Origin of the sequence: Pseudomonas asplenii (assembly GCF_001293465.1) — a bacterium.
Taxonomy (GTDB): Bacteria; Pseudomonadota; Gammaproteobacteria; order Pseudomonadales; family Pseudomonadaceae; genus Aquipseudomonas; species Aquipseudomonas fuscovaginae_B.
The window spans coordinates 166,882-224,552 of sequence record NZ_JSYZ01000011.1 but is presented as its reverse complement, the minus strand read 5'-3'; the positions used below and the strand labels follow the sequence as shown (position 1 = coordinate 224,552).

The 57,671-nt window shown below is 64.0% G+C and carries 48 protein-coding genes (1 of these 48 running past the window's edge); 32 read left to right on the top strand and 16 right to left on the bottom strand.

Annotated features, from left to right (window positions below):
- Nucleotides 1-292: 292 nt before the first annotated feature.
- Nucleotides 293-1,168 (top strand): NAD(P)-dependent oxidoreductase, encoded by an 876-nt coding sequence (locus tag PF66_RS16660; protein ID WP_054063299.1) that lies wholly within the window; start codon nucleotides 293-295, stop codon nucleotides 1,166-1,168.
- A 554-nt stretch (nucleotides 1,169-1,722) separates the two neighbouring features.
- Here PF66_RS16660 and PF66_RS16650 read toward each other — a convergent pair.
- The 5 genes from PF66_RS16650 to PF66_RS16630 form a co-directional block, all read right to left on the bottom strand.
- On the bottom strand, nucleotides 1,723-2,241 hold the full coding sequence (locus PF66_RS16650) for a cytochrome P460 family protein (RefSeq protein WP_054063297.1): 519 nt from the start codon (nucleotides 2,239-2,241) through the stop codon (nucleotides 1,723-1,725).
- Between the two features lie 205 nt (nucleotides 2,242-2,446).
- A complete protein-coding gene (locus PF66_RS16645; RefSeq protein WP_081006022.1) occupies nucleotides 2,447-2,875 on the bottom strand; it encodes a copper chaperone PCu(A)C in 429 nt (142 codons plus the stop codon).
- A gap of 72 nt (nucleotides 2,876-2,947) precedes the next feature.
- Nucleotides 2,948-3,553 carry an SCO family protein gene (locus PF66_RS16640; RefSeq protein WP_054059497.1) on the bottom strand — a complete coding sequence of 202 codons (606 nt, stop codon included), beginning with the start codon at nucleotides 3,551-3,553 and terminating at the stop codon, nucleotides 2,948-2,950.
- Nucleotides 3,554-3,659: 106 nt separating this feature from the next.
- Nucleotides 3,660-4,067, bottom strand: a complete 408-nt coding sequence (locus PF66_RS16635) for a DUF2946 domain-containing protein (protein WP_081006023.1) — start codon at nucleotides 4,065-4,067, stop codon at nucleotides 3,660-3,662.
- Between the two features lie 94 nt (nucleotides 4,068-4,161).
- Entirely contained in the window at nucleotides 4,162-4,602 is a 441-nt protein-coding gene (locus PF66_RS16630) for a hotdog fold domain-containing protein (protein WP_054063296.1), read from the bottom strand.
- Nucleotides 4,603-4,748: 146 nt separating this feature from the next.
- On the opposite strand from PF66_RS16630, the gene PF66_RS16625 reads away from it, so the two are divergent.
- Nucleotides 4,749-5,363, top strand: a complete 615-nt coding sequence (locus PF66_RS16625; RefSeq protein WP_054063295.1) for a TetR/AcrR family transcriptional regulator — start codon at nucleotides 4,749-4,751, stop codon at nucleotides 5,361-5,363.
- Nucleotides 5,364-5,456: 93 nt separating this feature from the next.
- The gene (locus PF66_RS16620) at nucleotides 5,457-5,759 is read left to right on the top strand and encodes a DUF2388 domain-containing protein (protein ID WP_054063294.1); all 303 of its coding nucleotides are present in this window, start codon (nucleotides 5,457-5,459) and stop codon (nucleotides 5,757-5,759) included.
- Here the strand turns inward: PF66_RS16620 and PF66_RS16615 are convergent.
- Nucleotides 5,680-7,260: a PLP-dependent aminotransferase family protein gene (locus PF66_RS16615; RefSeq protein WP_081006025.1), complete on the bottom strand. Its 1,581-nt coding sequence runs from the start codon at nucleotides 7,258-7,260 to the stop codon at nucleotides 5,680-5,682. The genes PF66_RS16620 and PF66_RS16615 overlap by 80 nt on opposite strands.
- On the opposite strand from PF66_RS16615, the gene PF66_RS16610 reads away from it, so the two are divergent.
- Nucleotides 7,261-9,033, top strand: coding sequence for a M24 family metallopeptidase (locus PF66_RS16610; RefSeq protein WP_054063332.1), 1,773 nt, complete (start codon nucleotides 7,261-7,263; stop codon nucleotides 9,031-9,033).
- Nucleotides 9,034-9,039: 6 nt separating this feature from the next.
- Here PF66_RS16610 and PF66_RS16605 read toward each other — a convergent pair whose 3' ends face one another.
- On the bottom strand, nucleotides 9,040-9,789 hold the full coding sequence (locus PF66_RS16605; RefSeq protein ID WP_054059502.1) for a TetR/AcrR family transcriptional regulator: 750 nt from the start codon (nucleotides 9,787-9,789) through the stop codon (nucleotides 9,040-9,042).
- A 384-nt stretch (nucleotides 9,790-10,173) separates the two neighbouring features.
- On the opposite strand from PF66_RS16605, the gene PF66_RS16600 reads away from it, so the two are divergent.
- The 4 genes from PF66_RS16600 to PF66_RS16585 are packed head-to-tail and all read left to right on the top strand — an operon-like array spanning nucleotide 10,174 to nucleotide 14,827.
- Nucleotides 10,174-10,878 (top strand): ABC transporter ATP-binding protein, encoded by a 705-nt coding sequence (locus PF66_RS16600; protein WP_054059503.1) that lies wholly within the window; start codon nucleotides 10,174-10,176, stop codon nucleotides 10,876-10,878.
- Nucleotides 10,875-12,074, top strand: coding sequence for an ABC transporter permease (locus PF66_RS16595; protein WP_054063293.1), 1,200 nt, complete (start codon nucleotides 10,875-10,877; stop codon nucleotides 12,072-12,074). The genes PF66_RS16600 and PF66_RS16595 overlap by 4 nt, the downstream gene beginning before the upstream one ends.
- Nucleotides 12,067-13,557 carry a TolC family protein gene (locus tag PF66_RS16590; RefSeq protein WP_054063292.1) on the top strand — a complete coding sequence of 497 codons (1,491 nt, stop codon included), beginning with the start codon at nucleotides 12,067-12,069 and terminating at the stop codon, nucleotides 13,555-13,557. The genes PF66_RS16595 and PF66_RS16590 overlap by 8 nt, the downstream gene beginning before the upstream one ends.
- The gene (locus PF66_RS16585; protein ID WP_054059506.1) at nucleotides 13,547-14,827 is read left to right on the top strand and encodes an efflux RND transporter periplasmic adaptor subunit; all 1,281 of its coding nucleotides are present in this window, start codon (nucleotides 13,547-13,549) and stop codon (nucleotides 14,825-14,827) included. Before PF66_RS16590 ends, PF66_RS16585 begins: the two co-directional genes overlap by 11 nt.
- Nucleotides 14,828-15,103: 276 nt before the next feature.
- On the opposite strand, the gene PF66_RS16580 is transcribed toward PF66_RS16585, so the two are convergent.
- Entirely contained in the window at nucleotides 15,104-16,114 is a 1,011-nt protein-coding gene (locus PF66_RS16580; RefSeq protein WP_054059507.1) for a LysR family transcriptional regulator, read from the bottom strand.
- A gap of 295 nt (nucleotides 16,115-16,409) precedes the next feature.
- Between PF66_RS16580 and argH the strand changes: the two genes are divergently transcribed.
- From argH to PF66_RS16515, 13 genes are all read left to right on the top strand, one after another.
- Entirely contained in the window at nucleotides 16,410-17,837 is a 1,428-nt protein-coding gene (argH, locus tag PF66_RS16575; protein ID WP_054063291.1) for an argininosuccinate lyase, read from the top strand.
- A gap of 167 nt (nucleotides 17,838-18,004) precedes the next feature.
- Complete coding sequence (locus tag PF66_RS16570) at nucleotides 18,005-18,883, top strand: amino acid ABC transporter permease (protein ID WP_054059508.1); 879 nt, start codon at nucleotides 18,005-18,007, stop codon at nucleotides 18,881-18,883.
- A gap of 20 nt (nucleotides 18,884-18,903) precedes the next feature.
- Nucleotides 18,904-19,668, top strand: coding sequence for an amino acid ABC transporter ATP-binding protein (locus PF66_RS16565; protein ID WP_054059509.1), 765 nt, complete (start codon nucleotides 18,904-18,906; stop codon nucleotides 19,666-19,668).
- 40 nt (nucleotides 19,669-19,708) lie between these two features.
- Nucleotides 19,709-20,527 (top strand): ABC transporter substrate-binding protein, encoded by an 819-nt coding sequence (locus PF66_RS16560; RefSeq protein WP_054059510.1) that lies wholly within the window; start codon nucleotides 19,709-19,711, stop codon nucleotides 20,525-20,527.
- Between the two features lie 29 nt (nucleotides 20,528-20,556).
- Nucleotides 20,557-21,399, top strand: coding sequence for a polysaccharide deacetylase family protein (locus tag PF66_RS16555; protein ID WP_054063290.1), 843 nt, complete (start codon nucleotides 20,557-20,559; stop codon nucleotides 21,397-21,399).
- Nucleotides 21,392-22,312: a polysaccharide deacetylase family protein gene (locus tag PF66_RS16550; protein WP_054059512.1), complete on the top strand. Its 921-nt coding sequence runs from the start codon at nucleotides 21,392-21,394 to the stop codon at nucleotides 22,310-22,312. The genes PF66_RS16555 and PF66_RS16550 overlap by 8 nt, the downstream gene beginning before the upstream one ends.
- Nucleotides 22,313-22,378: 66 nt before the next feature.
- Nucleotides 22,379-23,551, top strand: coding sequence for an MFS transporter (locus PF66_RS16545; protein WP_054063289.1), 1,173 nt, complete (start codon nucleotides 22,379-22,381; stop codon nucleotides 23,549-23,551).
- Between the two features lie 158 nt (nucleotides 23,552-23,709).
- Nucleotides 23,710-24,429, top strand: coding sequence for an HPP family protein (locus PF66_RS16540; protein WP_054063288.1), 720 nt, complete (start codon nucleotides 23,710-23,712; stop codon nucleotides 24,427-24,429).
- A gap of 363 nt (nucleotides 24,430-24,792) precedes the next feature.
- Nucleotides 24,793-28,833, top strand: coding sequence for a bifunctional nitrate reductase/sulfite reductase flavoprotein subunit alpha (locus PF66_RS16535; protein ID WP_054063287.1), 4,041 nt, complete (start codon nucleotides 24,793-24,795; stop codon nucleotides 28,831-28,833).
- Nucleotides 28,834-29,164: 331 nt separating this feature from the next.
- Nucleotides 29,165-31,723 (top strand): nitrite reductase large subunit NirB, encoded by a 2,559-nt coding sequence (nirB, locus tag PF66_RS16530; protein ID WP_054063286.1) that lies wholly within the window; start codon nucleotides 29,165-29,167, stop codon nucleotides 31,721-31,723.
- Nucleotides 31,723-32,097 (top strand): nitrite reductase small subunit NirD, encoded by a 375-nt coding sequence (gene nirD, locus PF66_RS16525; protein ID WP_054059517.1) that lies wholly within the window; start codon nucleotides 31,723-31,725, stop codon nucleotides 32,095-32,097. The genes nirB and nirD overlap by 1 nt, the downstream gene beginning before the upstream one ends.
- A gap of 163 nt (nucleotides 32,098-32,260) precedes the next feature.
- On the top strand, nucleotides 32,261-32,995 hold the full coding sequence (locus PF66_RS16520; RefSeq protein ID WP_054063285.1) for a hypothetical protein: 735 nt from the start codon (nucleotides 32,261-32,263) through the stop codon (nucleotides 32,993-32,995).
- Nucleotides 32,996-33,111: 116 nt separating this feature from the next.
- A complete protein-coding gene (locus PF66_RS16515; RefSeq protein WP_054059519.1) occupies nucleotides 33,112-34,188 on the top strand; it encodes a GGDEF domain-containing protein in 1,077 nt (358 codons plus the stop codon).
- 56 nt (nucleotides 34,189-34,244) lie between these two features.
- Here PF66_RS16515 and PF66_RS16510 read toward each other — a convergent pair whose 3' ends face one another.
- The 6 genes from PF66_RS16510 to tpx (PF66_RS16485) form a co-directional block, all read right to left on the bottom strand.
- On the bottom strand, nucleotides 34,245-35,738 hold the full coding sequence (locus tag PF66_RS16510) for an efflux transporter outer membrane subunit (protein WP_054063284.1): 1,494 nt from the start codon (nucleotides 35,736-35,738) through the stop codon (nucleotides 34,245-34,247).
- On the bottom strand, nucleotides 35,735-38,836 hold the full coding sequence (locus tag PF66_RS16505; RefSeq protein ID WP_054059521.1) for an efflux RND transporter permease subunit: 3,102 nt from the start codon (nucleotides 38,834-38,836) through the stop codon (nucleotides 35,735-35,737). Before PF66_RS16505 ends, PF66_RS16510 begins: the two co-directional genes overlap by 4 nt.
- Nucleotides 38,833-41,934: an MdtB/MuxB family multidrug efflux RND transporter permease subunit gene (locus PF66_RS16500; protein ID WP_054063283.1), complete on the bottom strand. Its 3,102-nt coding sequence runs from the start codon at nucleotides 41,932-41,934 to the stop codon at nucleotides 38,833-38,835. Before PF66_RS16500 ends, PF66_RS16505 begins: the two co-directional genes overlap by 4 nt.
- On the bottom strand, nucleotides 41,931-43,232 hold the full coding sequence (locus PF66_RS16495; RefSeq protein WP_054059523.1) for an MdtA/MuxA family multidrug efflux RND transporter periplasmic adaptor subunit: 1,302 nt from the start codon (nucleotides 43,230-43,232) through the stop codon (nucleotides 41,931-41,933). The genes PF66_RS16500 and PF66_RS16495 overlap by 4 nt, the downstream gene beginning before the upstream one ends.
- 177 nt (nucleotides 43,233-43,409) lie before the next feature.
- Complete coding sequence (gene tpx / locus PF66_RS16490; RefSeq protein ID WP_054063282.1) at nucleotides 43,410-43,910, bottom strand: thiol peroxidase; 501 nt, start codon at nucleotides 43,908-43,910, stop codon at nucleotides 43,410-43,412.
- 169 nt (nucleotides 43,911-44,079) lie between these two features.
- Nucleotides 44,080-44,580: a thiol peroxidase gene (tpx, locus tag PF66_RS16485; protein ID WP_054059525.1), complete on the bottom strand. Its 501-nt coding sequence runs from the start codon at nucleotides 44,578-44,580 to the stop codon at nucleotides 44,080-44,082.
- A gap of 382 nt (nucleotides 44,581-44,962) precedes the next feature.
- Between tpx (PF66_RS16485) and ccoN the strand changes: the two genes are divergently transcribed.
- Together ccoN and PF66_RS16475 are read left to right on the top strand one after the other, a co-directional pair.
- A complete protein-coding gene (ccoN, locus tag PF66_RS16480; RefSeq protein ID WP_054063281.1) occupies nucleotides 44,963-46,390 on the top strand; it encodes a cytochrome-c oxidase, cbb3-type subunit I in 1,428 nt (475 codons plus the stop codon).
- Between the two features lie 26 nt (nucleotides 46,391-46,416).
- Nucleotides 46,417-46,641 (top strand): hypothetical protein, encoded by a 225-nt coding sequence (locus PF66_RS16475; protein WP_054063280.1) that lies wholly within the window; start codon nucleotides 46,417-46,419, stop codon nucleotides 46,639-46,641.
- Between the two features lie 9 nt (nucleotides 46,642-46,650).
- Here PF66_RS16475 and PF66_RS16470 read toward each other — a convergent pair whose 3' ends face one another.
- Nucleotides 46,651-47,442, bottom strand: coding sequence for a helix-turn-helix domain-containing protein (locus PF66_RS16470; RefSeq protein ID WP_054063279.1), 792 nt, complete (start codon nucleotides 47,440-47,442; stop codon nucleotides 46,651-46,653).
- A gap of 77 nt (nucleotides 47,443-47,519) precedes the next feature.
- Between PF66_RS16470 and PF66_RS16465 the strand changes: the two genes are divergently transcribed.
- The 5 genes from PF66_RS16465 (at nucleotide 47,520) to efeO (PF66_RS16445) (ending at nucleotide 52,658) form a co-directional block, all read left to right on the top strand.
- Nucleotides 47,520-48,212 carry an aspartate/glutamate racemase family protein gene (locus tag PF66_RS16465; RefSeq protein ID WP_054059529.1) on the top strand — a complete coding sequence of 231 codons (693 nt, stop codon included), beginning with the start codon at nucleotides 47,520-47,522 and terminating at the stop codon, nucleotides 48,210-48,212.
- Nucleotides 48,213-48,428: 216 nt separating this feature from the next.
- The gene (gene efeU, locus PF66_RS16460; RefSeq protein WP_054059530.1) at nucleotides 48,429-49,271 is read left to right on the top strand and encodes an iron uptake transporter permease EfeU; all 843 of its coding nucleotides are present in this window, start codon (nucleotides 48,429-48,431) and stop codon (nucleotides 49,269-49,271) included.
- Nucleotides 49,272-49,279: 8 nt separating this feature from the next.
- A complete protein-coding gene (efeO, locus tag PF66_RS16455; protein WP_054063278.1) occupies nucleotides 49,280-50,473 on the top strand; it encodes an iron uptake system protein EfeO in 1,194 nt (397 codons plus the stop codon).
- Between the two features lie 18 nt (nucleotides 50,474-50,491).
- Nucleotides 50,492-51,808, top strand: coding sequence for an iron uptake transporter deferrochelatase/peroxidase subunit (efeB, locus tag PF66_RS16450; RefSeq protein WP_054059532.1), 1,317 nt, complete (start codon nucleotides 50,492-50,494; stop codon nucleotides 51,806-51,808).
- A gap of 25 nt (nucleotides 51,809-51,833) precedes the next feature.
- The gene (gene efeO / locus PF66_RS16445) at nucleotides 51,834-52,658 is read left to right on the top strand and encodes an iron uptake system protein EfeO (RefSeq protein WP_054059533.1); all 825 of its coding nucleotides are present in this window, start codon (nucleotides 51,834-51,836) and stop codon (nucleotides 52,656-52,658) included.
- An 80-nt stretch (nucleotides 52,659-52,738) separates the two neighbouring features.
- On the opposite strand, the gene pssA is transcribed toward efeO (PF66_RS16445), so the two are convergent.
- Nucleotides 52,739-54,082: a CDP-diacylglycerol--serine O-phosphatidyltransferase gene (gene pssA, locus PF66_RS16440; RefSeq protein WP_054059534.1), complete on the bottom strand. Its 1,344-nt coding sequence runs from the start codon at nucleotides 54,080-54,082 to the stop codon at nucleotides 52,739-52,741.
- 216 nt (nucleotides 54,083-54,298) lie between these two features.
- Here pssA and PF66_RS16435 point away from each other — a divergent pair, with 216 nt between their 5' ends.
- The 4 genes from PF66_RS16435 to PF66_RS16420 form a co-directional block, all read left to right on the top strand.
- The gene (locus tag PF66_RS16435) at nucleotides 54,299-55,936 is read left to right on the top strand and encodes a methyl-accepting chemotaxis protein (protein WP_054059535.1); all 1,638 of its coding nucleotides are present in this window, start codon (nucleotides 54,299-54,301) and stop codon (nucleotides 55,934-55,936) included.
- Between the two features lie 171 nt (nucleotides 55,937-56,107).
- Complete coding sequence (locus PF66_RS16430; protein WP_054063331.1) at nucleotides 56,108-56,671, top strand: TetR/AcrR family transcriptional regulator; 564 nt, start codon at nucleotides 56,108-56,110, stop codon at nucleotides 56,669-56,671.
- A 231-nt stretch (nucleotides 56,672-56,902) separates the two neighbouring features.
- Nucleotides 56,903-57,427: a tetratricopeptide repeat protein gene (locus tag PF66_RS16425; protein WP_054059536.1), complete on the top strand. Its 525-nt coding sequence runs from the start codon at nucleotides 56,903-56,905 to the stop codon at nucleotides 57,425-57,427.
- Between the two features lie 54 nt (nucleotides 57,428-57,481).
- Nucleotides 57,482-57,671: the 5' portion of an RNA polymerase sigma factor gene (locus PF66_RS16420; RefSeq protein ID WP_054063277.1), read on the top strand. 308 nt of this gene lie beyond the right edge of the window; the window shows 190 of its 498 coding nt (coding positions 1-190); its start codon is at nucleotides 57,482-57,484; its stop codon lies off the right edge, out of view.

Here is a 57,671-nt window from a genome sequence, read left to right as displayed (position 1 = left end):
GGATAATAACCACGAATTTTGTTGGGTGGAAATACAAACTTGCGTCGTTCATGAAGGGATTTCGCGCTTTTTCTCTCCTGACCGCCTGGCTCATGCAGGGCGCGGAACCGCGTGCGACCCAGGCCATTACGGCGTTTGCACTGTATGGCAATGTATCGAAGTCGGCAGCCGATACCTTTCGAGGCATGCTGGAGGATTCTTGACATACTCAAGACGCTTGCCGCTGTGCTCAATAGCGTGTCGGGCGGCGGATGCCGTCCATGCCATCCCCTTTCGTCAGGAGTGTGTCTTCATGAAAATCGGTTTCGTCGGCCTGGGCAGCATGGGCCAGGCCATCGCCAGCAACCTGCTGAAATCCGGCCATGAACTGTGGGTGTGGAACCGTTCGCCCGCACCGGTGCGGGCACTGGTGGAACTCGGCGCCCAGGCGGCCATGCAGCCGCGCCAGGCCTTCGAAGTGGACGTGGTGTTCAGCATGCTGGCCCATGACCAGGCGATGCGTTCGGTGCTGCTCGACTCCGGTTTGCTCGATGAACTCAGGGCGCCACTGATTCACGTGAACCTGGCGACCATTGCGGTGGACTTTGCCGAGGAACTGGCCGGGTTGCACCAGGCCCGGGGGCTGACCTATATCGCCGCGCCGGTGATGGGCCGGCCGAATGTGGCGATTGCCGGGGACCTGAATATCCTGGCTGCGGGGCCGGCGGCGGCGCTGGATCAGGTGCAGCCGCTGTTCGACCTGATCGGGCGCAAGACCTGGCGCCTGGGTGAGCGTGTGGCCAGTGCCAATGCGATGAAGCTGGCGACCAACTTTCTGCTGGTGTCCGCAGTCGAGGCCATGGCCGAGGCGGCCAGCCTGGTCAAGGGGCATGGCCTGGAGTCGGCGGCGCTGATCGATCTGATTTCGACCACGATCTTTCCGGGGCCGGTCTACTCCGGGTATGGGGCGCTGATCGGCCGCAGTGAATATGGGAATGCGGCGTTCAAGGCGGTGTTGGGGCTCAAGGATGTCAATCTGATTCTGGAGGCGGCGCGCAGTGTTTCGGTGCCGATGCCAAGTGCGGAGTTGATTCGGGACAACCTGGGCGATGCGGTCGAACATGGCGAGGGGGATATGGATCTGGCGGTGCTGGCTCGGGTCATGGAGCGGCGGGTTGGTCAAGGTTAGCGGTTGCTCGCTGGGGCCTTGGCGTCAAGGCTTTCCTCGTGGGCATATCCATTTGCGCGTTTAGCTGATGTGTCGGTTTCGCCCTTCACGGGCGAGTCACTTTTGCCAAGCGGCAAAAGTAACCAAAAACGCTTGCCCCTCCATTGGCCCCTCGCTACGCGAGGGGTTCCTTCGCTCCGGCCCTGTTTCGAGAGCACGCCGTGACGGGCCATCCATGGCCCAACACGGCTCGCCCGGCATCCCTGCCGGGCGACTCTCGAAACAGGACCTCCACTCAGCCGGCTGGGAACGGGGCCGGTGGATCAAAAGCAAGATCAAAAGCCAAGGCAAAAGCCAAAGCGAGATCAACAGCAAAAGCTTCGCGGCGGTACGACGTTCCGACAAGCCCTGTTCCTACAGTCTCTCGGTGTACCAGGATATTGTGAATGCCGCAGCTCTGTAAGAGCCAGGCTTGCCCGCGAATGGGCCAGCGGGGAACAGCGCCAAAACCGGATCAGCCAGAAGCGCAAGCGGCTGGCTGATCCGGTTTTGGGATTCGCGCGAACGAGCTGCCTTCAACGCGCCAATCGTGTAAACACGTAGTCGCGATCCTTGACCAAGGCCTGGTGACAGGCGAAGCAGGTTTCATGCTGGCTCACATCGGCCGGCTTGCCGTTGATGAAGCGGCCAAAACCCCAACCGCCCGTGGCGGCATATTTCTTCGAATCCTTGACCATGAATTGCACGGTGGTCGAGTCCGCCGGGACCAGGGCACTGGCCGCCTCGGGCGACTGCATGTGTTTCCAGGCCAGTTTGGCGAGGATGGTGCCGTCGGGGAACGGGCGGGTGTCGTTGCTGCGATAGGCCTTGAGCGCAGTCGGGTTGCCGAGGATCGCCCGCAGTTCGTTCAGCGGCGGTCCTTGCAGTGAAGGTGCCACCAGTTCCCATTGGCGATAGCCATCGGGGATGGTCACGCCATAGATCGGCGAAGAATTTTCCGCATTGGCCGCACTGTTCGATGTCGGTGCCGCCAGGGCGATACCCACCGACAGGGCCACGCCTGTCGCAGCCAATCCGCTATAAAGCCATTTCATGTCAGCATTTCCTGTGTGCCTGGGAGGCTTCACAGTCAATCGCAGCCATGTATCGCGCAGGTGTCCGCAAACCCTCGAAAAGCCGGCCAATGTATCAATGGCGACCCCGGATACACTGTGATACACCAGACAGCGGCCGCCAATGCAAACGCCCCGACAGGTTCGACCTGCCGGGGCGTTTTCTGCCGAAACCGCAAAAGGTTTGTCAGTGAGTCATATTGCCATGATCGTGCATCGGCATTTCGGTCAGGGCCCGGGCCGTGGCCTTGACCTCGATCGACTCCTTCACGCCCTTGGCGTTCTCGACCACCAGGGTCAGCGGCACACTGTCACCCTCCTTCACCTGACCGACCAGGTTCATCAGCATGATGTGGTAACCCTCGGGTGCGATGTCGACGGCTTTGCCGGCTGGCAACTCGACGGAAGCGACCGGCTGCATGCTCATGATGTCGTTCTGCATCTTCGACTCGTGGATCTGCACCAGTCTGGCGACGGGCGATTTCGCCTCCAGCAGCTTGCCCCCTTCAGCCGAAGTGATGCGCATGAAGGCACCGGTGGAGGGTTGTCCCGGCACGGTGGCACGGACCCAGGCGTCTTGCACCAGGGTGTGTGCCGAAGCGTGCAGGCTGATCATTCCAAAAATTGAAAAAACTATATATTTCAATGACTTCATTTGATTATCTCGAATTTTTCTAGCTAGCGCCTGTCAGCAGACCGACATGACGGTGAGCAGATCTTCCGCGCATTGCTGGGCGGTCAGCGACGGCGACAGGCCCAGACGCAGACGACCGCGGCTGTCGTAGACAAAACTGGTCGCGGTGTGGGACAGCGTATAGCTGTCGCCAGCCGGGATCTTTTCGTAGAACACCTTGAATTCCTTGGCGGTCTGCGCGGTTTCTTCCAGGGTGCCGTACAGGGCGACGAAGCTCGGGTCGAACGCCTTGACGTAGGCGTCGAGCACCTGCGGCGTGTCGCGCTCCGGGTCGAGGGTGATGAATACCACCTGCAGCTTGTCGCCGTCCGGGCCCATCAGTTTCTTGGCGCGGGCCGCGCGAGCCAGCGCCGTCGGGCAAACCGCCGGGCACTGGGTGAAGCCGAAGAAGATCATCGGCATCAGGCCGCTGAAACTGCCGAGCAGGGTGACGTTGCCCTGGGTGTCCTTGAGCTTGAACTTGCGCCCGAGGATCTCGTCGCTCAGGTCCTTGCCGTACTTGTAGGTCAGCTTGCCGGAGCTGTCGCAGCCGGCCAGCAATCCAAGCCCGAGAACCCCGAGGCCGGCAACGACCTGGCGGCGAGTCAATAACTCATTCATGTAAACGGCCCTCTAGGTAGCCTTTGTGCAACGCAAGGGGTGGTGGCCTGCTGCTCTGGCGCCACTGCGCACAGTCACGCTGCCGACCACGATTGACAAGGATGGATCAGGCACGGGCCCGGGGTGGCGCACGCGAGCGGGAGCCGGGAAAGACCGGCGCGACGGCCCGCTGCGGGCTGAACGCAATACCGGGGTAGCCGGGCGGCGGGACTGGGCCCAGGAACAGCGCGCCATGGGAATCGGCCAATGCCGGATGCTGGAACAGCAGCGAGCAATAGCCGCATTTTTCCCAGAGCGCGAGGTGATGCGGGGAAGGTGCGGGACTGCGCTCCGGCAACAGGCCGGAACCTGCTGGAGGGCCACCACAGAGATCCTCCAGGGTCACCTGCGGCGCACGGGCCTGGCTGGACACCTGCCCGATCAACGGGCCGGCGAACACCAGCAGCATGGCGAACAGGCTCAGCCAGGCTCCAGTGCGGCGCCTGAATGTTCCCGGGGGAAGAAAGGAGGTCATGGGCAGGCAATTTACCACTGTCGCCCTGCCGACGTCGGCCGGTGCGACAAAATGGCACACGAGCAGCGGCGCCGTTCATGGGCCCTTTCAGCCCTCAGGACAGCTTGACGTTCATGGTGATCCGCGCCGTGAACACCCTGACGCCCGCCTCATCGAAAGTGTCGACCGCCACGATCTTGTCACCCGGCGTCAGCCAGTCCACCGCACTGCCATCGGCCACGGTGCGTACGGCGGTCTTCGCCTTGGCGAGGTACTCGACACTCATGCCCTTGGGAATCCAGCGCGCACCAGCGGGAATCGAGACATCGGTCATCAGCCCCGCCGCCAGTTCGGCGGCATTGCACAGGGCAATGGCGTGGACGGTGCCCAGGTGATTGGTGATTTCCCGGCGAAAGGGCACCTGTACCACCGAATGCCCGGTACGCAGCTCACTGACCAACGGCTCGATGGTGCTGAAATACGGTGCCATCTGGCAGGTCATCTGGCTGAATTTCTCCGGCCCTACCGCTGTGAACATGTTCAGGGATTGACTCATTTGGCAACTCTCCAGAAGGTGAACGAATTAAACAGAATATTATTCTGTAAAAGAACAATATTCCGCATCGGAAAAATCTGTCAAGCTAGACCGGTTTCCCGAACCGGGCCCCGCGCCCTCTCCCGCCCACTACAAGGCTGCCCCCGATGGAAAATCCCGATCTGCTGGAACGTTGCTACCCGGGCCGCAGGGCCGAACTGAAACGGGCGATCCTCAGGCAGGCGCTGTCGTGCTTCAACGAACAGGGCATCGAGGCCAGCACCATCGAGACCATCCGGGTGGCCTGCGATACCAGCGTGGGGGCGATCTATCACCACTTCGGCAACAAGGAGGGGTTGGTCGCGGCCCTGTTCTTCGCCGCGCTGGATGACCAGGCCCGGTTGCGCGAGACCCACCTGGCCAAGGCGCGAACCCTCAAGGAACTGTTGCAGGGCCTGGTCCACAGCTATGTGGACTGGGTCGACGACCAGCCGCAATGGGCGCGCTTCCAGTACCAGGCGCGGTTCGTGGTGAGCAAGGGGCCGTTCGCCGATGAGTTGGCGGCCCGCAACAAGGTCCGCAACCGACAGTTGCGCGAGCGCTTGGCGGCCACGGTCGATGGCGATGAACGGCTGGAGATTCCCAGGGAGCTGCTGCTTTCGCTGATTGTCGGCCCGGCGGAAAACTATTGCCGGGCCTGGTTGGCCGGGCGGGTCGAGCACTCCCCACGGACCTACCGCCACGAGCTGGCCGAAGCGGCCTGGCGGTCGGTGCGGCGCTGACGGTCCGCGTCCGATAAGCGGGCGATGCCGTGCTGCGCCAACAACTACGCTCTAAGGTGTAACACCTTCCCTGAATTCCAGGAGCGTACGATCATGCGTCGCGTAGTGCTGGTCATTTCAATTGCTGCCCTGCTTCCTGCCGGTCATGCCCTCGCCAGGGTCGATGCCGGTGATATTGCGACCTCGGCCGGGATATCGGCGTCGCTCTATTCCACCTTCAAGAAGGACAAGAAGACGGTGGCCCCTTCCCGCGATGAGGCCTCCAGCTTCATCGCCAGTGGCGGCGCGATACGCGGCGCCTACCTGGAAGCGGCTCTCAGGCAGATTCGCCAGGAACATCCGGGCCTGCAGGCCACCGACCAGGAACTGGCCGAAGCGATTCTGCTGCAGCCTTGACGCCTGGCTGCTGTTGGCGAACGGCGTGCCGTGAGGCCTGCGCCAGGCGTTGCACGGCCTCGCGGATTTCGTCCGTATCCAGCGAGGCGAACCCCAGGCGCAGGCCGTTCTCCGGCAGATCCAGGGGCGAGAATTGCCGTCCGCTGCGCACCACCAGTTTGTGCTCCAGAGCCTGTGCGACCAGCCGGTCGACGTCCGTCCCGGCCTCGAAATCCACCCAGAGAGCCAGGCCGCCCTGGGGCTGGCGGATGGCTATGCGCTCGCCGAAGGCCTTCATCAGGCTGTCCTGAAGCACTTCACGCCGCTGCCGATAGGTTTTCGACACCCGCCGCAGATGCTTTTTCAGTTCGCCGTCGTTGATCAGTGCCGCCAGCATCGTCTGCATCACCGCGTCGCCCTGGGACACCACCAGCGCGCTGCGCTGCTCCAGCACCTGGATCACATTGACCGGCGCCACGACGAAGCTGCAGCGAAAGGTCGAGCCGAGGGCCTTGGACAACGAACCGACATAGATCACATGTCGTTGCCCGGTATCGCTGGCCAGCGGCAGATAGGGCCGGCCCTCGAAATGGTATTCGTGATCGTAGTCCTCCTCGATCACGCAGAAGTCGTGACGCCGGGCCAGCATCAGCAGCTTCTGCCGCCGCTCGGCGCGCAGACTGACGGTGGTCGGGAACTGGTGATGGGGCGTGAGGTAGATCATGCGCACCCGGTGTTGCTGGCACAAGGCTTCGATCTGGTCCACCTGGCAGCCTTCACTGTCGATGTCGACCGTCACCAGCCGGGCCCCCAGGGCACGAAACACCGCCCAGGCCGGCGGATAACTCAGGCGCTCCACCAGCACCACGTCACCCGGCCGGATCAGCGCGCTGGCCGCCAGGTACAGCGACATCTGAGTGCCCTGGGTCAGGCAGATGTTCTCGGCACTCACCGATAACCCGCGATTGTTCCTGAGCATCTCGGCCAGGGCCGTGCGCAACAGGTCATCGCTGCCATCACTGCCATGACGCACGGTGTTGGCGGCAAAACTGCTGCGCAGGGCATTGCGGTAGTAACGGTGCAGTACGGCCTGGGGCAGCAGGCGATGGTCGGAGGCGCCGTTGTCGAAGAACAGCGCACCGGGCAGGCGCTGCAGTGCCAGGTCGCGACGGCTGGCTTGCAGGTAAGGCACCGGCGGTTCCGTCAGCAGGCGTGGAGCGAAGTCCCGGGCTATGCCCTGGCACGGCGCAATCGCTTCCAGTTGCGTGTTGACGAAGGTGCCGCGGCGCGCTTCGCTGACCAGCCAGCCCTGGGTGATGGCCTCCTCGTACGCGAGGATCACCGTCTTGCGGTTGACGTCGAGCAATTGCGCCATTTCCCGTGTGCCCGGCAACAGGCTGCCGGGTTGCAGGCGCCCCTCGCGGATGGCCGCTATCAGGCCTTCGACGATCCGCCGATAGGACGCCTGGCCCGGGTCCGCATCGAGATTGAGCAAGGGCCGCCATTTACGCAACTGGACCATCTGAAGTTTCCAGAACTGGAGGTTTTAATGGTCCTAGTCTACCGCAACAATGAGGGTCTTCCCTGTGCCGAGGTCGCCATGCATCCCCATCGCCATGTCATCGAACTGTCGCCCTCGGGCAAAACCTTCAGTGCCGGCGACGAGCTGTTGCTCGACGCCATGCTCGCCAGCGGTCTGCCGGTGCCGTTTTCCTGTCGCCGCGGCGCCTGCGGCTCGTGCAAGGTCAAGGTGCTCAGCGGCGAACGCCGGGACAAGCGGCTCGGCCCGGACGATCCGCAGCCCTCCTTCCCTCTCGCCGCCGATGAGGCGCTGCTGTGCCAGAGCCATGCCTGCAACGATATGCGCCTGGAGATTCCCGGCTGGTCGCTGGATACGCCAACCCTGGAAATCCCGGCCGTGGTGCTCGGCAAGCGCGCACTCAGCCACGATATCAGCGAGTTGGTGCTGCAGGCCGAAACGACCGATATCTTGCGAGTGCGGGCCGGCCAGTACCTGAGGTTTCGCCTCGATAACGGTGACAGCCGCTGCTTTTCCGTGGCCAACCTGCCGGAACAGGACCAGGGCAGACTGGTGTTCCATATTCGTCGGGTGCCGGGTGGGGTCTTTTCCGAAGGCGTTCTCGACTCATTGCACAACGGCCAGCGCCTGGCGCTGGAGGGGCCGTTCGGGGCCTGCACCTGGCAACCCGATGGCCAGCGCCCGGTCGTGCTGTTCGCCAGCGGCACCGGCTACGCCGGCATCAAGCCACTGCTGCTCAGGGCCCTGGCCGACGGGGCTGAAGTCACCCTGTACTGGGGTGGATCGAGCGCGGAGGACCTCTACGATCGCGAATTCCTCGATGCCGCCAGCCGGGCACATCCGCGACTGCGCTGGTTCGCGGTATTGTCCACACAGGTGCGGCTGCAACAGGTGGCGCTGCAGCATGGGCATCGTTGGGCCGATGCGCAGGTCTACGCCTGCGGCAACAGCCGGATGATCAGCGAGGTGCGCAGCCAGTGCCTCGCCGCCGGGCTGGCGCCAGAGCGGTTCATCGCCGAGGCCTTCGTGCCCGGTGGCGTCGCCTCCACTGCACGGCCACGGGACCCGGTGCTGGAGCAGGTCGGCCCGCGTTACTCCCTGGAAGGCATGCTGGCGGCCCGCGAACAGTCGGTACGCGCCCTGGCCCAGATCGTCAGCAAGCTCAGGGTCGGCATGACCACCGGCGAAGCCCTGGAAATGGCCAACCAGCACCTGAAAGCCATGGGCGCCTCCCACACCTGGCACCCGACCTACGTGCGCTTCGGCCCCGATACCATCCGCGTACCACGCCAGGGCATGGATCTGCAGCGCAGGCTGCAGGCAACCGATATCGCCGTGGTCGACCTCGGCCCGGTCTGGGATGGTTATGAAGGCGACTACGGTGACACGTTCGTCTTCGGTGACCACCCACTGCACAAGGCCTGCACCCAGGCCCTGCATGAAGTCTTCGAGGAGACCTGCCAGGCCTGGCGCGGCGGTTTGAGCGGGCGCGAGCTGTACGACTTCGCCCAGGCTCGTGCCGAAGCCAAGGGCTGGCTGCTGGAACGCAATCTCGCCGGCCACCGACTGACCGACTTTCCCCACGCCCTGCACGGTCCCGCGACCCTGGCGGATCTGGACATCGTGCCGAGCGAGAGGCTCTGGGTGCTGGAGATCCAGCTGCGTCACCCCACCGAGGCCATCGGCGGGTTCTTCGAGGATGTGCTGATCGGCCAGCCCGGCCAGGCGCCCACGGCCGACCGGGCAGCGCCATGAACCGCGCTACTTGCTCGCCACCTTGGCGCCCGCCGAGTGACCCTGGCGGATTTCGTGCTGGGTTTCCAATACCCGGTCCAGGGCGCTGGTCGCCTGCTGGTCCTGCATCGGCGCATGAATCGCCGCCGACACCAGGCTGATCAGCTTGGCCATGACCTCGGCATCCGTCGCCGGCCGGCCGAGGCTCATGGCCTGCATCAGAAAGCGCAGCTCGGTACCGGCGATCACCCCGGAGATGGCCTTGAGGGCAAACTGCAGGCGTACGCCGACCTCGTTGCGCGGCATGTCCGGCAAGGCCAGGGCGAAGGCATTGAAGAAACGCTCGAACACCGGCTGGTAGTGTTCCTTGAGGTATTCCTGGATGAAGGGCGAAGTATCGCTGTAGACCCGCCCGAGAAAACGCACGAAGGACCGCCCTTGCTCACCGGAGCCACTGCGCTCCAGGCCCATCGCCGGGGCGAACAGCACGCCGAGCAGGGTCTCGCAGTCCAGCGGGCCGTCAGCCTGCTCTTCGCAGCGGGCCAGCAGTTCCAGGCGTTGTTCGTTGAGGGGGCCCAGGCGCTGTTCGAGCAGCGCCGTCATCAGCGAGTCCTTGTCCCCGAAGTGGTAGTTCACGGCGGCCAGGTTGACCTGGGCTCGTTCGGTGATCTGGCGCAGCAGCACGGCGTCATAGCCGTACTTGGTAAACAGTTCTTCCGTGGCGTCCAGCAAGCGAGTCTTGGTGACATTGGGAGCGCTGAGTTTCTTTGCGACCATGGATGGGAAGCCTTTGCAAGGAGATAGCTGACCGAACGAACAGCGTTTTAAAAATAAATTTGATTTTTTATACCTCTGAAAGCCTTGGAACGCAAGCTTCTCGCGGATTCGCTACCCTCGCGCAAGGCAATAGAAGACTCACGAAAAATACGATGGAATGTGTCAAAAAAGTGTTTCCTCTTGTCACAAAATCGCAAGCCCAGACAGCCCTTTTCGTTGCGCCGAACCGCTGGCATCGGAGCGGGATCGCGGATACTATTCAAACAAAATTTTAAAATAGGAAAACAAAACCTGTGCCTGATCCTGCCTTGCAACATGCCTGGACACTGGCAACGCGCTCAGGCAGCGGCTGGATCGCGGACGGGCCTGCCGGCGCTCTGCGTAATGACTGACACGACCGCTCACAAAGGCCTCATCTGCCTGCAAGGCATCGGCAAGACCTATCGACTCGCCGAGCAACCCTTGACCATCCTCAAGGATGTCTCGCTGTCCATCGACGCCGGTGAAAGCTGCGCCATCCTCGGCGCTTCCGGCTCCGGCAAAAGCACCCTGCTCAATATCCTTGGCCTGCTCGACCTGCCCAACAGCGGCCGCTACCACTTCGCCGGGCACGATATCTTCAGTGCCAGCCCCGACCAGTTGGCGGCCATCCGCAATCAGCAGATCGGCTTCGTGTTCCAGAGTTTCAACCTGCTGCCCCGCCTGGACGCCCTCGACAACGTCGCCCTGCCCCTGAGTTACCGTGGCGTGCCGCGCGGCGAGTCGCTGGCGCGGGCCAGGGCGATGCTCGAACAGGTCGGTCTCGGCGAGCGCGCCCACCATCGCCCGGCCGATCTTTCCGGCGGCCAGCGTCAGCGGGTGGCCATTGCCCGCGCGCTGGTCGGCGAGCCCTCGGTGATCCTGGCCGACGAACCGACCGGCAACCTGGACAGCAGCACGGCGCGGGAAATCATGGACCTGCTGCTGGAGCTCAACCGGGTGCGCCAGGTCACCCTGATCATCGTCACCCACGACCCGCACATCGCCGAGCGCCTGCATCGGCAGATCCGGGTGCAGCATGGCGTCGTGCACGAGACGTGTCCGGCATGAGCCTGCAGGTCCAGCAGAGTGCCAGCCAGTTGCTGCACGAGGCGTTCGTCAGCCTGCGCACCCTGGGCAAGCGGTCGATACTGGCGCTGCTGGGAATCGTCATCGGCAGTTCGTCGGTGGTGGCACTGATCAATATCGGCCATAACGCGGCGCAGGAAGCGGCGGCCATCTTCAAGGACATGGGCACCGACACCCTGGCCGCGCAGTTTCCCGGCAGTGCCGACCTGCGCGAGCCGATGCCCGCCAGTATCGACACCGCGCGCCTGCAGGCGATGGTGCCTTCCCTGCTGTACCTGGCGCCGATCGCGCTGTCCAGCGGGTCCGCAGTGTTCCGGGGCCATGGCAGCAATACCAACTGGGTCGGCACTACCGCGCAACTGGCCGGCACCATGCGCCTGAAGCTGCGCGAGGGTCGCTTCCTTGCCGATTTCGACCAGGGTGAAACCCATGTCGTGGTCGGCGACCATATCGCCCAAACCCTGGGCAGCGCCGGTTTGCCCCTGCGCGTCGGTGACCGGATCCGCCTCAACGACTATCTGTTCCAGGTCATCGGGATCCTGCACAGCCAACCGGCGGCCGCGCTGATTCCGGTACAGACCGACGATTCGCTGTTCCTGCCGCTGGCCGGCATGCGCCGCATCGTCGATTCGCCGCAGATCACCAGCGTGGTTGCCCGGGCCGCCGTCGACCAGGACATGGAAGCCGTCGCCGGCGACCTGACCGCGGCGTTGAAAAGCACCTTGCGCGGGCGCGAAGTGGAAGTGCAGATTCCCCAGCAGATGATCGACGGCATGACGCGGCAGAGCCGGACCTTCGGTTACCTGCTGATGGCCCTGGGGGGCATTTCGCTGGTGGGAGGTGGCGTGGGGGTCATGAACGTGATGCTGATGAATGTGTCCGAGCGCCGACGGGAGATCGGTATCCGCATGGCCCTGGGGGCACGGCGGCGGGACATTCGCAACCTGTTCCTGCTCGAGGCGGTGACGCTGACGGCGGTGGGCGCGCTGTCCGGGGCGATCCTCGGGGTCACGGCGGCCTACCTCTATGCCCGGCTGTCCGACTGGCAGTTTTCCCTGGCCGCCGCCTCGTTGCCGCTGGGGGTCGGCAGCACCCTGCTGGTCGGGTTGTTCTTCGGGCTCTATCCGGCCATCTCGGCCTCGCACCTGCAACCGGTGGAGGCGCTGCGCGATGAATAGACGCAGGCCATGGACGGCCACCCTGCTCTGCCTGTTCTGCTGCCAGGCCTTCGCCGCCAGCCCGCTGGTGGGCCAGCCGTCGGCGCCGTCGCTGCGCAACAACCAGACCCGCAGCGTGCTGCTCAGCGAGCAGATCACCAACCTGACCCTGGGCGACGCGGTCTACCTGGGCCTGCGCAACAACCGCGGCATCCGCAGCGCCTACCTGCAGCGCATCGCCCAGAAGTTCGACCTGCGGGTGTCCGAGGACACCTTCAACCCCAAGCTGCTGCTCTCCGGACAATACCGGACGACCAAGGGTTCGGAGGACAGCGCACGCAATACCACCTTGTCGCCGACCGCCAGCCTGCTGGGTGAGTACGGCACGCGCCTGAGCATGGCCTGGACCCAGCAGTTGAACAATGCCGACGTCGCCGGCCGCTATCGCAGCGACGGCCTCGACCTGGCGATCATCCAGCCCCTGATGCGCGGCGCCGGTTGGGACGTGACCACCGCGCCGCTGCGCCTGGCCCGCATATCCGAGCAGATCAACCGGCTCAACCTCAAGACCAGCGTGTCGCAGACCATCAGCGACATCATCACCGCCTACCGGGAACTGCTCAGGTCCCAGGAACAATTGACCATCACCCAGGACGCACTCAAGCGCGCCAGGGCCCTGCTGGAGGTGAACAAGGCGCTGATCGCCTCCGGGCGCATGGCCGAGTTCGAGATCGTCCAGACCGAAGCCGATATCGCCACCCAGGAACTGGGGGTGGAGGAAGCCCGCAACCAGGTGGACATCAACCGCCTGTCGCTGCTGCGCCTGCTGGCCCTGGACCTGTCGACGCAGATCCGTGCCAGCGAAGCGCTGGAGGCCTCGCAGGTCAACATCGACAAGCAGGATGCCCTGCGGGTGGCCAAGGTCCAGCAGCCGGAGTACCTGGCCACCCTGCTGGGCAGCCAGCAGGCCGACCTCAACCTGGTGATCGCCAAGGATCAGGGGCGCTGGGACGTGTCGCTGGTGGCCGGCGCCAACCAGATTCGCGACCGCCTCGACAATGACGTCGGCAGCAACGGCTCGCGGCGCTGGGACAGCTATGCCGGGGTCCAGGTGCAGATCCCCATCGGCGACCTGAGTACCCGCCAGGCCGAGGTGCATGCACGGGTCGACGTGGAAAGACAGGAACTGATCCAGGCCGACGCCCGCCAGGCCCTGGAGCGTAGCGTCAATGACGTGGTTCGCGACCTCGGCACCCGCTGGCGACAGTACGAGATCGCCCGGCGTGCGGTGGACCTGTCCCGCCGCAAGCTGGATATCGAGCGGGAAAAGCTCAGTGCCGGACGCTCGAGCAACTTCCAGGTGCTGAGCTATGAAGGCGACCTGCGCAACGCCGAGAGCTCGCGCCTCACCGCACTGATCGCCTACCTGAACGCCCAGACGCAGCTCGACCTGACGTTGGGCATGACACTGGAGAGCTGGGACATTGCACTCAATGACTACTGACAAGCAGATTCGGCGCAAGCGCTGGATACAGGGCGCGGGGCTGCTGCTCGCGCTGGCGGTGGCCGGTGTCGTGGTCACCACCCTGCGTGCGCCCGCCGCCGACCAGTCCGGGGATGACCGCTGGATACCGGTGCAGCCCGCACCGCTGGTGCACCAGATCGGCCTGGTGGGCAAGATCGAGCCACAGAAGACCATCATCCTGACCGCCCCGTTCGAAGGCAACGTACGCGCGATCCTGGTGGAACAGGGACAACGGGTCGAGGCCGGGCAGACCCTGCTGCAGATGGACCCGGGCCTGCTCGAGATCCAGTTGCGCGACGCCTTGTCGGCCCAGCTCAAGGCGCGGCGCTCGGTGCAGGAACTGCAGGACTGGAGCAACAGCCAGCAGGTCGCGCGGGCCCGGCGCAGCCTGCGCAGCGCGCAGATGACGCTGAGCAACACCGAACGCAAGCTGGGCGAAAGCCAGAACCTGTTCGACCGCGGTATCATCCCGCGCAATGAACTGCAGGACCTGCAGCAGCAATTGCAGAGCCAGCGCATGGACCTGACGGCCGCCGAAGGCGAGCTGCAGCAGGCGCTGGACCAGGGCAAGGGCGAATACCGGCAGATCGCCGATATGGAACTGACCAACGCCACGGTCAAGTACGAGACGCTCAAGGCCCTGCTCGACGGCAAGGACGTCACCGCACCGTTCGCCGGCATCGTCGTCCCCCCGCCGGGCGGCAACGGTTCGCAAAACTCGTCCAACAGCAATTCGGCACCGGTGCAGACCGGCAGCCGGGTCAGCCAGGGGCAGGTACTGTTCGGCCTGGCGAACATCGAGCAATTGAAGATCGTCAGCAAGGTTTCCGAGCTGGATATCAACCAGTTGCATCCGGGGCAGAGCGTGGAGATCCTCGGCGACGGCTTCGACGGCGAGCGGCTCAGCGGCTCGGTCGATATCGTCAGCAGCCTGGCCCTGCCCAACGATGTGCCGGGCGGCAGTGCGCAGTTTCCGGTGACGCTGTCGATTCCCAAGCTGACCCGCGAGCAGTTGCAACGGGTGCGGTTGGGCATGAGTGCCCGGCTGACCATCGTCACCTATCGCAACGACCAGGCGATCGTCCTGCCCGCGGCGGCGATCCGTCACGATGCCAGCGGCATGCGGGTGGACTATCGCGAGGCGCCGGGCCAGCCGATCAGGCAGGTGCCCATCACGACCGGGCAGGCGACCCAGGAAGGGGTCGAGGTATTCGGATTGCAACCGGGTTTCGTACGACTGCTGGAATGAGCCGGGCATGGTTGGCAAGACGGTTCGGCGAGCAACAAGGGTATTAATTAACAGAAGGCAATTGCCGGGGCGTCTCCTTACCCGGCCAACATCCCCTTCCCGACTTTTGCAACAGTCCGCTGGCGAGCGCAAGCGTTTTGACTTTCCATTGCTCCCTGCGCCGACGCGCCGGCAAGGAAACGCAAGTTTGCCCGAATAAAGCCTTAACTATCGCGGGCACTACCAACAGCCGCGCCCGACCCATTCGTACCCTGGCGCCGACTTGCAATAAATCCATCAACGGTCCGAACTTGAACGAACACCGGCAGCCTCTGCAAGAACCTGAGCGGGTACCTTGAGATCCACGCCCAGGGCCTGGGCAAATGCCTTGATCAGCGGACCGCGTGTCGTGTTGTGGCGCAGGATCAGATTGAATGGTGTGTTGAAGCGAATGGTCTCCGGCCGCAAGGCGCGCAGTTGGCCCCTGGCAACCTGCGCGGCCGCATAGTGCTGGGGCAGGAAGCCGACGAAACGCCCGGTCTGGATCAGCATCGCCACCGCTTCGACCTGGGACGCCGAGGCCGAATGGCTGTCGTGGCCGACGAAGTTCAGCTTGTCGCGGTGAATCGCGTACCGGTGATTGATGAACGGATGATTGCGCAGCACATCGGTATCGATCAGCGAATCGTCGAGGTCGAACAACGGATGACCGACAGCGCAATAAGCCTCGGACAGTTCCTCGTACAGATTGAAGTAATCGAACTCTTCCCTTTTCTGATAAACCGGAACTATTCCGGCAATGAACCGGCCTTCGACAACCCCTCTTTCCACTTCATCCAGCTGTGCCGCATGCAGGCGCAGCCTTACTTTCGGCGACTGCTCGTTGATAGTTCGCAGCGCAGCAACTAACGGAGAATTAAGATCGGTAATGGTATTATCCACGACACCAATACCAAGGTCCCCTATCAGTTCATTCTGCGCAGAACTAAGCCGGTCTCGAAACTTGTCCACCGAAGCAAACAACTCGATGGATGCCTGATACACCAGGCTACCTTCTTCAGTCAGGCAGAAACCTTCCCGGCCACGGGTGCACAGGCGCATGCCGATACGAATCTCCAGGTCGGAGATCTGCTTGCTGATGGCCGCGAGGCCAACGTTCAGCTCATTCTGGGCGGCGCTGAAGCCACCGGCCTCGACCACCGCCTTGAACACCTTGAGCAATTTGAAATCCAGTCCACTGAGCGCCAGGGGAGCTCTCTGAGTCGGTTTCGCCGATGGGTTTCCAGAAGTGGAAAGTTGGGTTTCCATAATGCTTATTGACCTCGAACCGCCTATTAACCAGGATCTGTCCCACAAGAAAAACATAGCCGGTTAATAATAATGACCACAGAAAACAAGGCTTGGCAACCACAACAAAATTCTGCAAATCAGCGAAAACCCGCTGACTCCAGGTATTCAAAAACCGACATTGCGATCGGTTCCCTTACGCTGTAACTGCCCTCTTGAACAATGCATGACCCACCCGCCGCAGGCCGGTTCCGAGCCATCCGCAGGCGGGCTGCGGCGGTGCATCGAACATTCAATTCGTGTGAGGAAAACAATAATGACCCAAGCCACCGATCGCCTCTGGGGGGCCCGTTTCAAAAGCGGCCCGGCCGCGGCCCTGGCCGCCCTGTCGCGCTGCCCGGAACGCTATTTCCGCCTGACGCCCTATGACCTCGCCGGCTCCCGTGCCCATGCCCACGAACTGCAGCGGGCCGGTCTGCTCGATGAGCAGGAAACCCGCAGCCTGGTCGAGGCCCTGAACCGGATCGGCGAGGAGTTCCAGGCCGGGCGCATCGCCCCGACCCTCGACGATGAGGACGTGCACACCTTCATCGAGCGCCTGCTCACCGAACGCCTAGGCGCCCTGGGCGGCAAGCTGCGGGCCGGCCGCTCGCGCAACGACCAGACCGCCAACGACCTGCGGCTATTCCTGCGTGACCACGTACGCACCCTGGCCAGTGAAGTGCTGGCCCTGCAACAGGCCCTGGTGGAACAGGCCGAACAGCATATGGAAAGCATCTGCCCGGGCTTCACCCACCTGCAGCAGGCCCAGCCGATCGTCTTCGCCCACCACCTGCTGGCCCACGCCCAGTCGATGCTGCGCGATGTCCAGCGGCTGATCGACTGGGATGCCCGCACCGCCCTTTCGCCACTCGGCGCCGCGGCCATGGCCGGTTCGGCCATCGCCCGCCAGCCGCAGCAGTCGGCCCGCGAGATGGGCTACGACGGGGTCTGTGAAAACTCCATCGACGCCGTGGCCAGCCGTGACCACGTCGCCGAGTTCCTGTTCGTCGCCAGCATGCTGGGTATCAACATCTCGCGCCTGGCCGAGGAGTTCTGCCTGTGGTCGTCGCGGCAGTTCCGCTGGGTCAGCCTGGACGACGCCTATGCCACCGGCAGCTCGATCATGCCGCAGAAGAAGAACCCGGATATCGCCGAACTGGCCCGGGGCAAGGCCGGTCGCCTGATCGGCAATCTCACCGGCCTGCTCTCGACCCTCAAGTCGCTGCCGCTGTCCTATAACCGCGACCTGAGCGAAGACAAGAACGGCGTGCTCGACAGCGTCGACACCCTGCTGCTGGTGCTGCCGGCCATGGCCGGAATGGTCGCGACCATGACCGTCAACGTCGAGGAACTGCGGCGCCAGGCGCCGCTGGGTTTCGCCCTGGCCACCGAAGTCGCCGACTGGCTGGCGGTACGAGGCGTACCGTTCAAGGAGGCCCACGAAATCACCGGCGCGCTGGTCAAGGCCTGCGAAGCCCGCGACCTCGAGTTGTGGGACGCAAGCCCGGCCTTGCTGGCCGAAATCGACAGCCGGCTGACCCCGGACGTCCGCGACTGCCTGACCCTGGAAGCGGCTATCGGCGCCCGCAGCGGCTGGGGCGGTACCGCACCGCAGCAGGTGCGCGAGCAGATCGCCCGGCTGAAGGCGGCCCTGGCCGTGCAACAGCAATGGACCACCCATTACGCGGGCTTGCGCCTCTGACCCAACACCCGATCCCGTAACCCCCTCCCCTGTAGGAGCCGGGCTTGCCCGCGAATGGGCCCTTGAGGCCGCCAAAAGCTTCGCGGGCAAGCCCGGCTCCTACAGGGGGCGGTGATCCAAGGCAGAAATACTGGCGGCGCCCCTGGCGCCGCAGACGGAGACATACCATGAGCCAGACCCAGGCGGATCGCCTGCTCGCCGAGCGCAAGCAGGCCGAGAACCAGTTCGACATCACCCAGTACGAGCATGTGCCACGGCGCTACTACGGGCGGATATTCTTCGCCACCCTGATCGTCATCGCCCTGGCCGGACTGGTCCGCGCTTTCGCCAACGGCCAGATCGAATGGTCATACATCGGCCAGTTCTTCAGCGCCAGGTCGATCCTGACCGGCCTGCTGAACACCTTGGTCATGGCGGTGCTGGCGATGATCCTGGGGATCTTCTTCGGCGTCATCACCGCGATCATGCGCATGTCGAGCAACCCGATCCTGCGTTATGTCGCCATCGCCTACACCTGGCTGTTCCGCGGCACGCCGCTGATCCTGCAACTGCTGCTGTGGTTCAACCTGGCGCTGATCTTCCCTACCGTAGGGATTCCCGGGCTGTTCCAGGTCGATACCGTCAGCCTGATGACCCCCTTCGTCGCCGCCCTGCTGGGCCTGAGCATCAACCAGGGCGCCTACACCGCCGAGGTGGTGCGCGCCGGCCTGCTCTCGGTGGACACCGGCCAGTACGAGGCCGCCAAGTCCATCGGCATGCCGCGCCTGCAGGCGCTGCGCCGGATCATCCTGCCCCAGGCCATGCGCATCATCATCCCGCCGGTGGGCAACGAGTTCATCAGCATGGTCAAGGCGACCAGCCTTGCCAGTGTGATCCAGTACTCGGAACTGCTCTACAACGCCCAGAACATCTACTACGCCAACGCCCGTGTGATGGAGCTGCTGATGGTCGCCGGTATCTGGTACCTGCTGGCGATCACCCTCTTGTCCTTTGCCCAAAGCCGCCTGGAACGCCGATTCGCCCGCGGCGCCGGCAAGCGTTCGTAAGCGTCCTGGAGAAACCGAACATGAGAACCATCGTCAAGGCTGTCGGCCTGAACAAGCACTACGACTCGTTCCACGCCCTCAAGGACGTCAACATCGAAGTCGAACAGGGCGAGGTGCTGTGCATCATCGGCCCGTCCGGCTCGGGCAAGAGCACCCTGCTGCGCTGCGTCAACCAGTTGGAGAAGATCGACAAGGGCGGCCTCTGGGTCGACGGCGAGCTGGTCGGCTACCGCGTGGTCGGCAACAAGCTGCACGAACTCAACGAAGCGCAGATCGCCCGCCAGCGCCTGGCCACCGGCATGGTGTTCCAGCGCTTCAACCTGTTCCCGCACATGACCGTGCTGGAAAACATCATCGAAGGTCCGGTCCAGGTCCTCAAGCGTTCGCCCAAGGAGTCGACCGACGAAGCCCTGGAACTGCTGGCGCGGGTCGGCCTGGCGCACAAGCGCGACAGCTACCCCATCGAGCTGTCCGGCGGCCAGCAGCAACGGGTGGCGATCGCCCGGGCACTGGCGATGCGGCCCAAGCTGATGCTGTTCGATGAACCCACTTCGGCACTCGACCCGGAACTGGTCGGTGAGGTGCTGTCGGTGATGCGCGACCTGGCGCGCACCGGCATGACCATGATCGTCGTCACCCATGAACTGGGCTTCGCCCGCGAGGTTTCCAATCGCATGGTGTTCATGGACGGCGGGCAGATCGTGGAGGAAGGAAGCCCCGAAGAAATACTGATAAATCCACAAAACCCCCGCACCCAAAGCTTCATTTCTGCCGTTCGAACCTAGGTTCCATTTGAACCTCACAACATTTCATAAGAGAACGACCATGAAGAACCTCGCAATTCCCGCAGTACTCGCAAGCCTCCTGGCCTCCGGTTTCACCTGGGCTGCCGAGCTGCCCGCCAGCATCAAGGCCAAGGGCGAGATCGTCGCGGCGATCGTGCCCAACTATCCACCGATGGACTTCAAGGACCCGGCCACCAACGAGCTGACCGGTCTGGACTTCGACCTGGGCAACGCCCTGGCCGAGCGCCTGGGCGTGAAGATCAAGTGGCAGGAGACCTCCTTCGAACAGATGATCAACGCCCTGACCACCAAGCGCGTGGACATCGTGCTCTCGGGCATGACCGACACCGCGGAACGGCAGAAGGCGGTGGATTTCGTCGATTACTTCACCAGCGGCTCGCAGTTCTACACCCTGGAGAAGAACAAGGACATCAACGAGATGACCGATATCTGCGGCAGGACCGTGGGTACCAGCCGGCGTACCACCTTCCCGGCGGAAATCGCCGCCTGGAGCAGCGCCCACTGCCCGGCCGACCAGCAGATCAAGGTGATCGGCACCGAAGGTTCGGCCGACGCCCGGGCGCAACTGCGCCAGAGCCGGATCGCCGCCGCCGTCCAGGGCAGCGAGACCCTGCCGTACCTGACGACCCAGGAAAAGAACACCTTCAAGATCATCGGCACACCCATGACCGTGCAGTTCACCGGCCTTGGCGTGAGCAAGGAAAACCGCGAACTGCGTGACGCCATCCAGGCTGCCCTGCAGGGCATGATCGCCGACGGCAGCTACCAGGCGATCCTGAAGAAATGGGACCTGTCGGTCGGTGCGGTCGACAGCGTCGCCATCAATAAAGGCCAGTAAGCGCTGGTGTAAACAAGGAACAACCACCCATGTCCTCGACCCCGACCTGGCCGGATGGGCACAAAGCCTGCCTGGCCCTGGCGTTCGACCTCGATGGCCCGACCGGCGATGCCATGCTCGACGACTCGATCTGGCGCAAGCCCGAGTACTTCGGCTTCGGCGGCTACGGCCCGTATCGCGCGCTGCCGCGCCTGCTCGACCTGCTGGAGGCGTTTGCCCTGCCCACCACGTTCTTCGTCCCGGCCTGGGTCGTGGAGAACTGGCCCCGGCAGTGCCAGGCGATCGTCGAGCGCGGACATGAGGTGGCCTACCACGGCTACAAGCACGAATCCTTTTACGCCCTTTCGCTGCAGCAGCAGAAGGACGTAATGAAAAAATGCCGCGAGGTGTTCTGGCAACACCTGAACATCCGCGCCGAAGGCTTTCGCACACCGTCAGGCGACTGGCAGAGCGACACGCCGGCGATGCTGGTGGAAAACGGCGTGATCTATTCCAGCAGCATGCGTGGCGACGATCGCCCCTACCTGGTGAATGTCCCCGGCCACGAGCGGCCGCTGGTGGAAATTCCCGGGCGCTGGGAGATGGATGACTATGCCTCCATCGCCTACACCCGGGGCCCGGATTTTCCCAGTGGCCTGGACCGCACCGCCAGCTATGAGCTGAGCCTGGACAACTGGTGCCGTGAGTTCGACGGTGCCGCCGCCGAGGGTCTGTGCCTGACCACCCTGTTCCATCCCAAGATCACCGGCAAGCCAGGCCGCCTGCTGTTGCTCGAACGGCTGTTCGAACACATGCGCGAGCGCGATGACGTGTGGTTTGCCACCTGCCGCGACGTCGCCCATTGGTGGCTCAAGGAGCATCATCATGGCTGAGTTCATCCGCAAATCGCTCGCCCTGCCGCCGTTTCAGAGCCCCTGGCCCGCGCCCTATCGCAGCGCGGTGGTGATCACCGTCGACTACAACGACATCCACGGCATCCTCACCCAGGCGCCGCAGGTGGCCGGACGTGACAAGACCCTGTCGGTGTGGCGCTACGGCACCCAGCGCGGGGTCGAGCGGCTGCTTGCGCTGTTCGAGGAGCTGGCGGTGCCCAGCAGCTGGTGCATTCCGGGCATCGTCGCCGAAGAGAACCCGGCGCATATCCGAGCGATCCTCGCTGGCGGCCATGAAATCGCCTGCGCCGGCTACCGCCACCAGGACTATGAGCGGCTCAGCCTCGACGAACAGAAGGCCGCGCTGATCCGCGGCTGCGAAAGCCTGGCCAGCCTGACCGGGCAACGCCCGCGGGGCTTCCGCATTCCCGCCGGTCACTGGCAGCCAGGCTTTACCGAGGCCCTGCGGGACCAGGGCATCGTCTGGTCGTCCTCATGGCGTGGCGATGACCTGCCGTTCACCCATCCGACGGCGCCCGGGCTGATCGAGTTGCCGCTGCACTACGAACTGGAGGACGAGCCCTATTTCGCCTTCAACCTGAGCCCCGCCGTCCCTCCGGCGCAATCGCGGATCGCCTCCTACAGCCACACACTGGGCAATCTGCAGATGGACTTCGCCGGGTTTCACCGTTTCGGCCTGTGCTATGTGCTGCGCCTGCACCCGGAAATCATCGCCACGCCCGGGCGCATCGGCATGCTGCGCGAGCTGCTGCAAGGCATCCGCGAACATGACGACGTGTGGATCGCCACCGCCGAGGACGTCGCGCAATGGTGGCGAGAGACTGCCGCGCCACTGACCGAGGACCATCCGGCGGCGGTCCACGAGCGGCACTACCGGACCTACCTGCCCTGAGCGAACGCCCGCGACGCGGGCGTAGCGACTCGCCGAACACACAAGAACAAGGACTCGAGCACCCCAGTGGCCACCTACTCCCTCGTCATCCGCCGGTTGATGATCTGCTCCGTGACCATCGTCGTCAGCCGCGCCATCACCAGCCCGCTGCTGACCCTGTTCCTCAGCCGCAAGCTGGGCCTGAACCAGCAGGACGTCGGCCTGCTGCTGGGTATCGCGGTGTTCATCGCCACCCTGATGTCGCTCTATGGCGGCTATGTCATCGATCGCCTGGAGAAGCGCCGGTTGCTGATCCTGGCCATGCTCTCCAGCGCCGTCGGCTTCACCCTGCTGACCTTCGCCCAGAACCTCTACCTGACCACCCTCACCCTGGTCATCACCGAAGCCGCCTCGGCCCTGTTCCTGATCGGTTCCAAGGCGATCATCAGCGAGAACCTGCCCATGGGCCAGCGGGCCAGGGTGTTCTCGCTGCGCTATACCCTGACCAACGTCGGCTATGCCACCGGCCCCATGCTCGGCGTGGTGATTGCCGGGATCCATCCGCAGGCACCGTTCCTGATCGCGGCCGGCATTGCCTTCGCGAGCATGTTCCTGATGTTCGGCATCGCTCCGCGCAGCGGGGACTCACCGGGCAAGCCGGTCAGCTTCCTCGATACCCTGCGCACCCTGCGCGGCGACCGCACGCTGATCCTGTTCACCGGCGGCTGCCTGCTCAACACCATCGTCCATGGCCGCTACACCCTGTACCTGTCCCAGTACCTGCTGGTGACCCACAGCAGCCAGGAGGCCCTGACGACCCTGTCGGCGATCCTGGCCTGCAACGCCATCAGCGTGATCCTGCTGCAGTACCAGATCGGCCGTTTTCTCAAGCGCGAGCAACTGCGCTACTGGATGGGCATGGGCATCACCTTCTTCATCATCGGCCTGATCGGTTTCAGCCAGGCCGGCAACCTGGTGTCCTGGTGCATCGCCATGTTCATCTTCACCCTCGGGGAAATGATCATCTACCCGGCCGAATACCTGTTCATCGACACCATCGCCCCCGAGCACCTGCGCGGCAGCTACCTGGGCGCGCAGAACCTGGCGGCCCTGGGGGGCGCCATGAGCCCGGTGATCTGTGGCTACCTGCTGATCAACGCACCTGCACCCAGCATGTTCTACGCGCTCTGCGGCCTCACCGCTGTCGGTGGCTGCCTGTGCTACCTGGCCGGTCGCAGCCTCCCTTCACTGCAAAAATAATGCACTTGAAGCTCATTATTATGAATTAGCCAGCGATTCAAGGAACCGGCACACTGGTGCCGTTCCTTCCCCCAACTCAGGAACCTTGAAAGGGCTTTGCGCCAGTCGCGCAAGCCCTTCTTTTTTGTCCCGTGCCTTTGAAGTGGATTGTTCCCGACATGCCTGCCCACTGGTCCCGCCGTCTGTTGCCGCCCTCGCTCAATACCCGCCCCACCGAATGGAGCCGTGCCGCCATTGGCGTGGCCCTGGGCACCCTGATCAGTGTCTGGGCCTGTGCCCGGCTGTTCGGGCTGCCGGTGGCGCTGCACCTGATCGGGCCATTGGGAGCGTCGGCGGTGTTGCTGTTCGCCGTTTCCTCGGGCGCCCTCGCCCAGCCCTGGTCACTCATCGGCAGTTACATGTGCGCCACCCTGGCCTCGATACTGGTGGTGCATTTCCTCGACCGCAGCCTGGGCAGTGCCGGTCTGGCGGTGTGCCTGGCGGTGCTTGCCATGTGCCTGTTGCGTTGCCTGCACCCGCCAGCGGGGGCCCTCGCCCTGCTGATGGTGATCGCCGACCCGGATACCGTCGCCCTGGGCTGGCGGGTCGTGGAGCCGGTGATGCTCGCGGCGACCTGCCTGCTGGCGGTTGCCATCGGCTACAACAACCTGACCCGGGTGCGCTACCCCAAGGTGCATGTCGAGCCGCCCAGGACCTTTATCAACCCTCCTCGCCCCGGCGAGCCCCTGGGTATCACCCGTGAAGATCTGGAGCTGGCCCTGGCGCAGATGGAAGCGTTCATCGATGTGACGGCCGAGGATCTGGAGCAGTTGATCAGCGCTTGCGAGGCCCAGGCCAGGCGCCGCAGCATCGGCGAGGTGTTTGCCTCCAGGCCCTGATTTTGCACCAGGCTGGGGCACGGGGCTCGATGCACAGTCATTGACCGTGCAGGCTGAGCCGTTCACGGGCAAGCCCGCTCCCCCAGGTATTCCATGACAGCTGCGGTGCAGTTGCACCGGTGCAAGCGGCTTTGCTGGCGACAGCGCTCGTTCAGACAAGCACGGCCCCATTGACTCAGCCCCCGCCTCCGCAGGTTTTGCACAAATTGGCGCAAAGCTTGCAGAAAAAACCGGAACAACGACCGCCAACGCAGGCGGTTGACCTCACGACAAAGGCGCCGTGTTGCCCCGTTTCGACGGAGAGCGACACAGCGCCTTTTTGTTTTCCGCACGCATCATTTCCTCGGGCAGGAGCAACAGACCATGACCCAGACCAGCGTACGCAGCGTATGCCCCTATTGCGGTGTCGGCTGTGGCATCGTCATGGAGGTGCGCGACAACCAGGTGATCAAGGTCAGCGGCGACAGGCAGCACCCGACCAACTTCGGCCGCCTGTGCACCAAGGGCAGTACCTGCGCCCAGCCGCTCACCCACTCCGGACGCATGGCCCAGGCGTTCATGCGCCACGAGCGCAAGCGTGACCCGGGCCAGGTCGGCATGGACCAGGCCATCGACGAAAGCGCGCGCCGGCTCAAGGCGATCCTCGACGAACACGGCCCCGACGCCCTGTCCTTCTACGTCTCCGGGCAGATGTCGCTGGAGGCCCAGTACCTGATCAACAAGCTGGCCAAGGGGTTTGTCCGTACTCATCTGATCGAGTCCAACTCACGCCTGTGCATGGCCAGCGCCGGCGCCGGCTACAAGCTGTCGCTGGGCGCCGACGGGCCGCCGGGCTCCTATCAGGACTTCGACCAGGCCGAGCTGTTTTTCGTGATCGGTGCGAACATGGCCGACTGTCACCCGATCCTGTTCCTGCGCCTGATGGACCGGCTCAAGGCCGGTGCCCGGCTGATCGTGGTCGACCCGCGACGCAACGCCACGGCCGACAAGGCCGACCTGTTCCTGCAGATCAGGCCGGGCAGCGACCTGGCCCTGCTCAACGGCCTGCTGCACCTGCTGCTGAAGAACGGCCACACCGATGCCGATTTCATCGCCCGCTTCACCGAGGGCTGGGACGCATTGCCGGAGTTTCTTGAAGACTACCACCCGGCCCGGGTCGCCAGCCTGACCGGCCTGCCCGAGGCGCAGATCCGTCAGGCCGCCCAATGGATCGGCGAGGCGGCCGAATGGATGAGTTGCTGGACCATGGGCCTGAACCAGAGCACTCACGGCACCTGGCACACCAACGCCCTGTGCAACCTGCACCTGGCCACCGGGGCGATCTGCCGTCCCGGCAGCGGGCCGTTCTCCCTCACCGGCCAACCCAACGCCATGGGCGGCCGGGAAATGGGCTACATGGGCCCCGGCCTGCCAGGCCAGCGCTCGGCCCTGGTGGCCGCCGACCGTGAGTTCATCGAAGACCTCTGGCAGATTCCCCGCGGCAGCCTAAGCCAGCGGGTCGGTGGCGGCAGCGTCGCCCTGTTCGAGGACATGCAGGCCGGCAAGGTCAAGGCCTGCTGGATCATCTGCACCAATCCGGTGGCATCCTCGCCCAATCGGCAACGGGTCATTGCCGGACTCCAGGCCGCCGAACTGGTGATCGCCCAGGACGCCTTTCTCGACACCGAAACCAACCGCTACGCCGATATCCTCCTGCCGGCCGCCCTGTGGGCCGAAGCCGAGGGGGTGATGATCAACTCCGAACGCAACCTGACGCTGATGCGCAAGGCCGTCGACGCCCCCGGCCAGGCCCTGCCGGACTGGCAGATCATCGCCCGGGTGGCCTGTGCAATGGGCTATGCCGACGCCTTCGGCTACACCAGCGCCGCCCAAGTGTTCGAGGAGATCAAGCGCGCCTGGAACCCCGGCACCGGTTACGACCTGCGCGGCGCCAGTTACCAGCGCCTGGAGCAGACACCCCAGCAGTGGCCCTGCGGCCCCGGGCAGCAGCAGGACCGCAACCCGATCCGCTACCTCAACGACGGCACGCAAGCGGCTGCCGATGGCTCTCATCCGCGCCTGCTGTTCCCCACCGCCAGCGGCCGGGCAAGGTTCTTCGCCCGGCCCTGGCAACCGCCGGCCGAACAACCCGACGACCACTTCCCCTGGGTACTCAACACCGGGCGCCTGCAGCACCAGTGGCACACCCTGACCAAGACCGGCAAGGTCGCGGCGCTGAACAGGCTCAATCCCGGCCCCTTCGTCGAGATCAATCCGTTCGATGCGGCGCGCCTGGGTATCTCCGAGAAGGATGCCATCGAGGTGCGTTCCGTAAGGGGACGCGCCGTGCTGCCGGCGCAGATCAGCGAGCGGGTGGCAGCGGGCAACTGCTTCGCGCCCTTCCACTGGAACGATGTCTACGGCGACGACCTGACGATCAACGCCGTCACCAGCGATGCCGTGGACCCGATCTCACTGCAACCGGAATTCAAGTTCAGCGCCGTGGCCCTGCACCGGGTCGCTTCGCCCAAGCCTGATCCACAGCCCTTGCCCCTGCGCACGGAGGCCGCGTATACGATGCAGACCCAAGCCCTGGCCCGGATTCTCGGGCTCGACAGCACGCCCAGCCTCCAGCTGGCGCCCGATGAAAACCTTTACCTGCAAGGCTTCCTGCTCGGACTGGGCCACAGTCAGGCCGCAGCCGGTGTCCCGACCCTGCCGGCGAATGCGCCGCTGCAACCGTCCAACCGACTGATTCTCGAAGGGCTCCTGGCCGGTCTGTTCGCCCGCCAGGAGCCGGCCCAGCCCCAGGTGCTGCCGGCAGTCACGAACGAACAGCCGCCCGTGCTGCTGCTCTGGTCGTCCCAGACCGGTACGGTGGAAGCATTCGCCAAGTCGGCCGCCGAGCGCCTGCGGGAGAAAGGCCATCGGGTGCGCCTAGCCTCGATGGACAGCATCCAGGCTCGGGAGCTGAGCCAGGCTGGCCGTGCGCTGCTGCTGACCAGCACCTTCGGTGACGGCGACCCGCCGGACAACGCCCATGGCCTGTGGCAGGCGCTGGAAGCCGACGATGCCCCGAGCCTGGCCCATCTGCGCTTTGCCGTGCTGGCCTTCGGTGACTCCAGCTACGATCAGTTCTGCGGCTTCGGCCGCAAGCTCGACGAGCGCCTGCACAGTCTCGGCGCCCAGCGTCTGGCGGCCAGGGTCGACTGCGAGCCGGACTACCAGGAGCCGGCCAGCGCCTGGTTGGAACAGCTCGATTCGGCCCTTGCCGACAACCCCGTGGTGCTCGCCGGTGCTCCACGTTACAGCCGCCAGCAACCGTTTTTGGCCCGGCTCAAGCACAACCGTCTGCTCAGCGGCCCCGACGCGGGCAAGGAAACCCGGCAGTTCGTCTTCGACCTGGCTGACAGCGGCCTCGACTACCAGGCCGGCGATGCCCTCGGTGTCTGGCCCAGCCACTGCCCCGAACAGGTGGAACAACTGCGTGGCTGCCTGAGCGCGTGCAGCGCCGAGACGGTGGTGTTCCTCAAGGACCAGACGCCCATGCCGCTGGTCGACGCCCTGAGCCGCCATCTGGAGATCGGCCGGATCAGTCCGGCCTTGTTGCAACGGGTCTTTCAACGCTCGGGCAGCAGCCAGCTCAAGCGCCTGCTGGCCGATGAACACAAGACCGAGCTCAAGGACTGGCTGTGGGGCCGGCAACCGGCGGATCTGCTGCGCGAGCTGCAGGTCGAGCTGGGTGCGCAGGAACTGGTGGATTGCCTGAAACCGCTGCAACCGCGGCTGTATTCGATTTCCTCGAGCCCCAAGGCACATCCGGGCGAAGTGCACCTGACGGTTTCGACTGTCCGCTACGAGCACGCCGGGCAGGCGCGTTCCGGTTGCTGTTCGGGGTTCCTCGCCGACCGCGCCGAGGGCCTGGATGTGCCGATCTTCGTGCAGAAATCGGCGAACTTCCGCCCGCCAGCCGATCCTTCGGCGCCGATGATCATGGTCGGTCCGGGTACCGGCATCGCGCCGTTCCGGGCCTTTCTGCAGGAGCGCCAGGCGATCGGCGCAACGGGCAGGAACTGGCTGTTCTTCGGCGAGCAGCATGCCGCCAGTGACTTCTACTACCGCGAGGAACTGCAGGCATGGTGTGAACAGGGCCATCTGCAGCGGCTCGATACCGCGTTTTCCCGGGACCAGGCGCAGAAGATCTACGTGCAGCAGCGGATGATCGAGCAAGGCGCACAGTTGTGGGCCTGGCTGGAGGAAGGTGCGGGGTTCTATGTGTGCGGCGATGCCAGCCGCATGGCGCGGGATGTGGAGGCGGCGCTCAGGCAGGTGGTATGCACCCATGGCGGGTTGGATGCGGATGCGGCGCAGGCCTATGTCCAGGCGTTGGCGGCGGACAAGCGTTATGTGCGGGATGTGTATTGAGCCGGATTCATCCGTGAAAGAGCCCTCGGCGGCGCCCCCATAGCTGGCAGCCGCCAAGCGGAACGCACCAACACAGGTCGAATTCATTCGGAAAATACCGACAAAGACCGAGTAAACCGTACAAACCGGCACTTGGCACACTCCCTGCTTTTATCCAGTCACTCTCTGCCATGAATGACCTGGCAGACCGTTCCGGTGGTCAACGGCGATCACACACAGAACAGGAATAAGACACCAGGCAAAGGCGCCTGGAGCTTCGGCTCCAGGCGTTTTTTTTTGCATTTTTTCTGGCTGCGCCAGTCCGTGACTGGCCGTGATCCGAGGAAGCTCCATGAACGCTATCGTAAATGTCGAACATCGCAGGAAACTGGTGATCGTGGGTAATGGCATGGTCGGCCACCACTGCGTCGAGCAGTTGATCGAGCGTGGCGCCCTGCATCAGTTCGAACTGCATGTCTATGGAGAGGAATGGCAACCGGCCTATGACCGCGTGCACCTGTCCGAATATTTCGCCGGCAAGGACGCCCAGGCCCTGGCCCTCGGCGAGCCCGGCTTGTACGAGCGTCACGGGGTCAGGCTGCACCTGGGCGTCGAAGTGCTGGAGATCGACCGCGACAGGCGCGAGATCGTCACCCGTTCAGGCCGCCAGCCCTACGACCAGTTGATCCTGGCCACCGGTTCCTATCCGTTCGTGCCGCCGATTCCCGGCTCCGAAGGCTCGGCGCGGCTGGTCTACCGCACCCTCGACGATCTCGACGCGATCCGCGCGGCCGCCGCCGAAGCCCGCCGTGGCGTGGTGGTCGGCGGCGGCCTGCTGGGCCTGGAGGCGGCCAATGCGCTCAAGTCCCTGGGCCTGGAAGCCCATGTGGTCGAGTTCGCCCCGCGGCTGATGCCGGTGCAACTGGACGGCGATGGCGGTGCCGCCCTCAAGACGCAGATCGAAGGCCTGGGCGTCGGTGTCCACCTCTCCCGTGCAACCAAGGAAATAGTCGCCGGCGAGCAGTACCGCTACCGGATGAATTTCGACGGCGGCGAATTTCTCGAAACCGACCTGATCGTCTTCTCCGCCGGGATTCGTCCCCAGGACCTGCTGGGCCGCAACAGCGGGCTGGAGATCGCGCCACGGGGCGGCATCGTCATCGACAGCCACTGCCAGACCAGCGACCCGGCCATCTCGGCCATCGGCGAATGCGCCGCCTGGAACGGCAGCGTGTTCGGCCTGGTCGCGCCGGGCTACAGCATGGCGCGCAATGTCGCCAGCCGCCTGGCCGGTGAAGCCGCGGACACCTTCAACGGTGCCGATATGTCGACCAAGCTCAAGCTGCTCGGCGTCGATGTCGGTTCGATCGGCGATGCCCACGGCGCCACCCCGGGCGCACGCAGCTATCGCTTCATCGACGAAGCCAACTCCGCCTACCGGCGCCTGGTGGTCGATGCCGAGGGCAAGAAGGTCATCGGTGCAGTACTGGTGGGCGACAACAGCTACTACGACACCCTGCTGCAATACGTACAGAACGCCATCGCCCTGCCCCAGGACCCGGCCAGCCTGATCCTGCCCATGAACGAAGGCACCCCGACCCTCGGTGCCGATGCCCTGCCCGCCACGGCGACCATCTGCTCCTGCCACAACGTCACCAAGGGCGCGATCTGCTGCGCGGTGGATGCCGGTTGCAGCGATCTGTCCGATCTCAAGGCGCAGACCAAAGCCGCCACCGGCTGCGGCGGCTGCAGCGCGCTGCTCAAGCAGGTCTTCGAGCACGAACTGGTGGCCCGCGGCGTGGCCGTCGACAAGAGCCTCTGCGAACACTTCGCCCATACCCGCCAGGAGCTCTACGCCCTGGTTCGGGTCGGTGGCATCGAGACCTTCGAGGAACTGCTCGCCCGCCACGGCAAGGGTCACACCGGCTGCGACATCTGCAAGCCGGCGGTGGGGTCGATCCTCGCTTCGTGCTGGAACCGGCCGATCATGGACAAGGCGCTGGTGCCGCTGCAGGACACCAACGACACCTTCATGGCCAACATGCAGAAGAACGGCACCTACTCGATCATCCCGCGGATCGCTGCCGGCGAAATCACCCCGGACAAGCTGATCGCCCTGGGTGTGGTGGCGAAGAAATACGACCTCTACACCAAGATCACCGGCGGCCAGCGCATCGACCTGTTCGGCGCGCAACTGCACGAACTGCCACAGATCTGGGGCGAACTGATCGACGCCGGCTTCGAGACCGGCCATGGCTACGGCAAGTCGCTGCGCACGGTGAAATCCTGCGTCGGCAGCACCTGGTGCCGTTACGGTGTGCAGGACAGCGTGGCCATGGCCCTGCTGTTGGAGAACCGCTACAAGGGCCTGCGCGCACCACACAAGTTCAAGCTGGCGGTGTCCGGTTGCACCCGCGAATGCGCCGAGGCCCAGAGCAAGGACATCGGCGTGATCGCCACCGAGAAAGGCTGGAACCTGTATGTCTGCGGCAACGGCGGCATGCGCCCACGCCACGCCGAGCTGTTCGCCACCGACCTGGATGATGAGACGCTGATCCGCTACGTCGACCGTTTCCTCATGTTCTACATCCGCACCGCCGACCGTCTGCAACGCACCTCGGTGTGGCGGGAAAACCTCGAGGGCGGCCTCGACTACCTCAAGGCGGTGATCATCGACGACAGCCTGGGCCTGGCCGCCGAGCTGGAGAACCAGTTGCAACGGGTGGTCGAGCGCTACGAATGCGAGTGGGCCAACGCGATCAGCGACCCGGAAAAACTCAAGCGCTTCCGCACCTTCGTCAACGACCGGCGCGGCGACCCGGACATCCATTTCGTCAAGGAACGTGCGCAGCGCCGGCCGGTGCGCGCCGATGAACTCAACCTGATTGCCGTACATGAGGAGGTGCTCTGATGGGCCAGTCAACCGCACAACACAGCATGGCCAACGATTTGCAGTGGCAGGCGGTCTGCCGCCGCGAAGACCTGGTGGAGAACTCCGGCGTGGTGGTCTGGTTCCACTGCGCCCAGGTCGCGCTGTTCTACCTGCCCGATGACACCCGGGGACGCACCCTGTATGCCATCGACAACCATGACCCGTTGTCCGGCGCCAATGTGATCGGCCGCGGCATCGTCGGCCATATCAAGGGCCAGCCGGTGATCGCCTCGCCGCTGTACAAGCAGCACTTCAACCTCGAGGACGGCAGTTGCCTGGAGTATCCGGAGCAGCAGTTGCGGGTCTGGCCAGTGCGCTGGGCCGGCGATGAAGTGCAGATCGCGGTGATCTGACGTTCGTCGGGAACCTGGCAAGACTGTCAGAACTGACAGTAGCCAGTCTCGACCGCGCAGGCCCTAATGGGCGTCTGGCAGCTGTATCCATCCGGATTGCCAGCGGGACAGGTGTTGCCCAGGCAGCACCTGTCGCTTGTCAGCCACGATGGAGACCATAGCGATGAGTCACGCCCCCCTTCCTCCCCTGCACATCCCGGCAGCACTGGAAAACTTAGACTACCCGCAGCACAACCTTCTGCCGGTCGGCGCCCTGACGTCCGACCTTGCCCTGGACATCAGGACCGCCTGGCCTGACCCCGCGCAACACGACCAGGTCGATCATTTGACCCTGATCTACACATCGCCCACCGGCAACGTCCACGAGTTTCCCCAACACATGCCCGGGCCGATCCACTTCCCGCACAGGCTGTATTTGCTCCCTCAGTACCTGCAAGAGGAAGGTGTCTCCAAGGTTGCCTTCAAGGTGCGCAACCATGCCGGCGCCACCTTCGAGTCAGAAACCGAGCGCTTCACCATCGATTTGCGCGTTCCCAACGGCGGCTTGGCCGGCAGCAAGCCGGAGGTGGATGAAGAACTCAGTCAAGGCGACGGGGTGACCCACCAATACCTACAAGAACATGACCACCGCGTGGACTTCTTCATCGCGCTTTATGACGGACAGACCGACGGTGATCGGATCGGCCTCAGTATCGGCGGGCCCAATGAGCCGGTCCTTAGCTATAAAACAGTGACAGATACCACTAACGGAACTGTTATGTCCTTGGAGGCAAAATACTTCTTTGACATGGCTGACGGCGTGCACTTGGCCTATTACAAGCTCTTCAGCCGGGCTGGAAAGGTGGGGCCCAACTCGAAGGGCACATTCATCCGCATAAAGCTCGGTTCACGTAGTTGAAGCAGGTGCATGGCGGCCATGCTTTTGTAGATCTGGCCGCCATGCCCGGTGGTTGGCAAGCCTTGAGTTGCGCTATCGTCCATGAAGACGATTCTCAATGCGTAACAAGGCCCGCAATGCTCAAGACCCTTGAAGCCCAGGTGACCAGCCAGGCTCCTACACCGGCACTCCAGGCGGAGTTTGCGCAACACGATTTCGAACGGCTGCGCGGTTTCTGCAGCCTGATCTACCTGGCCAGCCTGGGGATCTGGCTGCTGTTCGACCTGATCGTCAGCTTCATTGGCGCCCAGGGTTTCACCTGGATGTCCCTGCTGTTCATCGCCAGCCTGACCGCCCTGGTGATCCTGCAACGCTTCGTGCGCCAGGCACGGCACTTCGACCTGCTGAACCTGGTGTTCGTCGCCGTGATCGCGCTGGGCATCCGCCTGGTCATCGAGGGTCTGCCCCGGGAACAGCATGCGGTGTGGCAGATCCTTGCAGCCTCCAGCATTCTCTACAGTGCCTCGGTACTGCCGTTGAGTCGCTGGTCATTTCTCTGCGCAGTGGGCGTTTGCTGGGTAGTGCTCGATCCCTTCTTCATGACCGGGATCGTCGTCTACGAGCTCAAGGGGGCGCTGATCCTCAGCTATTCGCTGTTTCTCACCGGAATTACCCTCTACAGTTTCTTCAGGCTGCGACAGGCCAAGCTGCACAACCACATCATGGCTGGACGGCTGCTGGAACAGGCTTATATCGATGCGCTGACGGCCATTCCCAATCGACGCTCGTTCATGAGCAAGACCCAGCAGCACTTGCGCACGACGCCGCAGGATCATGCCCAGTACCTGGCAATGATTGATGTCGACAATTTCAAGAAGGTCAACGACGTGCACGGCCACGACGTCGGCGATGAAGTGCTCAAGCGCGTGGCGGCGGACATCAAGACGGTGATGGGGGACTTCGAGTATGCCCGGCTGGGCGGTGAGGAATTCGCAGTGTACCTGCACGGCATGCCCCGTATCGAGGCCGAGGCACTGATGGCGCGCCTGTGCCGACGGGTGCGTGAAGCGATGACCGAGTATCCGGTGACTATCAGTATCGGCCTGGCCCGGATCGAGCCGCAGGACACGCTGAACTCGGCACTGGTCAAGGCTGACCAGGCGCTCTACAGCTCCAAGCACAGCGGCAAGGACCGCTATACCTTTTTTGAGTGACGGAGTTGCGCTGGCCAGCCAGGCTGGCCGCGAACAGGCCCACCGCAGGGATCGGGTTACTTGGTGGCCACCGGCCCGGTGGCGCCGTCCCAGCCCCCGCCGAGGGCGGCAATCAGTTGCACACTGGCGATCAGCCGGCTCTGCAGCAGGCTCAGCACGCTGCGCTCGTTGCTCAGGGCGGTGGTCTGCACGGTGACCACATCCAGGTAGGCGATCAGGCCAGCCTTGTACTGGTTTTCGGTCAGGCGCAGGGATTCACGGGCCGAGTCCAGCGCCTGCTGGCGCACCACCGCCTCGTTCTCCATCACCTTGAGCTGCACCAGGTAGTTCTCCACCTCGCGGAAACCGTCGAGCACGGTCTGGCGATACTTGGCGACAGTCTGGTCATACACCGCCTCGGTCCGTTCCACTTCCGCCGAGCGCTGCCCGCCGTCGAACAGGGTCATCGCCAGTTTCGGCCCCACCGACCAGAAACGGTTCGGCAGGCTGATCCAGTCGGCATAGGTACTGCTGCTGTAGCCGCCGGACAGGCTCAGGGTCAGGTCCGGGTAGTAGGCCGCCTTCGCCACGCCGATCTTGGCGTTGGCGGCAATCACCGAGCGCTCCGCCGAGGCGACATCCGGACGCCGCTCCAGCAGTTGCGACGGCAGGCCCAGCGGAATCTGTGGCAACGCCGGAACGTCGCGGGTGGCCGCCAGCTTGAAGTCGGCCGGTGCCTGGCCGGTCAGCACAGCAATGGCGTTTTCAAACTGGGCGCGCTGCCAGGCCAGGTCGATCAGGTCGCCCTGGGCGCTTTTCAACTGGGTCTGCGCCTGGGCGATCGAGGCCTTGTCCGAAACGCCGAAGCGGTACTGGTTCTCGGTGGTTTTCAGCGAGCGCTCATAGGCCTGCACGGTGGCTTCGAGCAGGCGTTTCTGCTCATCGATCACCCGCAGTTGCAAGTAGTTCTGCACCAGTTCCGATTGCTGGCTCAGGCGCATCGCCGCCAGGTCGGCGAAGCTCGCCTGGGCACTCGCCTGGTCCGCCTCGAGGCCGCGGCGCAGCTTGCCCCAGACATCGGCTTCCCAGCTCACGCCCAGTTGCGCGTTGTAGGTGTCGCGAATCCCGCTCGCGGAACTGCTCAGGCTTGAGTTGCTGCTGCCGGTGCCCTGGCTGGAACGGGTCTTGCCCGCGCTCAGGTCGACACTGGGAAAGAACGCCCCGCGGGAACTGCGCACCAGGGCCTGGGCCTGGCGGAACTGTGCCTCGGACTGGGCCACGGTCTGGTTGCCGCTGTTGAGTTTTTCCACCAGGCCATTGAGCACCGGATCGCCATACAGCTCCCACCAGGCGCCACGGGCCAGCGAGTCGCTGGGCTGGGCCTGGCGCCAGCCGGCGGCTTCCTTGTACTGCGCCGGCGTGGCGGCTTCCGGGCGCTTGTAGTCCGGGCCGACGGCGCAGGCGCTGAGCATCAGCCCGCACAGGGCCAGGCTCAGCAGGCGCGAGCCGCGGGCCATTTCCAGGCGTTGTGCGGCCCGGGCGGTCGCATTGCAGTAGGAGTGGTCAGTCATAGCGGAGTTTCCAGAGCACCATCGGTACGGACGCCACGCCAGGCGTTGAAACGGTGGCGCAGGCGGTCGAGATAAAGGTAAACCACCGGGGTGGTGTAAAGGGTCAGGACCTGGCTGAAGACCAGCCCGCCGATGATGGTCAGGCCCAGCGGCTGGCGCATTTCCGCCCCTTCGGCGGTGCTCAGCAGCAGCGGCAGTGCACCGAGGATCGCCGCCAGGGTGGTCATCAGGATCGGCCGCAGGCGCAGCAGACAGGCTTCACGGATCGAGGCCAGGGGCTCGAGCGCCGAATGGCGCTCCAGTTGCAGGGCCAGGTCGATCATCAGGATCGCGTTCTTCTTCACCACACCGATCAGCAGGAACAGCCCGAGCAGGGAAATCAGGCTGAACTCGCCGCCCAGCAGGTAGATGCTGAGCAAGGCGCCGACGCCGGCCGAAGGCAGCGTCGAGAGGATGGTCAGCGGATGGATGTAGCTCTCGTAGAGCACCCCCAGTACCAGGTAGACCGCCACCAGCGCGCCGAGAATCATGAACGGCTGGCTTTTCTGGGTGGCGGCAAAGGCATCGCTGGTGCCGGCCATCTTGGCAATCACCGACTCCGGCAGGCCTAGCTTGGCCACCGCCCGCTCGATCGCCGCCGTGCCCTGCTCCACCGTCACGCCCGGGGCCATGTCGAACGACAGGCTTTGCGAGGCGAACTGCCCCTCATGGCTGACCTGGTCTTCCTGCAGGCTGTTCTCGTAGTGGGCGATGGCCGACAGCGGAATGCGCTGGCCGTCGCTGCCGATCACCTTGACCTGGTTCAGGGTTTCCGGGTCCTGGGCGTATTTCGGGTTGACCTCCATCACCACCTGGTACTGGTTCAGGCTGTCATAGATGGTGGATATCTGCCGCTGGCTGTAGGCGTTGTTCAGCACTGCGGTGACCATGCTCATGTCGACGCCCAGGCGCTTGGCGGTATCGCGGTCGACCACCAGGGTGGTCTGCTGCGCGCCGCGACCTTCGCGGGCGTCGATGGCGGTCAGTTCCGGCAGCCCCTTGAACGCCGCGATCACCTTCGGATACCACTCGCGCAGGGCCGCCAGGTCGTCGCTCTGCAGGATGTAGGAGTACTGCGCGGTGGTCTGCTCGCGACCGCCGCCGAACTGCAGGTCCTGGTCGGCCATCAGCATCAGGCGTGCGCCGGGGACCTTGGGCATCTCGACCCGCAGGCGCTCGATGACCTTCTGCGCCGAGATGTTGCGTTCCTTGATCGGCTTGAGACGTACCAGCATGAAAGCGTTGTTGGTGCCGTTGTTGCCACCGATGAAGCCGGCCACGCTCTGTACCGCGGGGTCGGCCAGGATCGCCTTGCGGAACGTCTCCATCTTCGGTTGCATCACGCCGAACGACAGGCCGTCATCGCCGCGGATGAAACCGATCAGTTGCCCGGTGTCCTGCTGCGGCATGAAGGTCTTGGGCACCACCACGTACAGTGCGACGTTGACAGCGATGGTCACCAGCAGGCTGAGCAGGGTCAGGCGCCGGTGGCGCAACACCCAGTCCAGGCTGCGGGCGTAGGCGCTGACCATGCGCTCGTTGGCCTGCTCGCTCCAGCGCTGCAGGCGCGTCTGCGCGCCCTGGGGCTTGAGCCAGCGGGCGCAGAGCATCGGCGTCAGGGTCAGGGAGACTACCAGAGACACGATGATCGACGCCGCCAGGGTGATCGAGAACTCGCGGAACAGGCTCTCGATGATGCCGCCCATGAACAGGATCGACAGGAACACCGCCACCAGCGAAACGTTCATCGACAACAGGGTGAAACCGACCTCCTTCGCCCCGAGGTAGGCCGCCTTCATCGGCGACACACCCTCGTCGATATGCCGGGAGATGTTCTCCAGCACCACGATGGCATCGTCCACCACCAGGCCGGTGGCGAGGATCAGCGCCATCAGCGACAGGTTGTTCAGGGAGAACCCGTAGAGGTACATGATGGCGAAGGTGCCGATCAGCGACACCGGCACCGCCAGGGTCGGGATCAGCGACGCGCGGAAGTTGCCGAGGAACAGGTAGACCACCAGCACCACCAGGGCGACAGCGATCAGCAGGGTCATCTCGGCTTCATGCAGGGTCGCCTTGATCACCGGCGAGCGGTCCATGGCCAGGTTCAGCTTGACGCTGGACGGCAACACCGCCTGCAACGCCGGCAACTGCGCCTTGATCTCGTTGACCGTCTGGATGATGTTGGCGCCGGCCTGGCGGTTGATCACCAGCAGCACGGCGGCGTCATTGTTGAAGAAGCCGCTGTTGTAGCGGTCCTCGACGCTGTCCTTGATCTTCGCCACATCGCCCAGGCGCAGGGCCGCACCGTTCTGGTAGTGGATGATCAGCGGCTCGTAGTCCTTGGCCTTCTCCAACTGGTCGTTGGCCTGCACCTGCCAGTTGCGCTGGTCGTCCTCCAGCGATCCCTTGGGCCGGCGCACGTTGGCGTTGGCGATGGTGGTACGTACATCGTCCAGGGCCACGCCGTACTGGTTCAACGCCTGGGGTTCGAGTTCGATGCGCACCGCCGGCAGCGAACTGCCGCCGATCTGCACTTCGCCCACGCCCGGCACCTGGGACAGGCTCTGGGACAGGATGGTCGAGGCCAGGTCGTACAACTGGCCCTTCTGCAACACGTCGGAGGTCAGCGACAACACCATGATCGGCGCCTGGGACGGGTTGACCTTCTTGTAGGTCGGCATGCTGCGCATGCCGCTGGGCAGCAGGTTGCGCGAAGCGTTGATGGCTGCCTGCACCTCCCGCGCCGCGCCGTTGATGTCGCGGTCCATGTCGAACTGCAGGATCACCCGGGTCGAACCCTGGCTGGAGCGGCTGCTCATGGTGTTGACGCCGGGGATCACCCCGAACGAGCGCTCCAGCGGTGTGGCCACGGTCGAGGCCATGACTTCCGGGCTGGCACCCGGCAGGCTGGCCTGGACCACGATCACCGGGAAGTCCATCTGCGGCAGTGGCGATACCGGCAACAGGCCGAAGCTGACGCCACCGAGCAGGACGATCGCCAGGCTCAGCAGCATGGTCGCTACCGGCCGGCGGATGAAGGGTCCGGAAAGGTTCATGTGTCGGCCTGCTCCAGGCGGCTCGGATGCCGCCCCCAGCGCCGTCCCAGCCGATCGAAGAACAGGTAGATCACCGGCGTGGTGAACAGCGTCAGCACCTGGCTGACCAGCAACCCGCCGACCATCACCAGGCCCAGGGGCTGACGCAGTTCGGCGCCGGAGCCGGTCGCCAGCATCAGCGGCACGGCACCGAACAGCGCCGCCAGGGTGGTCATCAGGATCGGCCGGAAGCGCAGCAGCGCCGCCTGGTAGATCGCCTGCTCGGGCGGGATGCCCTGGTTGCGTTCGGCGTCAAGGGCGAAGTCGATCATCATGATCGCGTTCTTCTTGACGATACCGATCAGCAGGATGATGCCGATGATGGCGATCATGCCCAGGTCATTGCCGCTGAGGATCAGTGCCAGCAAGGCACCCACCGCGGCCGATGGCAGGGTCGAGAGGATGGTCACCGGATGGATATAGCTCTCGTAGAGCACCCCGAGCACGATGTACATGGTCACCACCGCCGCCAGGATCAGCAGCAAGGTGCTCGACAGCGAGGCCTGGAAGGCTTCGGCGGCGCCCTGGAACTGGGTCTGCACGCCGATCGGCATGCCGATCTCCTGCTTGACCTGGTCGATGATCTCGACGCCCTTGCCCAGGGCGACGCCCGGCGCCAGGTTGAACGACATCGTCACCGCCGGGAACTGGCCGATATGCGAGATCGCCAGTTGCGCCTGGCGCTCCTCGATCCGCGCCAGGCTCGACAGCCGGACCTGACTGCCGCTGGTGGTCTTGACGTGGATCTGATCGAGGGCGGCCGGGCCGATCTTCTCCCCGGCCTGGGCCTGGAGCACCACACGATACTGGCTGGCCTGGGTGTAGATGGTGGAAATCTGCCGCTGGCCGAAACCGTCGTACAGCGCATCGGTGATATCGGAGACCGACACGCCGAGCCGTGAGGCGGCATCGCGGTCGATCACCAGGTACACCTGCAGGCCCTTGTCCTGCAGGTCGCTGGCGACGTCGGTCAGTTCCGGGCGCTGGGCCAGGGCGTGGACCAGCTTGTCGCTCCATTCGGCGAGCAGGTCGGCGTCCGGCGAGGACATGCTGAACTGGTACTGGGTGCGGCTGACCCGATCCTCGATGGTCAGGTCCTGCACCGGCTGCATGTACAGCCGGATGCCGACCAGTTGGTCCACCTCCGGTTGCAGGCGTGCGATCACCTGCGCCGCGCTGAGGTCTCGCTGACGATGGGGCTTGAGGTTGATCAGCAGCCGCCCGCTGTTGAGCGTGGCGTTGTCGCCGTCGACACCGATATAGGAAGACAGGCTTTCCACCGCCGGGTCGGCCAGGATCACCTTGGCCAGTTCCTGTTGCCGCTGGCTCATGGCGGCGAACGACACCGATTGCGGCGCCTCGGAAATACCCTGGATCACGCCGGTATCTTGCACCGGGAAGAAGCCCTTGGGCACCACCAGGTAAAGGAACACGGTCAGCGCCAGGGTGCCGACGGCCACCAGCAGGGTCAGCGTCTGGTTCCTCAATACCCATTGCAGCTTGCGTCCGTAGGACTCGATCAGCCAGTCGATCCAGGCACCGCTGGCCCGATAGAAACGCCCCTGCTCCTGTTCCTTGGGTTCACGCTTGAGCAGACGCGCGCACATCATCGGAGTGAGGGTCAGCGAGACCACCAGGGAAATCAGGATGGCCACCGCCAGGGTAATGGCGAACTCGCGAAACAACCGCCCCACCACATCGGCCATGAACAGCAGCGGGATCAGTACCGCGATCAGCGACAGGGTCAGCGACACCAGGGTGAAACCGATCTGCTTCGCGCCCTTGAGCGCCGCCTGCATCGGGCTGTCACCCTCCTCGATGAAGCGCGAGATGTTTTCCAGCATGACGATGGCATCGTCGACCACGAAACCGGTGGCGATGGTCAGGGCCATCAGCGTCAGGTTGTTGATCGAGAAGCCGGCCAGGTACATCACGCCGAAGGTACCGATCAACGACAGTGGCACCGCCACCGATGGAATAATGGTGGCGCTGGCCCGGCGCAGGAACAGGAATGTGACCATCACCACCAGGGCGATGGCGATCAGCAGTTCATGCTGTACGTCGGTCACCGAAGCACGGATGGTCTGGGTGCGGTCGGTGAGCACGGCGACGTCGATGCCGGCCGGCAGGTTGTCGGTGATGCTCGGCAGCAGCGCCTTGATCCGGTCGACCACCTCGATGACGTTGGCCCCCGGCTGGCGCTGGATATTCAGCAATACCGCCTGGCTCTGGTTGGCCCAGGCCGCCAGACGCTCGTTTTCCGCACCGTCGACGATCTCGGCCACGTCCTTCAGGCGCAACGGCGCGCCGTTCTTGTAGGCGAGAATCAGCTCGGCGTATTCCTTGGGTGAACGCAACTGGTCGTTGGCATCGAGCATCGACACCCGGGTCGGGCCGTCGAAGTTGCCCTTGGGCTGGTTGACGTTGGAGGCGCCGATCAGCGTGCGCACGTCGGACAGGTTCAGGCTGTTGGCCGCCAGGGCCTCGGGGTTGACCTTGATCCGCACCGCCTGGCGCTGACCACCGGCGATGCTGACCATGCCGACACCACTGATCTGGGCGATCTTCTGCGCCATGCGCGTGTCGACCAGGTCATTGAGCTTGGGCAGCAGCATGGTTTTCGAAGTGATCGCCAGGGTCAGCACCGGGGTATCCGCCGGGTTGACCTTGTTGTACACCGGCGGTGCCGGCAGATCCTTGGGCAGCAGGTTGGTCGCGGCGTTGATGGCCGCCTGGACCTGCTGCTCGGCGACATCCATGTTGATGTCGAGGTTGAAGCGCAGGGTCAGTACCGAGGCACCTCCGGAACTGGTGGAAGCCATCTGGGTCAGCCCGGGCATCTGCCCGAACTGGCGCTCCAGCGGCGCGGTGACCGCGCTGGTCATCACGTCCGGGCTGGCGCCCGGATACAGGGTCATGACGCGAATCGTCGGGTAGTCGACCTGGGGCAGTGCCGACACCGGCAGCAGCCGGTAGGCGATCACCCCGGCCAGGACGATCGCCAGCATGCTCAGGGTGGTCGCTACCGGGCGGAGAATGAACAGCCGCGAGAGATTCATGCGCCGACCTTTTTCGCCTTGGCGTCAGTACCCGCTTCGCCGTCCTTGGCCTTGGCACCGTGCAAGTGTTCGGCTGGCGTACTCGGTACGTCCTGGCTGTCATTGACCACTTCCACCTCGCCCCCATCCTTGAGGCGGTCGGTGCCTTCGAGCACCACCCGGTCACCGGCGGCCAGGCCCGAGGTGATCACAGTGACATTACCGTCACTCGGCCCGACCTTCAGCGGACGAATCCTGACCTTCTTGTCACCCTCCAGCGCATAGACGAAGGTCCCGTCGGTACCGAACTGGATCGCCGCGCTCGGCGCCAGTATCACGCCTTTCAGGGTATCGGCCAGCAGGCGCACGTTGACGAACTGGTTGGGGAACAGGATCTGGTCCTTGTTCTCGTAGAGCGCCTTGAACTTCAGGGTGCCGGTGGTGATGTCGATCTGGTTGTCCAGGCTCTGCAGCACGCCGGTGGCCTGCAGCTTCACATCACCACGATCCCAGGCTTCGGCCGGCAGGTGCGCACCACTGCGGAAACGCGGCAGCACCACGTCCAGGTTGTTCTCCGGCAGGGTGAACGCCACGCTGATCGGCTGGGTCTGGGTGATCACGGCCACGGCCTGGGTGTCGTTGGCCGCCAGCAGGTTGCCGACGTCCAGCTGGCGCAGGCCCAGGCGTCCGGAAATCGGTGCGCGAATCTTGGTGAACGCCAGGTTCAGCTTGGCCGCGTCGACCGCGCCCTGGTTGTTCTTCACCGTGCCCTGGTACTGCAGTACGGTGGCCTCGGCGGTGTCCAGGGTCTGCTTGGCGATACTGTCCTCGGCATACAGCCCGCGATAGCGCTGCAGGTCGACCTGGGCGTTCTTCAACTGGGCCTGGCTCTGCAATAGGGTGCCCTGGGCCTGCAGCAAGGCGCTTTCATAGTTGCGCGGGTCGATTTCGGCGAGCACGTCGCCGGCCTTGACCATCTGCCCTTCCTGGAAATTGATCTTGACCAGTTGGCCGCCCACCTGCGCCCGCACATTGACCGTGTTCAGCGCAGTCACGGTGCCCAGCGCCTTGTAATAGAGCGGGAAATCGCCGACGGTCGCCGGAGCCACGCGCACCGGTACCGGCCCGGTGGAGGCGCCGAAGCCCGGGCGCATCATGCCCGTCTTGCCGGTATGCCCTGCCGGCTTGTGTTCGGTCTTGTGCTCGCCGGCCGGCCAGAAATGCCAGCACAGCGCCGCGATGATCAACACGGTGAACAGGCCGAACAGCCAACGACGGGATTTGCGAGGAGCAGAGGATTGCATGGAGTGATCAACCATTGTGGGCGAGAGCTTCTTCCTTAGGAGCCTGAAAGATAAGCACTCAAATGTTTCATGCAAAGTGCCTTTACCGGCAATTTACCTTTGCATGACGTTCTTCGACCTTTGGGCAAGGCACTGAAACGCAAATGAAAAACGGCCTGGACAGGGACAGGCCGTGAATAAATGCAAGGTCGCTTACTGCAGGACAGCGAGAGCGGCGACGTAGTCGGGTTCCTGGCCGATATCGGCGACCAGTTCGCTGTGCAGCACCTGGTCCTGCTCGTCGAGTACCAGCACGGCCCGGGCGGTGAGGCCCGTGAGCGGCCCGTCGGCGATGGCTACGCCGTAGTCTTGCATGAATCGAGCACCGCGCAAGGTCGACAGGTTCTGCACCTTCTCCAGGCCTTCTGCACCGCAGAAGCGCGCCTGGGCGAACGGCAGGTCAGCGGAAATGCACAGCACCACGGTATTGTTCAGCCCGTTGGCGTGGGCGTTGAAGGCACGGACCGACTTGGCGCAGGTCGGTGTGTCGACGCTGGGGAAGATGTTCAGCACCTTGCGCTGGCCGGCGAAGTCGCTGAGGGCGACATCCGCCAGGTCCTTGTTCACCAGGGAGAATGCGGGTGCCCGGGTGCCGGGGAGCGGCAGTTCGCCATTGACCTGCACCACCACACCCCTGCGCGTCACTTGAGCCATGCGGCGAATCCTTTTGAACGGTTGTAGAGGAAGGGTCGAAGTTAACCACGATATGGCGGCGACACCTACGCCCAAACACAAATTGTCACAGCACCAGGCCCACGCTGGAGCACTGCACAAACAAAAACGGCCTGGACGAGGCCAGGCCGTGGGTGACTGAGGTCGCCGCTTACTTCAAGACAGCCAGGGCCGCATCGTAGTTCGGCTCGTCGGCGATCTCGCCTACCAATTCGCTGTGCAGGACGTTGTTGTTCTCGTCCAGCACCACCACCGCACGGGCGGTCAGGCCGGTCAGCGGGCCTTCGGCGATGGCCACGCCGTAGTTCTCGATGAACTCGCGACCCCGCAGGGTCGACAGGTTCTGTACGTTTTCCAGGCCTTCGGCGCCGCAGAAGCGGGCCTGGGCGAAAGGCAGGTCAGCCGAGATGCACAGCACCACGGTGTTGGCCACGTCATTGGCCTGGGCGTTGAACTTGCGCACGGAGGTGGCACAGGTCGGGGTGTCGACGCTTGGGAAAATGTTCAGCACCTTGCGCTTGCCGGCAAAGCTTTCCAGGGTGACATCGGCCAGGCCGGCGTTGACCAGGGAAAAGGCCGGGGCCTTGGAGCCGACCTGTGGCAGTTGGCCGTTGACCTTGACCGGATTGCCTTTGAGGGTGACTTGAGCCATGAACGAAATCCTTCCAGAAATATTTGAAGAGGTCGAAGTTAAGCACGAAAGCGCCGATCGACCTATGGGGGGAGCGACAAATTCGCACACCCGCGCCGGTCCGGCAAATCTGAAATGCAGCTTTTTACTGTAGGAACTTGCGCGGAAAACTGCCGCCACTCTCCTGGGGCCGCCCTGTTCCCCTGAAACCAGCAAACAGGACAGTCACTTTCAGCAAAACCCATATCAGGCGAGATCATCGCCAATCCACGCCGGATAAAAGCCTGATCCGTATGAATGAGCCATTTCTGAGTCTGTTTTGCCTGCGCGGCAGTTCCTACAGTCCGTCCCATGTCGGGCCGGGGTGGCCTGGCAGGATCTGGCAACCGTGGAAGACGTGAGCATGAGTACAGCAGCAAACGCAGAAGCCTATAACTACAAGGTGGTCCGACAATTCGTCATCGCCACCGTGTTCTGGGGCGTGATCGGCATGGCGATGGGCGTGCTGATCGCTTCGCAACTGGTCTGGCCGGAAATGAACCTCGACCTGCCCTGGACCACCTTCGGCCGCCTGCGCCCGCTGCACACCAGCCTGGTGATCTTCGGTTTCGCCGGCAGCGCGCAGTTCGCCGCCAGCTACTACGCGGTGCAGCGTACCTGTCAGGTACGGTTGTACAACGATACCCTGGCCGCCTTCACCTTCTGGGGCTGGCAGGCGGTGATCGTGATCATGTTCGTCAGCCTGCCGCTGGGCTACACCACCACCAAGGAATACGCCGAGATCGAGTTCAGCGGCGCGGTGTGGATGGCGCTGGTCTGGGTCGCCTATGCCATCGTGTTCTTCACCACCGTGGTACGGCGCAAGACCCGGCACATCTACGTCGGCAACTGGTTCTTCGGCGCCTTCATCCTGGTGATCGCCATGTTGCATGTGGTCAATCACCTGTCGATCCCGGTGGACTGGTTCAAGTCCTACCCGGTCTATTCCGGCGCGACCGATGCCATGGTGCAGTGGTGGTACGGGCACAACGCGGTAGGCTTCTTCCTGACCACCGGCTTTCTCGGCATGATGTATTACTTCGTGCCCAAGCAGGTCGGCCGGCCGGTGTACTCCTATCGCCTGTCCATCGTCCACTTCTGGGCGCTGATCACCCTGTACATCTGGGCAGGTCCCCACCACCTGCACTACACCGCCCTGCCGGACTGGGCGCAATCGCTGGGCATGGCCATGTCGCTGATCCTGCTGGCACCGAGCTGGGGCGGCATGATCAACGGCATGATGACCCTCTCCGGCGCCTGGCATAAGCTGCGCACCGACCCGATCCTGCGCTTTCTGGTGCTGTCCCTGGCGTTCTACGGCATGTCGACCTTCGAGGGCCCGATGATGGCGATCAAGACCGTCAACGCCCTCTCCCACTACACCGACTGGACCATCGGCCACGTCCATGCCGGCGCGCTGGGCTGGGTGGCAATGATTACCTTCGGTTCTCTCTACCACATGATCCCCAGGGTGTTCGGCCGCGAGCAGATGCACAGCGTCGGGCTGATCAACCTGCATTTCTGGCTGGCGACCATCGGCACAGTGCTGTACATCGCCTCGATGTGGGTCAACGGCATCACCCAGGGCCTGATGTGGCGGGCCGTGAACGAGGACGGCACCCTCACCTACTCCTTCGTCGAGGCCTTGCTGGCCAGCCATCCCGGGTTTGTCGTGCGCTTCGTCGGTGGAGTGTTCTTCCTCGGCGGCATGCTGCTGATGGCCTACAACACCTGGCGCACGGTGCGGGTGGCGGATACCGCGCTGGCCCGACAGGCGGCGCAGATTGCCTGAGTGCTGACGGACAGGAGGACAGGACGATGCTGGAAATCGGCTTGAATCTGATGGCGGTGGTTTCGCTGTACCTGGGAGTCGGCTACTGCTTGCGGGATCAATCGGAAAAGAGTCTGGATGACGCCAGCCTGATGCTGTTCTCCGACGATCCGGAGGTGGCGCAGCGGGTTGAACAGGCGACGGGCAAGGTGGTGCCGAAGGCAATGGTCGAGGAGCCGCCAACCAGGGAGTGGACGCCAATGGATATGTAGGGTGGCAGGTTAACGAACCGTGACACGCCTGCGGTAATCCCCAGGCGTGATCCCCAGCACCTTGCGAAACGCGCTGCCCAGGTGGGACTGGTGGGCAAAACCGCAATCCAGGGCAATCTCCGCCAGCGGCCTGTCAGCGCTCTCGATCATCCGCCGGGCCGCCTGCACCCGAACCTCCAGCAGATAGGCATGGGGCGTCATGCCAACGGCCCGGGTGAAGTCCCGCAGAAAGCGCAGTTGCGACTGCCCTTGCCCCGCCGCCAACTGGGCCAGGCTCAAGGGTTGGGCGAAATCCTCGGCAAAACGGCGCAGTACCCCCGCAAAGTCCCGCGGTCGAGGATTGCCGGCCGGCATCGAATCGCACAAGCCGACAAACTCCAGTGCCGTCGCCTCCAGCCGCAGCGGATCACCGTCCGGCTCCAGCAACAGGCGGCGCAGTTGCCGCCCCAGAGCCAAGCCTCGTGCGTGCCCGGTACTCTCCAGCCGGCGTTGTATCCGCGGCCGTTCATCCTCGAGTTGCCAGCGCACCAGCAGATACTCGCCACCTTCGGCGGACTCGGAAAACACCTCGACACCCGGCGGCGTCAGGGCCAGGGTGCCGGGAGGGGTGTCGAAGTCCACGCGTCGGTCGGAATCGATCGCGTGCACACCCCACTGATGCTCCAGGGCAATGCCCAGGGTCTGCCACTGCACCGGATCCCGACCGCTATAGGCGGAACGCGGCAACAGTTGCAGACACAGGCGGCCCTCCAACAGCGAACGGGCTGGCAGGGGAAACACGCCGGGGCGTTGTCCGGGCATCTGAAATTTCCTGATAGATCATGATCGACGCCAGCGCGCAGACTGCCGCGGCAACCCCTTATCGACAGGAGCACCACATGCGCACCATCGGCCTTATCGGCGGCATGAGCTGGGAGTCCAGCGCCGAGTACTACCGGATCATCAACCAGCAGGTCCGCTCGCGACTCGGCCCGCTGCGCTCAGCGCCGCTGCTAATGTACAGCGTCGACTTCGGGCCTGTCGAACAGGCCCAGCACGCCGGGCGCTGGGACGATGCCGGGCTGATCCTGCAGGATGCGGCGCGTCGCTTGCAGGCCGGCGGTGCCGAGTGCGTGGTGCTGTGTACCAACACCATGCACCGGCTGGCGCAGCAGATCGAGGAAGCCGTGGACATCCCCTTCCTGCATATCGCCACGCCGACCGGGCAAGCGGCTCTCGCCGCTGGCGTCCGAAAAGTCGGCCTGCTCGGGACCGCCTTCACCATGGAACAGGATTTCCTCAAGCAGCGGCTGGCGGCCCAGGGGCTGCAGGTGCTGGTTCCCGAGGCGGTGCAGCGCCAGGCGGTCCATCGGATCATTTATGACGAGCTGTGTGTCGGGGTCATCAAGGAGGATTCCCGGCAGGTCTACCAACAGGTGATAGAGGGGCTGGCCGCTCGCGGTGCCGAGGCGATCGTTCTCGGCTGCACGGAAATCGGTCTGCTGATCAAGCCCGCGGACAGTCGCCTGCCACTGCTCGATACCACCGAATTGCACGCGCTGGCGGCGGTCGATTTCGCGCTGGGCTCCTGACCGCGGCCCAATCCCTTGCAGGAGCCGGCTTGCTGGCGATAGCGACCTCTCGGTAACGCCTCGGCTTGCTGATACACCGCTATCGTCAACAAGCCGGCCCCTTCCCTCCCCAACCGTTCAGCCACGGTTCAGCTAGCGGCGGCAAAAGCTGTTTAGTAATGAGTATCATTATGTTACAAATTACTATCCACTTTAAGTAACGGACGTGCTTGCCGAATGCTGGTTCCCTTTCTGATCATGTTGCGCGAAGGCATCGAAGCCGCGCTCATCGTTGGCATCATTGCCAGTTACCTCAAGCAGACCGGCCGTGGCCAATGGATGCCCGCCGTCTGGATCGGGGTGTTTCTCGCTGCGGCCCTGGCCCTGCTGGTCGGTGGTGGCCTGGAACTGGTGAGCGCCGAATTCCCGCAAAAGCAGCAGGAACTGTTCGAAGGCATCGTCGGCCTGGTGGCCGTCGGCATCCTCAGCTCGATGGTGTTCTGGATGCGCAAGGTCTCGCGCTCCATCAAGCACGCCCTGCACGTTTCCCTCGACCAGGCCCTGGCGGGTTCGAAACATCAGGTCTGGGCACTGATCGCCATGGTGTTCTTCGCCGTGGCCCGCGAAGGCCTGGAAACCGTGTTCTTCCTGCTGGCAGTGTTTCAGCAGAGCGAAGGCCCGGGCGCACCGATCGGCGCCCTGCTCGGCCTGCTCCTGGCGATCCTCGTCGGCTTCGCCATCTATACCGGCAGCATGCGCTTGAACCTGGGTCTGTTCTTCCGCTGGACCGGCCTGTTCATCCTGGTGGTCGCGGCCGGCATCCTGGCCAACTCGGTGCAGGCACTGCATGAGGCCGGCCTGTGGAATCACCTGCAGGACGTGGTCTTCGACATCAGTGCCACGCTGCCGATGGACGGCCCGGCCGGCTCGGTGCTGGCCGGCATGTTCGGCTACCAGGACGCACCGACCGTCAGCGTATTGAGCGCCTACCTGCTGTACCTGGTGATCGCCCTGGTGATGTTCTTCATCCCGGCCTCACCGCCGGCCGCCAAGCAAACTTCTTCCGTTCCCAACCCGTAAGGTTACCCATGTCCAACCCTGCAACTGGCAAACCTCCCCAGGCCTTGCGCTGGGCGGTAGCCGGCTCGGTGATCGTGATGATCGCGGCCGGTGGACTGTTCTACTACGCCTCGCAGTTGGCCGCGAGCAAGCGTCAGAGCCATCACAACGAAATCACGGTCAATATCCTCGCTCACAGCTGCGACCCGAACGCGCTGAGCGTACCGGCCGGATTGAACAGCTTCCGCATCGTCAACAAGTCCGACCGTGCGGTGGAATGGGAAATCCTCGATGGCGTGCTGGTGGTCGAAGAGCGCGAGAACATCGCCCCGGGCCTGAGCCAGGTAATCAACGCCAACCTCGCTCCCGGCGACTACGCGATCACCTGCGGCCTGCTGAGCAACCCGCGTGGCACCCTGCACGTCACCCCGACCGCCGCTTCGGAAGCCGCCGCCAAGGCGCGCCCCTCGATGACCGCGTTCATCGGCCCGCTGTCGGAGTTCCGCGTCTACCTCAGCACCCAGGGCAGCGCCCTGATCAAGGCCGTCGACGCCCTGCAGCAGGCAATCAACGCCGGCGACCTGGCCCAGGCCCAGGCACTCTATGTGCCGGCCCGTGCCGCCTACCAGCGCCTGGCGCCCGCCGCCCAGCGTTTCGCCGAACTGGACAACGGCATCAACGCCCGCGCCGACTACTACGAAAAACGTGAGCAGGACCCAGGCTTCGCTGGGTTCCACCGGATCGAGTACGGCCTGTTCCAGCAGCGCAGCGTCGACGGTCTGAAGCCGGTGGCCGAGCGGCTGCAGGCCGATGTGACCACCCTCAGGCAACAACTGCTGGCCCAGTCGCTGCCACCGGAGCAACTGGTCAGCATCGTCGCCCGCAGCATGCGCAGCATTGCCGATACCCGTGGCGGCAGCGGCGAGGAAGAACGCTACAGCCATGTCGACCTGAACGGTTTCGCCGCCAACCTGCAGGCCACGCGCAAGGTCATCGAGCTGCTGCGGCCGCTGCTGGTGAAATCGGCACCCGATCTCCTGCCCAGGCTCGACAGCGCGGCCGTGGCCCTCGACGCCGAATTCAACGGCCTGCGCAGCGGCGACAGCTATGCCACTTACGACACCGTCGGCGCCGAAAAACGCAAGCAGATTGCCGACAAGGCCAAGGCTCTGGCCGATGCACTCGATGGAATCGATCCCGCCCTTGGCCTCTCCGGCCTTTAATCAGCAGACGAGCCGTACATGAGCGATTCACCACAGCGCAACAAAGAATTTTCCGCTGACCGCCGGCGTGTCCTGCTGGGCATGGGCGTGGCCGGCGCGGCCATCGCCGGCAGTGCCCTGAGCTGCCCGGCCATGGCGGCGGCGCAAGCCCAGGCCCAGGTCACCCAGGCGCCGAGCAGCGACAAGACCCAGGACCGCCACGATTTCCACGGCAAGCACCAGACCGGCATCGTCACCCCGCGCCCGGCCGCCGGCATGATCGTCGCCTTCGACGTCCTGGCCAGTGACCGCAAGGACCTGGAACGGCTGTTCCGCACCCTCAACGAACGCATCGCTTTCCTGATGAATGGCGGCGCGGTGAAACAGGTCGATCCGAAGCTGCCGCCCCTGGACTCCGGCATCCTCGGCCCGGTCGTCACGCCAGACAACCTGACCATCACCGTGTCGGTCGGCCACTCGCTGTTCGACGAGCGGTTCGGCCTGGAGTCGGTCAAGCCCAAGCGCCTGATCCAGATGGTCGGCTTCCCCAACGATGCGCTGCAACCGGACCTGTGCCACGGTGACCTGAGCATCCAGTTCTGCTCCAACACCCCGGACACCAACATTCACGCCCTGCGCGACATCGTCAAGAACACGCCGGACCTGCTGCTGGTGCGCTGGAAACAGGAAGGCACCGTACCGCCACAGGCCCCGACCAAGCCTGGCGAGCCGGCCCAGAGCGCACGCAACTTCCTCGGTTTCCGTGACGGCTCGGCCAACCCTGACTCCAACGACGCAAGCGCCATGGACCGGATCGTCTGGGTCCAGCCGGGCAGCGACGAACCGGCCTGGGCCGCCAACGGCAGCTACCAGGCGGTGCGGATCATCCGCAACCTGGTCGAGCGCTGGGACCGTACCCCGCTGCAGGAGCAGGAAAGCATCATCGGCCGGGTCAAGAGCACCGGCGCGCCCATGGGCGGCCAGAAGGAAACCCAGGTGCCGGACTACACCAGGGACCCTGAAGGCAAGCTGACCAAGCTCGATGCCCATATCCGCCTGGCCAACCCGCGTACCGCCGAGACCCAGCGCAACCTGATCCTGCGCCGGCCGTTCAACTACTCCAACGGGGTCAGCAAGAACGGCCAGCTGGAGATGGGCCTGCTGTTCATCTGCTACCAATCGGACCTGGAACAGGGCTTCATCACCGTCCAGACCCGGCTCAACGGCGAGCCCCTGGAGGAATACCTCAAGCCTATCGGTGGCGGTTATTTCTTCACCTTGCCGGGCGTCACCGGCGACCAGGACTTCATCGGTCGCTCGCTGCTTTCTGCAACACAACAAAAAACCACGGCTTGACCCTTAACTCACCCGGGAAGTTCTCATGAAGAAGTCGCCTCTTGCTTTGTTGTTGGCCGTCGGCCTGCTGCACACTCCGCTCTCGGCCTTCGCGGCCACCGCACCGCTGGACCTGGTCGGCCCGGTTTCGGACTACAAGATCTACGTCACCGAGCAACTGGACGAACTGGCCAGCAAGACCCAGCAGTTCACCGATGCCGTGAAGAAAGGCGACCTGGCGACCGCCAGGAAGCTCTACGCGCCGACCCGCGTTCACTACGAGTCGATCGAGCCGATCGCCGAGCTGTTCAGTGACCTGGACGCAGCCATCGACTCGCGTGTCGACGATCACGAAAAAGGCGTCAAGGCCGAAGACTTCACCGGCTTCCACCGCCTGGAATACAGCCTGTTCTCCGAAAACTCGACCCAGGGCCTGGGCGAACTGGCCGACGGCCTGGACAAGAACGTCAAGGAACTGCAATCGCGTGTGGCCAGCCTGACCTTCCCGCCCGAGAAAGTCGTCGGTGGCGCTGCCGCCCTGCTCGAAGAAGTGGCCGCCACCAAGATCTCCGGCGAGGAAGACCGTTACAGCCACACCGACCTGTATGACTTCCAGGGCAACATCGACGGCGCGAAGAAAATCGTCGACCTGTTCCGCCCACAGATCGAGAAGCAGGACAAGGCTTTCGCCGCCAAGGTCGACAAGAACTTTGCCACCGTGGACAAGATCCTGGCCAAGTACAAGACCAAGGACGGTGGTTTCGAGACCTATGACAAGGTCAAGGACAATGACCGCAAGGCCCTGGTCGGCCCGGTCAACACCCTGGCTGAAGACCTGTCGACCCTGCGCGGCAAGCTGGGCCTGAACTGAGACCCTGCCCTCCCGGGCGCCTGCGCGTGCCCGGGAGGGATTCTTCGCGACGCCGCAATGAATTCGGCGCCCACAACGGATCAGAGTATCCGATAGAGCAATCGCTCGATCTTCACCCGGCTCACCCGCCGCAGGAACTTGCCCACTGCCTCCGGGTAGTCGACCAACGTCTCCAGCTCACGGAAGCTGCCGATACGCCGGGTGTTCTCCAGGATCAATTGCAGCTCCCGTGCCCGCACTTCCAGCAACTCGCTGCGCGGATCGTCGATCAGCAAGGCGTTTTCCAGGTCCAGGCGGAACGCCCGTGGGTTGAGGTTGTTGCCGGTCAGCAGGGTGTAGCGCTGGTCGACCCACATGCCCTTCAGATGGTAGGTATTGTCACCATCACGCCACAGGTGCAGGTTGAGCAAGCCCTTGTCGATCGCCGCCTGATGGCGCTTGGCGAAACGCCGCAGGCTGATTTCGTACAGGTACGGCAACGCCGCGATCACCTTGAACGGCTGGCTCGGCGGAATATAGAAGTCGTTGGCGGTCTTGTCGCCGACGATGATGTCGATCTTCACCCCGCGTTCCAGCGCCCGGTTGATTTCCCGGGTCACCGCCAACGGCAGGTTGAAATACGGCGTGCAGATGGTCAGTTGCAACTGGCTGGCGGCGATCAGCTCGCAGATCACCCGGCTCAGCGGATTGTTCTTGCCCAGCCCCAGCAACGGGCTGACCGACAGGCTGAAGCTCGGCTCACCGCCGGCGCGGGTGTCGTACTGGGCGCTTTTCAAGCGGCTGCGCAGGTCGCCGATGCCACCGCGCAGGCTACGGGTGCTCGGCAGGCTCGGCAGATCCAGGCGGCAGACCGCATGGGAAGCCAGCAACTCCTTGCGCACAAGCCCCTGCATCGAATCGGCCAACGCCTGGTTGTGCAGCAGGTGGTAGCGGTCGAAACGGTACTTGTCGAACTTGTGCAGGTAGACGTTGTTCAGGCTCGCGCCACTATAGATGACGCAGTCGTCGATGATGAAGCCCTTGAGGTGCAGCACGCCGAACAGTTCGCGGGTCTGCACCGGCACCCCATAGATCGGCACTTCGGTTTCATGGGCGCGGGTCTGTGCCTGGTACCAGGCGGCATTGCCCGGCTGCTTCGCGGCACCGATCAGCCCGCGTTGCGCGCGCAGCCAGTCGACCACCACGGCGATCTCCAGCTCCGGACGCGCCGCCTTGGCCGCATGCAGGGCATCGAGGATCTCCTGCCCGGCCTCGTCTTCCTGCAGGTACAACGCCACCAGGGTGATGCGCTGCCGTGCCGCGGCAATCCTCTCCAGCAGACAACGCCGGAACTCGGCAGCCGAGGGCAGGATGGTGAGGGAGTCGGCGGTCAGCGGGAAGCTGCGCAGTTTGGGTAACAGGGCGCGTTTGAAAAGCGACGGCATAGGGCTCGGGTCGAATTCGGAGAAGACGTGAGCTTACACCATGCATTGTCCCGGATGCTCGTGTTCAAGCAGGGCATTGCTGCCAACGCCGGGATGCAACGTCCATCGCGGCGATAGATAAAAACAAATTGGAATGCCCCCTTGTAACAGGCTACAAGTCTACCCAGATAATGGCTCTCTGATATCAATCCTGCGTTTACGCTAAGGAAACCTGAAATGCCCCGCTCTCTGACAATCGCCAAACGCCTTGGATTGGGGTTTGGGCTGGTGCTTTCGCTGCTGATCCTGGTAACCCTGATCGGGGTCAATCGTGTTGGCCTGATCGACTCGACGCTGACCGATGTCAGCGACGACAGCGCGGTCAAGCAACGTTACGCGATCAACTTCCGCGGCAGCGTGCATGACCGTGCCATCGCCATCCGCGATGCCGTGCTGGTGCGTGACGATGCCGGCCTGCAGACCCATCTGAACAACATCGAGAAACTGAACGCCGATTACCAGGCCTCGGCACAACCGATGGACGCGATCTTCGCCAGGATGGGCGCCTCGGATGCCGAGCGCCGCCTGCTGGACGACATCAAGAGCACCGAACGGAGCACCCTGGCCCTCACCTCCCGCCTGATCGAGCTGCGCCGACAGGGCGACATGGACAAGGCCCAGGCCTTCCTGCTGAGCGATATTTCGCCGGCCTACAAGGAATGGCTCAAGCGTATCAACGCCCTGATCGACTGGGAGGAGGCCTCGATCGGCAAGCAACTGGCCGAAGTGCGCACCACCGCCAGCCACTTCGCCACGCTGATGCTGCTGGTCACCACCGTCGCCATCCTGCTCAGCGTGCTGGTCTCGGCACTGATCATCCGCAACCTCAAGTCGACCCTCGGCGCCGAGCCGGAAGCCGTCGCCGACGCGATCCGGCAACTGGCCAACGGGCAACTCGACGGCGTGATCGACACCCGCCACCCCAACAGCGTCATGGGCGCACTGAAGACCAGCAACCGCCACCTGGCCGAAACCATCACCCAGGTGCGCGCCGTGGCCCACGACCTGATGGGCTCGTCCTCGCAACTGCTGGCCAGTTCCGAGAGCAACAACGAGCAGATGCGCGTGCAGACCGGGGAAACCGAACGCATGGCCACCGCGGTCAACCAGATGGCGGCCACGGTGCACGAAATCGCCGCCTACGCGCAGAACGCCGCACAGGCCAGCAACGCTGCCGACCAGGCGGTGGAAAGCGGCAAGCAGGTGGTGCAGACCACCGCCAGCGACATGCAGCGCCTGGCCGAAGTGCTCGATAACGCCGCCGAGTCCGTCGGGCGGGTGTCCCATGACAGCCAGGCCATCGAAAACGTGGTCGAGGTGATCAATTCGATTGCCGAGCGTACCAACCTGCTGGCCCTGAACGCGGCCATCGAGGCCGCCCGCGCCGGCGAAGCCGGACGGGGTTTCGCCGTGGTGGCGGACGAGGTGCGCTCCCTGGCGAACCGCACCCAGGATTCGACCCGGGAGATCCGCGAGATGGTCGGGCAGCTGCAGGCCGGCGCCAGCGACACCGCCGAAATCATGCGCAACAGCCGGGAACTGGCCCAGCGTACCGTCGAGCAGACCCGCGTCGCCGAGGATGCGCTGGTCCGTATCCGCCAGGAAGTCGGTGCAATCAACGACATGAACGCGCAGATCGCCAGTGCCTCGACCCAGCAAGGGGTCGCGACCCAGGAAGTGAGCCAGAACATCAGCCGCATCCACAATGCCGCCGTGGAGACCTCGGTCGGCTCCAACCAGGTCGCCCTGTCCAGCCGCGAGCTGTCGGCGCTGGCCGACAACCTGACACGCAAGGTCAGTTTCTTCAGGGTCTGACCTCCCGCGCTGCCACAGTCTGATGTCCCCGTCATACTGTGGCAGCAGGCTTGCCCGACACAGTCCCACCACCCGGCCCGGGCCCCTGGGCAGCGCCACGGCTCCGGCCGCCGGCAAATATTCCTGCAAGGGGGATTGACCATTGAGAACGATCGTTCCACCATCGTGCCCATGAACGAGAACATACCCAACCCTACTCGCGAGACCCTTCTGGAAACGGCCGAAAAGCTGATCTACCAGGGCGGCATCCATGCCACCGGGATCGACCTGCTGGTCAGGACCTCCGGCGTGGCACGCAAGAGCATCTACAGGCACTTCGGCACCAAGGATGACCTCACTATCGAGGCCTTGCGCCGGCGCGATATCCGCTGGATGCAGTGGTACCGCGATGAAGTCGACAAGGCCCCCACCAGCGGCGAACGCCTGCTCAACCTGTTCAGCGTGCTGGGTAGCTGGTTCGCCTCGGAAGGCTTTCGTGGCTGTGCCTTCATCAACACCGCCGGCGAAACCGGCGACCCGCAGGACCCGGTGCGCCTGCTGGCCAAGGAACACAAGCAGAAACTGCTCGACTACCTCGTCGAGCTCTGTGAAGCCCATGGCATCGACGATCCGTTGGTGGTTGCCCGGCAATTGCTGATCCTGATCGACGGCGCCATTACCGTGGCACTGGTCATGGGTGACCACAGTGCAGCCGAAAATGCGCAATGCATGGCACGCCAGTTATTGGCGCTCTGACAGCGGCTTGAGCGCCAACCACAGCCTCTGCACGAATGGCGTTTGTCCGGCCCCGCCGGCTCTCGCCTGGATAAAACCCTGCAACAGTCTGGAACACGGGCACGGGTTGCGCTCCTACGGCAACGGGAACCGGGAGCCCGATGGAGCACCGCATAAAATAATTTTCCGAGGTATCGAATAAAACCTGGCGCCCAGGCGTTCTCATCGTTGCCCATTCTCTGGAGCACTACCATGAGCCTTCGCAAAAGCACCTTGATCGTTTCCGCGCTGGTTGCCCTGTCGAGCAACCTGGCACTGGCCTCCGGCGACGAGCCGGCGCCACCCAAGCCCAAATGCACCAGCCAGCAGGTCTGGAATCCGAAAACCAACAAATGCGAACCCCTGGTGAGCAGCCGCGCCAGCGATGACGCGCGCGCCGACTACGCCTACAGCCTGGCCAAGGACCAGCAGTACCAGGAAGCGCTGAACGTCCTCGATACCCTGAAGAATCCCGATACCGCCAAGGCCCTGAACTATCGCGGCTATGCCACCCGCAAGCTGGGACGCACCGACGAAGGCATCGGCTATTACCTGCAGGCGGTCAAGCTCGATCCGAACTACGCTCAGGTCCGCGAGTACCTGGGTGAAGCCTATGTGATCAAGGGTCGCCTGGATCTCGCCCGGGAGCAGTTGCAGGCCATCAAGTCACTCTGTGGCACCCAGTGCGAAGAGTATGAAGACCTGGCCGACGCCATCGCCCATCCAACCCAGGCCTGAACACCGAAAAACGCGGAGGCTGCCATCGCCAGCGACAAGGAAATACGAGCCGAACTGGGCCAGCACCTGACACGCCTGTGGCGTTACGCCCTGCTGTTGTCCCGGCAACGACACCTCGCCGACGACCTGGTGCAGGCCACCTGCGTCCGGGCGCTGGAGCGTGGTGAACAGTTCGTGGCCGGCACCCGCATGGATCGCTGGCTGTTCAGCATCCTGCATTCGATCTGGCTCAACGAGATCCGCT

Excerpts from the sequence above, each read along its gene's own strand:
- PF66_RS16600 (WP_054059503.1), top strand. The coding sequence starts at position 10,174 with ATGACTGACACGACCGCTCACAAAGGCCTCATCTGCCTGCAAGGCATC.
- argH (WP_054063291.1), top strand. The coding sequence starts at position 16,410 with ATGACCCAAGCCACCGATCGCCTCTGGGGGGCCCGTTTCAAAAGCGGC.
- PF66_RS16550 (WP_054059512.1), top strand. The coding sequence starts at position 21,392 with ATGGCTGAGTTCATCCGCAAATCGCTCGCCCTGCCGCCGTTTCAGAGC.
- PF66_RS16615 (WP_081006025.1), bottom strand. The coding sequence starts at position 7,260 with ATGGTCCAGTTGCGTAAATGGCGGCCCTTGCTCAATCTCGATGCGGAC.
- PF66_RS16500 (WP_054063283.1), bottom strand. The coding sequence starts at position 41,934 with ATGAATCTCTCGCGGCTGTTCATTCTCCGCCCGGTAGCGACCACCCTG.
- PF66_RS16595 (WP_054063293.1), top strand. The coding sequence starts at position 10,875 with ATGAGCCTGCAGGTCCAGCAGAGTGCCAGCCAGTTGCTGCACGAGGCG.
- PF66_RS16495 (WP_054059523.1), bottom strand. The coding sequence starts at position 43,232 with ATGGTTGATCACTCCATGCAATCCTCTGCTCCTCGCAAATCCCGTCGT.
- PF66_RS16590 (WP_054063292.1), top strand. The coding sequence starts at position 12,067 with ATGAATAGACGCAGGCCATGGACGGCCACCCTGCTCTGCCTGTTCTGC.
- PF66_RS16640 (WP_054059497.1), bottom strand. The coding sequence starts at position 3,553 with ATGAATGAGTTATTGACTCGCCGCCAGGTCGTTGCCGGCCTCGGGGTT.
- efeO (WP_054063278.1), top strand. The coding sequence starts at position 49,280 with ATGTCCAACCCTGCAACTGGCAAACCTCCCCAGGCCTTGCGCTGGGCG.
- PF66_RS16435 (WP_054059535.1), top strand. The coding sequence starts at position 54,299 with ATGCCCCGCTCTCTGACAATCGCCAAACGCCTTGGATTGGGGTTTGGG.
- PF66_RS16515 (WP_054059519.1), top strand. The coding sequence starts at position 33,112 with ATGCTCAAGACCCTTGAAGCCCAGGTGACCAGCCAGGCTCCTACACCG.
- efeB (WP_054059532.1), top strand. The coding sequence starts at position 50,492 with ATGAGCGATTCACCACAGCGCAACAAAGAATTTTCCGCTGACCGCCGG.
- PF66_RS16625 (WP_054063295.1), top strand. The coding sequence starts at position 4,749 with ATGGAAAATCCCGATCTGCTGGAACGTTGCTACCCGGGCCGCAGGGCC.
- PF66_RS16505 (WP_054059521.1), bottom strand. The coding sequence starts at position 38,836 with ATGAACCTTTCCGGACCCTTCATCCGCCGGCCGGTAGCGACCATGCTG.
- pssA (WP_054059534.1), bottom strand. The coding sequence starts at position 54,082 with ATGCCGTCGCTTTTCAAACGCGCCCTGTTACCCAAACTGCGCAGCTTC.
- nirD (WP_054059517.1), top strand. The coding sequence starts at position 31,723 with ATGGGCCAGTCAACCGCACAACACAGCATGGCCAACGATTTGCAGTGG.
- PF66_RS16475 (WP_054063280.1), top strand. The coding sequence starts at position 46,417 with ATGCTGGAAATCGGCTTGAATCTGATGGCGGTGGTTTCGCTGTACCTG.
- tpx (WP_054063282.1), bottom strand. The coding sequence starts at position 43,910 with ATGGCTCAAGTGACGCGCAGGGGTGTGGTGGTGCAGGTCAATGGCGAA.
- PF66_RS16635 (WP_081006023.1), bottom strand. The coding sequence starts at position 4,067 with ATGACCTCCTTTCTTCCCCCGGGAACATTCAGGCGCCGCACTGGAGCC.
- PF66_RS16605 (WP_054059502.1), bottom strand. The coding sequence starts at position 9,789 with ATGGTCGCAAAGAAACTCAGCGCTCCCAATGTCACCAAGACTCGCTTG.
- PF66_RS16585 (WP_054059506.1), top strand. The coding sequence starts at position 13,547 with ATGACTACTGACAAGCAGATTCGGCGCAAGCGCTGGATACAGGGCGCG.
- efeU (WP_054059530.1), top strand. The coding sequence starts at position 48,429 with ATGCTGGTTCCCTTTCTGATCATGTTGCGCGAAGGCATCGAAGCCGCG.
- PF66_RS16510 (WP_054063284.1), bottom strand. The coding sequence starts at position 35,738 with ATGACTGACCACTCCTACTGCAATGCGACCGCCCGGGCCGCACAACGC.
- PF66_RS16650 (WP_054063297.1), bottom strand. The coding sequence starts at position 2,241 with ATGAAATGGCTTTATAGCGGATTGGCTGCGACAGGCGTGGCCCTGTCG.
- PF66_RS16540 (WP_054063288.1), top strand. The coding sequence starts at position 23,710 with ATGCCTGCCCACTGGTCCCGCCGTCTGTTGCCGCCCTCGCTCAATACC.
- PF66_RS16470 (WP_054063279.1), bottom strand. The coding sequence starts at position 47,442 with ATGCCCGGACAACGCCCCGGCGTGTTTCCCCTGCCAGCCCGTTCGCTG.
- PF66_RS16565 (WP_054059509.1), top strand. The coding sequence starts at position 18,904 with ATGAGAACCATCGTCAAGGCTGTCGGCCTGAACAAGCACTACGACTCG.
- efeO (WP_054059533.1), top strand. The coding sequence starts at position 51,834 with ATGAAGAAGTCGCCTCTTGCTTTGTTGTTGGCCGTCGGCCTGCTGCAC.
- PF66_RS16645 (WP_081006022.1), bottom strand. The coding sequence starts at position 2,875 with ATGATCAGCCTGCACGCTTCGGCACACACCCTGGTGCAAGACGCCTGG.
- ccoN (WP_054063281.1), top strand. The coding sequence starts at position 44,963 with ATGAGTACAGCAGCAAACGCAGAAGCCTATAACTACAAGGTGGTCCGA.
- PF66_RS16660 (WP_054063299.1), top strand. The coding sequence starts at position 293 with ATGAAAATCGGTTTCGTCGGCCTGGGCAGCATGGGCCAGGCCATCGCC.
- PF66_RS16580 (WP_054059507.1), bottom strand. The coding sequence starts at position 16,114 with ATGGAAACCCAACTTTCCACTTCTGGAAACCCATCGGCGAAACCGACT.
- PF66_RS16465 (WP_054059529.1), top strand. The coding sequence starts at position 47,520 with ATGCGCACCATCGGCCTTATCGGCGGCATGAGCTGGGAGTCCAGCGCC.
- PF66_RS16535 (WP_054063287.1), top strand. The coding sequence starts at position 24,793 with ATGACCCAGACCAGCGTACGCAGCGTATGCCCCTATTGCGGTGTCGGC.
- PF66_RS16555 (WP_054063290.1), top strand. The coding sequence starts at position 20,557 with ATGTCCTCGACCCCGACCTGGCCGGATGGGCACAAAGCCTGCCTGGCC.
- nirB (WP_054063286.1), top strand. The coding sequence starts at position 29,165 with ATGAACGCTATCGTAAATGTCGAACATCGCAGGAAACTGGTGATCGTG.
- PF66_RS16425 (WP_054059536.1), top strand. The coding sequence starts at position 56,903 with ATGAGCCTTCGCAAAAGCACCTTGATCGTTTCCGCGCTGGTTGCCCTG.
- PF66_RS16520 (WP_054063285.1), top strand. The coding sequence starts at position 32,261 with ATGAGTCACGCCCCCCTTCCTCCCCTGCACATCCCGGCAGCACTGGAA.
- tpx (WP_054059525.1), bottom strand. The coding sequence starts at position 44,580 with ATGGCTCAAGTCACCCTCAAAGGCAATCCGGTCAAGGTCAACGGCCAA.
- PF66_RS16570 (WP_054059508.1), top strand. The coding sequence starts at position 18,005 with ATGAGCCAGACCCAGGCGGATCGCCTGCTCGCCGAGCGCAAGCAGGCC.
- PF66_RS16620 (WP_054063294.1), top strand. The coding sequence starts at position 5,457 with ATGCGTCGCGTAGTGCTGGTCATTTCAATTGCTGCCCTGCTTCCTGCC.
- PF66_RS16430 (WP_054063331.1), top strand. The coding sequence starts at position 56,108 with ATGAACGAGAACATACCCAACCCTACTCGCGAGACCCTTCTGGAAACG.
- PF66_RS16560 (WP_054059510.1), top strand. The coding sequence starts at position 19,709 with ATGAAGAACCTCGCAATTCCCGCAGTACTCGCAAGCCTCCTGGCCTCC.
- PF66_RS16630 (WP_054063296.1), bottom strand. The coding sequence starts at position 4,602 with ATGAGTCAATCCCTGAACATGTTCACAGCGGTAGGGCCGGAGAAATTC.